This is a genomic window from Martinezella rhizogenes (assembly GCF_007002745.1).
Classification (GTDB): Bacteria; Pseudomonadota; Alphaproteobacteria; order Rhizobiales; family Rhizobiaceae; genus Agrobacterium; species Agrobacterium cucumeris.
In genome coordinates, this window is the sequence record NZ_SGNY01000012.1 from 57,672 (window position 1) to 113,794 (window position 56,123).

The 56,123-nt window shown below is 58.5% G+C and carries 59 protein-coding genes and 1 pseudogene (2 of these 60 cut by a window edge); 32 read left to right on the forward strand and 28 right to left on the reverse strand.

Going from position 1 to position 56,123, the window contains the following annotated elements:
* From EXN68_RS25070 to EXN68_RS27760, 5 genes are all read left to right on the forward strand, one after another.
* Positions 1-816, forward strand: partial view of an ArdC family protein gene (locus EXN68_RS25070; protein ID WP_077768131.1) — the 3' portion only. 114 nt of this gene lie to the left of the window's left edge; 816 of the gene's 930 nt are visible here — the last part of the coding sequence; its start codon lies off the left edge, out of view; it ends in the stop codon at positions 814-816.
* Between the two features lie 434 nt (positions 817-1,250).
* On the forward strand, positions 1,251-1,703 hold the full coding sequence (gene panD, locus EXN68_RS25075; protein ID WP_077768181.1) for an aspartate 1-decarboxylase: 453 nt from the start codon (positions 1,251-1,253) through the stop codon (positions 1,701-1,703).
* A 376-nt stretch (positions 1,704-2,079) separates the two neighbouring features.
* Positions 2,080-2,388 (forward strand): DUF736 domain-containing protein, encoded by a 309-nt coding sequence (locus tag EXN68_RS25085; protein WP_015084482.1) that lies wholly within the window; start codon positions 2,080-2,082, stop codon positions 2,386-2,388.
* A gap of 319 nt (positions 2,389-2,707) precedes the next feature.
* On the forward strand, positions 2,708-2,872 hold the full coding sequence (locus EXN68_RS27755) for a hypothetical protein (RefSeq protein ID WP_162854301.1): 165 nt from the start codon (positions 2,708-2,710) through the stop codon (positions 2,870-2,872).
* 323 nt (positions 2,873-3,195) lie between these two features.
* Complete coding sequence (locus EXN68_RS27760; protein ID WP_162854302.1) at positions 3,196-3,369, forward strand: hypothetical protein; 174 nt, start codon at positions 3,196-3,198, stop codon at positions 3,367-3,369.
* A gap of 60 nt (positions 3,370-3,429) precedes the next feature.
* Here EXN68_RS27760 and EXN68_RS25090 read toward each other — a convergent pair whose 3' ends face one another.
* Entirely contained in the window at positions 3,430-3,696 is a 267-nt protein-coding gene (locus tag EXN68_RS25090) for a WGR domain-containing protein (RefSeq protein WP_306801661.1), read from the reverse strand.
* A 407-nt stretch (positions 3,697-4,103) separates the two neighbouring features.
* Between EXN68_RS25090 and EXN68_RS25095 the strand changes: the two genes are divergently transcribed.
* From EXN68_RS25095 to EXN68_RS25110, 4 genes are all read left to right on the forward strand, one after another.
* A complete protein-coding gene (locus EXN68_RS25095) occupies positions 4,104-4,388 on the forward strand; it encodes a hypothetical protein (RefSeq protein WP_077768129.1) in 285 nt (94 codons plus the stop codon).
* Positions 4,389-4,622: 234 nt separating this feature from the next.
* On the forward strand, positions 4,623-5,522 hold the full coding sequence (locus EXN68_RS25100) for a substrate-binding domain-containing protein (RefSeq protein ID WP_235675766.1): 900 nt from the start codon (positions 4,623-4,625) through the stop codon (positions 5,520-5,522).
* A 138-nt stretch (positions 5,523-5,660) separates the two neighbouring features.
* Positions 5,661-7,970 (forward strand): methyl-accepting chemotaxis protein, encoded by a 2,310-nt coding sequence (locus EXN68_RS25105; RefSeq protein ID WP_012475985.1) that lies wholly within the window; start codon positions 5,661-5,663, stop codon positions 7,968-7,970.
* A 282-nt stretch (positions 7,971-8,252) separates the two neighbouring features.
* A complete protein-coding gene (locus tag EXN68_RS25110; RefSeq protein WP_077768127.1) occupies positions 8,253-8,567 on the forward strand; it encodes a hypothetical protein in 315 nt (104 codons plus the stop codon).
* 136 nt (positions 8,568-8,703) lie between these two features.
* Here EXN68_RS25110 and EXN68_RS25115 read toward each other — a convergent pair whose 3' ends face one another.
* The 4 genes from EXN68_RS25115 to traC all read right to left on the reverse strand — a co-directional run bounded on the left by EXN68_RS25115 (position 8,704) and on the right by traC (position 11,818).
* The gene (locus tag EXN68_RS25115) at positions 8,704-9,099 is read right to left on the reverse strand and encodes a thermonuclease family protein (RefSeq protein ID WP_234888144.1); all 396 of its coding nucleotides are present in this window, start codon (positions 9,097-9,099) and stop codon (positions 8,704-8,706) included.
* A gap of 200 nt (positions 9,100-9,299) precedes the next feature.
* Entirely contained in the window at positions 9,300-11,303 is a 2,004-nt protein-coding gene (traG, locus tag EXN68_RS25120) for a Ti-type conjugative transfer system protein TraG (protein ID WP_012475987.1), read from the reverse strand.
* Positions 11,290-11,505: a type IV conjugative transfer system coupling protein TraD gene (gene traD, locus EXN68_RS25125; protein WP_012475988.1), complete on the reverse strand. Its 216-nt coding sequence runs from the start codon at positions 11,503-11,505 to the stop codon at positions 11,290-11,292. Before traD ends, traG begins: the two co-directional genes overlap by 14 nt.
* 4 nt (positions 11,506-11,509) lie before the next feature.
* Positions 11,510-11,818, reverse strand: coding sequence for a conjugal transfer protein TraC (traC, locus tag EXN68_RS25130; protein WP_012475989.1), 309 nt, complete (start codon positions 11,816-11,818; stop codon positions 11,510-11,512).
* 248 nt (positions 11,819-12,066) lie between these two features.
* On the opposite strand from traC, the gene traA reads away from it, so the two are divergent.
* Genes traA through EXN68_RS25150 form a run of 4 tightly spaced genes read left to right on the forward strand, consistent with a single transcriptional unit; the run spans position 12,067 to position 17,735 of the window.
* Positions 12,067-15,393, forward strand: a complete 3,327-nt coding sequence (gene traA / locus EXN68_RS25135) for a Ti-type conjugative transfer relaxase TraA (protein WP_012475990.1) — start codon at positions 12,067-12,069, stop codon at positions 15,391-15,393.
* The gene (gene traF / locus EXN68_RS25140; RefSeq protein WP_012475991.1) at positions 15,390-15,956 is read left to right on the forward strand and encodes a conjugative transfer signal peptidase TraF; all 567 of its coding nucleotides are present in this window, start codon (positions 15,390-15,392) and stop codon (positions 15,954-15,956) included. Before traA ends, traF begins: the two co-directional genes overlap by 4 nt.
* A complete protein-coding gene (locus tag EXN68_RS25145) occupies positions 15,946-17,109 on the forward strand; it encodes a conjugal transfer protein TraB (protein ID WP_012475992.1) in 1,164 nt (387 codons plus the stop codon). The genes traF and EXN68_RS25145 overlap by 11 nt, the downstream gene beginning before the upstream one ends.
* Before the next feature lie 11 nt (positions 17,110-17,120).
* Positions 17,121-17,735, forward strand: coding sequence for a TraH family protein (locus EXN68_RS25150; RefSeq protein ID WP_012475993.1), 615 nt, complete (start codon positions 17,121-17,123; stop codon positions 17,733-17,735).
* 255 nt (positions 17,736-17,990) lie between these two features.
* On the opposite strand, the gene EXN68_RS25155 is transcribed toward EXN68_RS25150, so the two are convergent.
* A complete protein-coding gene (locus EXN68_RS25155) occupies positions 17,991-18,197 on the reverse strand; it encodes a helix-turn-helix domain-containing protein (RefSeq protein WP_077768126.1) in 207 nt (68 codons plus the stop codon).
* A gap of 217 nt (positions 18,198-18,414) precedes the next feature.
* Between EXN68_RS25155 and EXN68_RS25160 the strand changes: the two genes are divergently transcribed.
* The gene (locus tag EXN68_RS25160; protein ID WP_012475995.1) at positions 18,415-18,738 is read left to right on the forward strand and encodes a transcriptional repressor TraM; all 324 of its coding nucleotides are present in this window, start codon (positions 18,415-18,417) and stop codon (positions 18,736-18,738) included.
* A gap of 4 nt (positions 18,739-18,742) precedes the next feature.
* On the opposite strand, the gene EXN68_RS25165 is transcribed toward EXN68_RS25160, so the two are convergent.
* The 13 genes from EXN68_RS25165 to traI all read right to left on the reverse strand — a co-directional run bounded on the left by EXN68_RS25165 (position 18,743) and on the right by traI (position 29,942).
* On the reverse strand, positions 18,743-19,447 hold the full coding sequence (locus EXN68_RS25165; RefSeq protein WP_077768125.1) for an autoinducer binding domain-containing protein: 705 nt from the start codon (positions 19,445-19,447) through the stop codon (positions 18,743-18,745).
* 345 nt (positions 19,448-19,792) lie between these two features.
* A complete protein-coding gene (trbI, locus tag EXN68_RS25170) occupies positions 19,793-21,085 on the reverse strand; it encodes an IncP-type conjugal transfer protein TrbI (protein WP_012475997.1) in 1,293 nt (430 codons plus the stop codon).
* An 11-nt stretch (positions 21,086-21,096) separates the two neighbouring features.
* Positions 21,097-21,537 carry a conjugal transfer protein TrbH gene (trbH, locus tag EXN68_RS25175; protein WP_012475998.1) on the reverse strand — a complete coding sequence of 147 codons (441 nt, stop codon included), beginning with the start codon at positions 21,535-21,537 and terminating at the stop codon, positions 21,097-21,099.
* 3 nt (positions 21,538-21,540) lie between these two features.
* The gene (trbG, locus tag EXN68_RS25180; RefSeq protein ID WP_012475999.1) at positions 21,541-22,353 is read right to left on the reverse strand and encodes a P-type conjugative transfer protein TrbG; all 813 of its coding nucleotides are present in this window, start codon (positions 22,351-22,353) and stop codon (positions 21,541-21,543) included.
* Between the two features lie 16 nt (positions 22,354-22,369).
* Positions 22,370-23,032 (reverse strand): conjugal transfer protein TrbF, encoded by a 663-nt coding sequence (locus tag EXN68_RS25185; protein ID WP_012476000.1) that lies wholly within the window; start codon positions 23,030-23,032, stop codon positions 22,370-22,372.
* 20 nt (positions 23,033-23,052) lie between these two features.
* Positions 23,053-24,234 (reverse strand): P-type conjugative transfer protein TrbL, encoded by a 1,182-nt coding sequence (gene trbL, locus EXN68_RS25190; protein WP_012476001.1) that lies wholly within the window; start codon positions 24,232-24,234, stop codon positions 23,053-23,055.
* Entirely contained in the window at positions 24,228-24,428 is a 201-nt protein-coding gene (trbK, locus tag EXN68_RS25195) for an entry exclusion protein TrbK (protein ID WP_012476002.1), read from the reverse strand. The genes trbL and trbK overlap by 7 nt, the downstream gene beginning before the upstream one ends.
* Positions 24,425-25,228, reverse strand: a complete 804-nt coding sequence (gene trbJ, locus EXN68_RS25200; RefSeq protein WP_077768124.1) for a P-type conjugative transfer protein TrbJ — start codon at positions 25,226-25,228, stop codon at positions 24,425-24,427. The genes trbK and trbJ overlap by 4 nt, the downstream gene beginning before the upstream one ends.
* On the reverse strand, positions 25,200-27,656 hold the full coding sequence (locus EXN68_RS25205) for a conjugal transfer protein TrbE (RefSeq protein ID WP_012476004.1): 2,457 nt from the start codon (positions 27,654-27,656) through the stop codon (positions 25,200-25,202). Before EXN68_RS25205 ends, trbJ begins: the two co-directional genes overlap by 29 nt.
* Before the next feature lie 10 nt (positions 27,657-27,666).
* A complete protein-coding gene (locus tag EXN68_RS25210) occupies positions 27,667-27,966 on the reverse strand; it encodes a conjugal transfer protein TrbD (RefSeq protein WP_012476005.1) in 300 nt (99 codons plus the stop codon).
* A complete protein-coding gene (locus EXN68_RS25215; RefSeq protein ID WP_012476006.1) occupies positions 27,959-28,342 on the reverse strand; it encodes a TrbC/VirB2 family protein in 384 nt (127 codons plus the stop codon). Before EXN68_RS25215 ends, EXN68_RS25210 begins: the two co-directional genes overlap by 8 nt.
* The gene (trbB, locus tag EXN68_RS25220) at positions 28,332-29,309 is read right to left on the reverse strand and encodes a P-type conjugative transfer ATPase TrbB (protein ID WP_077768123.1); all 978 of its coding nucleotides are present in this window, start codon (positions 29,307-29,309) and stop codon (positions 28,332-28,334) included. Before trbB ends, EXN68_RS25215 begins: the two co-directional genes overlap by 11 nt.
* A gap of 9 nt (positions 29,310-29,318) precedes the next feature.
* Entirely contained in the window at positions 29,319-29,942 is a 624-nt protein-coding gene (traI, locus tag EXN68_RS25225) for an acyl-homoserine-lactone synthase (protein ID WP_012476008.1), read from the reverse strand.
* Between the two features lie 382 nt (positions 29,943-30,324).
* Between traI and repA the strand changes: the two genes are divergently transcribed.
* The 6 genes from repA (at position 30,325) to EXN68_RS25255 (ending at position 37,656) form a co-directional block, all read left to right on the forward strand.
* Entirely contained in the window at positions 30,325-31,533 is a 1,209-nt protein-coding gene (gene repA, locus EXN68_RS25230; protein WP_234888145.1) for a plasmid partitioning protein RepA, read from the forward strand.
* 93 nt (positions 31,534-31,626) lie between these two features.
* A complete protein-coding gene (gene repB, locus EXN68_RS25235; RefSeq protein WP_012476010.1) occupies positions 31,627-32,634 on the forward strand; it encodes a plasmid partitioning protein RepB in 1,008 nt (335 codons plus the stop codon).
* 166 nt (positions 32,635-32,800) lie between these two features.
* Positions 32,801-34,012, forward strand: a complete 1,212-nt coding sequence (gene repC / locus EXN68_RS25240; RefSeq protein ID WP_012476011.1) for a plasmid replication protein RepC — start codon at positions 32,801-32,803, stop codon at positions 34,010-34,012.
* Positions 34,013-35,078: 1,066 nt separating this feature from the next.
* Positions 35,079-35,294, forward strand: coding sequence for a hypothetical protein (locus tag EXN68_RS25245; RefSeq protein WP_116979320.1), 216 nt, complete (start codon positions 35,079-35,081; stop codon positions 35,292-35,294).
* Positions 35,295-35,414: 120 nt separating this feature from the next.
* Positions 35,415-36,005: a hypothetical protein gene (locus tag EXN68_RS25250; protein ID WP_012476012.1), complete on the forward strand. Its 591-nt coding sequence runs from the start codon at positions 35,415-35,417 to the stop codon at positions 36,003-36,005.
* Positions 36,006-37,017: 1,012 nt separating this feature from the next.
* Positions 37,018-37,656 carry a Shedu anti-phage system protein SduA domain-containing protein gene (locus EXN68_RS25255; RefSeq protein ID WP_077768120.1) on the forward strand — a complete coding sequence of 213 codons (639 nt, stop codon included), beginning with the start codon at positions 37,018-37,020 and terminating at the stop codon, positions 37,654-37,656.
* Positions 37,657-37,854: 198 nt separating this feature from the next.
* Here EXN68_RS25255 and EXN68_RS25260 read toward each other — a convergent pair.
* Both EXN68_RS25260 and EXN68_RS25265 read right to left on the reverse strand, forming a co-directional pair.
* Positions 37,855-38,841: pseudogene (locus EXN68_RS25260) on the reverse strand (tyrosine-type recombinase/integrase).
* A 101-nt stretch (positions 38,842-38,942) separates the two neighbouring features.
* Positions 38,943-40,094 carry a site-specific integrase gene (locus EXN68_RS25265; RefSeq protein WP_012476015.1) on the reverse strand — a complete coding sequence of 384 codons (1,152 nt, stop codon included), beginning with the start codon at positions 40,092-40,094 and terminating at the stop codon, positions 38,943-38,945.
* A gap of 125 nt (positions 40,095-40,219) precedes the next feature.
* Between EXN68_RS25265 and EXN68_RS25270 the strand changes: the two genes are divergently transcribed.
* Positions 40,220-41,173, forward strand: coding sequence for a DUF1403 family protein (locus tag EXN68_RS25270; protein WP_012476016.1), 954 nt, complete (start codon positions 40,220-40,222; stop codon positions 41,171-41,173).
* A 2-nt stretch (positions 41,174-41,175) separates the two neighbouring features.
* Positions 41,176-41,871: an SMC-Scp complex subunit ScpB gene (gene scpB, locus EXN68_RS25275; RefSeq protein WP_077768119.1), complete on the forward strand. Its 696-nt coding sequence runs from the start codon at positions 41,176-41,178 to the stop codon at positions 41,869-41,871.
* A gap of 118 nt (positions 41,872-41,989) precedes the next feature.
* On the opposite strand, the gene EXN68_RS25280 is transcribed toward scpB, so the two are convergent.
* The 3 genes from EXN68_RS25280 to EXN68_RS25290 are packed head-to-tail and all read right to left on the reverse strand — an operon-like array spanning position 41,990 to position 42,801.
* A complete protein-coding gene (locus EXN68_RS25280) occupies positions 41,990-42,247 on the reverse strand; it encodes a hypothetical protein (RefSeq protein ID WP_077768118.1) in 258 nt (85 codons plus the stop codon).
* A gap of 17 nt (positions 42,248-42,264) precedes the next feature.
* The gene (locus tag EXN68_RS25285) at positions 42,265-42,525 is read right to left on the reverse strand and encodes a hypothetical protein (RefSeq protein WP_162854303.1); all 261 of its coding nucleotides are present in this window, start codon (positions 42,523-42,525) and stop codon (positions 42,265-42,267) included.
* A 51-nt stretch (positions 42,526-42,576) separates the two neighbouring features.
* Entirely contained in the window at positions 42,577-42,801 is a 225-nt protein-coding gene (locus EXN68_RS25290) for a DUF2188 domain-containing protein (protein WP_077768116.1), read from the reverse strand.
* 116 nt (positions 42,802-42,917) lie between these two features.
* Between EXN68_RS25290 and EXN68_RS25295 the strand changes: the two genes are divergently transcribed.
* From EXN68_RS25295 to EXN68_RS25340, 10 genes are all read left to right on the forward strand, one after another.
* Positions 42,918-44,042, forward strand: coding sequence for an AAA family ATPase (locus EXN68_RS25295; RefSeq protein ID WP_010900329.1), 1,125 nt, complete (start codon positions 42,918-42,920; stop codon positions 44,040-44,042).
* A gap of 1 nt (position 44,043) precedes the next feature.
* Positions 44,044-46,302 (forward strand): S8 family peptidase, encoded by a 2,259-nt coding sequence (locus EXN68_RS25300; protein WP_202048396.1) that lies wholly within the window; start codon positions 44,044-44,046, stop codon positions 46,300-46,302.
* Between the two features lie 53 nt (positions 46,303-46,355).
* Complete coding sequence (locus EXN68_RS25305; RefSeq protein ID WP_077768115.1) at positions 46,356-47,588, forward strand: hypothetical protein; 1,233 nt, start codon at positions 46,356-46,358, stop codon at positions 47,586-47,588.
* Between the two features lie 42 nt (positions 47,589-47,630).
* The gene (locus tag EXN68_RS25310) at positions 47,631-48,005 is read left to right on the forward strand and encodes a hypothetical protein (RefSeq protein WP_142843416.1); all 375 of its coding nucleotides are present in this window, start codon (positions 47,631-47,633) and stop codon (positions 48,003-48,005) included.
* 144 nt (positions 48,006-48,149) lie between these two features.
* A complete protein-coding gene (locus EXN68_RS25315; protein WP_142843417.1) occupies positions 48,150-48,611 on the forward strand; it encodes a hypothetical protein in 462 nt (153 codons plus the stop codon).
* Between the two features lie 136 nt (positions 48,612-48,747).
* Complete coding sequence (locus tag EXN68_RS25320; RefSeq protein ID WP_010900332.1) at positions 48,748-49,137, forward strand: hypothetical protein; 390 nt, start codon at positions 48,748-48,750, stop codon at positions 49,135-49,137.
* The gene (locus EXN68_RS25325; protein ID WP_077768113.1) at positions 49,134-49,661 is read left to right on the forward strand and encodes an RES family NAD+ phosphorylase; all 528 of its coding nucleotides are present in this window, start codon (positions 49,134-49,136) and stop codon (positions 49,659-49,661) included. The genes EXN68_RS25320 and EXN68_RS25325 overlap by 4 nt, the downstream gene beginning before the upstream one ends.
* 35 nt (positions 49,662-49,696) lie before the next feature.
* A complete protein-coding gene (locus EXN68_RS25330; protein ID WP_012476023.1) occupies positions 49,697-50,965 on the forward strand; it encodes a YiiX/YebB-like N1pC/P60 family cysteine hydrolase in 1,269 nt (422 codons plus the stop codon).
* Between the two features lie 56 nt (positions 50,966-51,021).
* On the forward strand, positions 51,022-51,321 hold the full coding sequence (locus EXN68_RS25335; protein WP_077768112.1) for a hypothetical protein: 300 nt from the start codon (positions 51,022-51,024) through the stop codon (positions 51,319-51,321).
* Between the two features lie 522 nt (positions 51,322-51,843).
* Positions 51,844-52,785, forward strand: a complete 942-nt coding sequence (locus EXN68_RS25340) for a hypothetical protein (protein ID WP_077768177.1) — start codon at positions 51,844-51,846, stop codon at positions 52,783-52,785.
* 207 nt (positions 52,786-52,992) lie between these two features.
* Here EXN68_RS25340 and EXN68_RS25345 read toward each other — a convergent pair whose 3' ends face one another.
* The 4 genes from EXN68_RS25345 to EXN68_RS25355 all read right to left on the reverse strand — a co-directional run.
* Positions 52,993-53,802, reverse strand: a complete 810-nt coding sequence (locus EXN68_RS25345) for a hypothetical protein (protein ID WP_010900336.1) — start codon at positions 53,800-53,802, stop codon at positions 52,993-52,995.
* A 483-nt stretch (positions 53,803-54,285) separates the two neighbouring features.
* Complete coding sequence (locus EXN68_RS27510) at positions 54,286-54,435, reverse strand: hypothetical protein (protein WP_161991479.1); 150 nt, start codon at positions 54,433-54,435, stop codon at positions 54,286-54,288.
* The gene (locus tag EXN68_RS25350; RefSeq protein ID WP_142843418.1) at positions 54,422-54,664 is read right to left on the reverse strand and encodes a hypothetical protein; all 243 of its coding nucleotides are present in this window, start codon (positions 54,662-54,664) and stop codon (positions 54,422-54,424) included. Before EXN68_RS25350 ends, EXN68_RS27510 begins: the two co-directional genes overlap by 14 nt.
* Before the next feature lie 230 nt (positions 54,665-54,894).
* On the reverse strand, positions 54,895-56,123 hold the 3' portion of the coding sequence (locus EXN68_RS25355) for a potassium transporter Kup (RefSeq protein ID WP_012476026.1). 670 nt of this gene lie beyond the right edge of the window; the window shows 1,229 of its 1,899 coding nt (coding positions 671-1,899); its start codon lies off the right edge, out of view; its stop codon occupies positions 54,895-54,897.

A 56,123-nucleotide genomic window follows, 5' to 3' on the forward strand; every position in this document is an offset into this window, starting at 1 on the left:
AACACGAACGGTCGTATCACCCGGCCGCTTCGCCACAACGGTCAGCCCTATTCCGGCATGAATGTGCTGCTGCTTTGGTCGGAGGGCCTGGCCCGTGGATATTCCTCGCCGATGTGGATGACATTCAAGCAGGCGCTTGAACTGGGATCGGCCGTGCGGAAGGGCGAGACCGGCTCGACCGTCGTGTTCGCGAGCCGCTTCACGAAGTCGGAGACCGACCGCAACGGCAACGATGTCGATCGGGAAATTCCCTTTCTGAAGGCGTACTTCGTCTTCAACGTTGACCAGATCGACGGTCTGCCGGACCACTATTACCATCGGCCGACACCGGTCCTCGATCCGATTGAGCGGATCGAGATTGCCGATCGCTTCTTCCGCGACACTGGCGCCGTCATCCGGCATGGCGGATCGCAGGCATATTATTCGCCGGTGACCGACCACATCCAGATGCCGCCGTTCGAGACCTTCCGGGATGTGGAGTCCTACTACGCGACCCTTGGACATGAGGAAATTCATTGGGTTGGAGCCAAAGATCGTCTTGATCGCGATCTGTCGCGCTACGCGAAGGACCGGACGGAGCGCGCCCGCGAGGAATTGATTGCCGAACTCGGCAGCTGCTTTCTCTGCGCGGACCTCGGGATTGCTCCAGAGCTGGAGCCGCGACCGGATCACGCCTCTTACCTTCAGTCGTGGCTCACCGTTCTCTCAAATGACAAGTGGGCGATCTTTCAGGCGGCAGCGCATGCGCAGCGTGCAGTCAGCTATCTTCACGGTCTGCAGCCGTCCGCGGAAGGTGCCGACAAGGCGGCGGCATAGGCGTGCTTTGAATCAGGGACGGTCGCCAGTACCGACGGCCGTCTCTCTGATTGGCTCTGGTTCGGTTTGCGGATGCTGGTTCAGGGTGAGGTCCAACGTGCCCCAGATCGATGACTTCGTGGCATCGGACTTGGGTTTGCGAGACGGCTTCCTCTCGACGATGAACGGTTTTGTCTGCTGACGCATAAATCCTCCTGGGCGACGAATCGCGCCTGAACGATATCGCGCACGCCACCGAACACAACAGGCTGTCATTCCAAGTTTCATACCGACGGTTTCGACGGCATGCCGTCGCCATTCGCGACAAAAGGATTCCCACCCTCCCCCGCCTGTCCAGGTTGTTTGTAAGGAAAACACTTCGCCACATGGGTTGTTGCGGAATGCTGCGTCGCACAAATATAGGATGCGAGGATATCAACTGGAAGGGGCAGGCTGTGGAAAAATACGTGGGCGCGAAGCTGCATGGCATTCGAGTGACCGACGCAAAGCTGAACTACCACGGCTCGATCACGATCGATGCGGACTTCTGCCGGGAGGTCGGTCTGAAACCGCTGGAATATGTGGAAATCTGGAACAAGATGTCCGGAGCAAGGATCAGCACTTACGTGCTCTACGGTGATCCGGGCTCCAGGTGCTGCATTCTTAACGGTGCGGCCGCTCGCACGTGCCAGCAAGGCGATGAGATTATCATCGCGTCCAGCGTCTTTTGCGAAATCGATGACATCATCAAGCTCAAGCCACGCGTGCTGGTCTTCGGAGAAAACAATGAAATCGTCGACAGGATCACCTACGAGGTCTTTCGCCGTGCAGACAATTCTCTCGACATGGCCGTGAGCTCCGAGCTGCCCGACAACAGCTACGGATTTCCGGCCTCCATTTCCGGATAGCCTGATGCAGTCGGACGGCGTCCCTGGACGTTTGCCGATGTGGATTGCCACGACACCGTTTTCGCCTATTGCCGTTGCCCTTCAGGGGAGCCATTGTCCCGTCCCTTTACCTGACGTTAGCGGCGCTCCATTTGCGGGCTCGATGAGGCATGTCTGACCGGAGAGCGGCGTCGCCTCGATCGTCCTCCCGCAACGGCCATTCGAAACTTTCTTCCCCTGCCGACTTCGTCGCCATTCCTCGCGCGACAACAAAGTTGCTCCCGGCCGCCCTCCATTTCATTTCGGCCCTCTGGGTGCGGTCCGATCGTCCCCGGTCCTTGCGACAGCCATCGAGGCCGCAATGGAGCGGCCCGAAACAGCAAAAGGAACTTGGACAATGGCTACCATCGGCACCTTCACCTCCACCGAAAACGGCTTCTCCGGCTCGATCCGCACCCTCGCCCTCAACGTCAAGGCCCGCATCGCCCGCGTCGAAAACCCCTCCGACAAGGGGCCGCACTTCCGCATCTACGCCGGCAACGTCGAGCTCGGCGCCGCCTGGCAGAAGACCTCCGAGCAGGGCCGCGACTATCTCTCGGTCAAGCTCGACGACCCGAGCTTCCCCGCCCCGATCTACGCAACGCTGGCCGAAGTCGAAGGCGAAGATGGCCTGCAGCTGATCTGGTCACGCCCCAACCGCGACTGAGGTTCTCGAGGCTCCGCCGATCCGGCGGAGCCTCTCCCGCCAAAGTGAGAAGCCGGCACCAGGCATCGAGCCAGGTTCCGGCTTTTTGGTGCCATGCGGAAACGGGGATAGCCGCTCAGATTTCCTGATGGTGCCGGGCCGGGCCGACGGCATCAAGGACGAGCGGTTAACCCCCAAATTTCAGGCCCGGTCCTGCGGCCCGATCCAGAAATTCGGCTCCCCCACTCGCCGCCTCCGGCGGTCGCTATCGCGATCCCTGACCCCGCCATCCCGTCCCGCCCTGCGAGCTCGTCTTTCACGAACTCAAGGAGATGAGATCATGACGATCGAACAGCACATCGAAGAACTGCGGGCCGAGCTGAACAACGCATGCGACGCGGCCGAGCGCCGCCAGATCGAGGGCGAGCTTGAACTTGCACGGGCCGAGCTCGCCGTGCAACTGGCCGAGCAGGTCGGCACCATCAAGGCCGAGCCGCCCTTCTGAGGCGGCTTCTCTTCTCATTTCAGAGCCGAGCTTCGTCGGCGATCACCGTCTCCGATTCCAGCGCTTTCCGCCCGAGGAACAACCGCGCCATCGCATCTCTCCTTTCGACACAGCTGTCATCTACGTCAGGGGATGTTGCAGTCCTCGCGTCACGCCGCAACCTTGCGCCACCAGAATTTTCCCCACCGCATGCGGCTCCTCGCCCAGTCAAAATTCAGGCGGCTCCAGGTTCTCCGCTCGCGCTTCGACCGTTCCGGTGCGGCCCTCCTCCGAGGTCTGCTTTCGATCCCCGCGATATCAGCAATTCGAAAGGAGAACCTACCATGCAACAACTCGCAAAGTTCCTTGCAGCCACCGGCCGCCGGCTCGGTAATCTCGGGAGAGTGATCTGTCACTTCTTCCGCAAGGGAAAGCTCGGGCTGAAGCTCGCGATCAAGATTCCGTTCTTCGTCGAGATCGAGCTCAACTTCGAGACCGACTGGAATAGGCGCGAATGACGCGCCATGGCCGCCCTCGGCGGCCCTTTTCCTTCGTTCCGGCTCGGGCGTCATCGTTGGTCAGCTGAGAGGACGCTGGGCAAAAGTCCTCGGTCGATAGCCGCGAGCTCGCTTCTGCCGCGTCAGGTCGAGGAACAGTCTGACCGCTTCTTCCTCCCGCCCGAAATGGTGCACCATCATTTGTCCAGAGGTCCCGATCCGCCCCCAGCGTCGCGTCAGGCAGGTTTCCCCGAAAAGCGATATGGAAATCTGCATGGCGTAAAAGCGGGCCATGTTCTTCGCCGTGTCGGTTCGCTCGATGTAGAGCTGGTAAGGTTGCGTGACCATGTTCGCAGAGTCGCCGATCCGTGCCCGAGCGTCCAACGACAGTTTTGAATCGTTCGAGGCCAACCGATTCATTGCGGTGATGTTTCTCAAAACCTGAGCGATTGTCTGGGCGAGTCGGCGCAGCCGCACGGCTCTAGTCGCTGTGGCTCCCGGAGCCCAGTCGGTCTCCGCGCATTCGCGTGACGATCCTCTCGCGGATGGCACAGGGCCAACCTCGCGCGATCAGTTGCAGTATCCCGAGCGCTCCGGACATGGCCGTGCAAGTCATCCGAGAGTGGATCCGACGACTTCATTCAAACTTTAATTTAATTTTCATTCTCTCTGAATAATTATTATTGCAATCAGGTTCAACTAGGCAAAGCACCTGCGGATCAGGCACTGCAGCGCAATGAGAGAAAGTCAGAGACATGGCAGAAATTATCGACTTCCCCTTGGAGCGCAGCCTCAGCACCGAACAACGTGCACTGATCGACCAGATGGAAGAAGAAGGCGGCCGCTTTCTCAAGGCGACGGAGAGCCTGCTTGGCGTCCTGCGGCAAGCTGAACGTACGCAGAAGGCAATTCTCGCCTACCAAGCCGAGATCAAAGGCCGGAGCGGAGGAACGGCGCAGGTAGCCAGTCGCGAAGCGGGCGACGGTTCCGCAGCTGGCGACTATCGCGGCAGCACTATCCGATATGCATCCGATGACTGAAGTTTTTCGAGTGGGTGACGATCGTCGCCATCGTGGCCATACGTGAGGGGACAGACCGTGCTTGGGTTCGCAAAACAAAAACAATATGCTCTCCTCTTGGGAGCAGCACTCCTCCTTGGCCACAGCGCAAGAGCGCAAGACATAGACTTGATGAACGGGGTGGTAGCCCGCCCTGGTGACAAGGACACAATACCCGCAGAAAAATTCAAGAAGGCGAGCCCCTGGAAAATCGGGATGAGCCACTTTGGCGTCAACGCCAACACATGGGCTGCCCAAATGGCCGCTGAATCGCAAGCCGCTGCCAAGAGTGATCCGCGCATTTCTCAGTTCGTGCTGCTCGACGCCAATCTCAGCCAGGCCAAGCAGATCGCCGATATCGATGAGCTGATCGCCCAGAAGGTCGATGCCATCATCGTGACACCGGTCTCTCCGACCTCCGCAGATGCTGGTATCGAAAAAGCGGTCAATGCCGGCATTCCCGTCATCGTCCATACGGGCCTTACCAAAACCGACAAATTCACCGTCGATATTCAAGGCGGCGGCGAGAACTTCGGAAAGGTCTCGGGAGAGTTCCTGGTCAAGGAACTCGGAGGCAAGGGCAATATCTGGGTCCTGCGCGGACTGCCGACTCATCCCGAAGACATCAACCGCTACAAGGGCCTGCTCGAAGCCATCAAGGGCACCGATATCAAGATCGTGGCCGAAGATGCCGGTCTCTGGTCGTATGATTACGGCCACAAGGTTTGCGAGACCTTCTATCTCGAAAACCCGAAGGTCGACGGCATCTGGTCATCGGGCGCCGACATGAGCCGCGCCTGCATGGATGTCTTCCAGCAATATGGCGCGAAGGTTCCGCCGATCACCGGTGAGGTGAACAACGGATTTCTCCAGAAATGGATCGACAGCGGGGTTGATGCCATCGCCACCGAATACGGGCCGGAACAAGGGGCCGCAGCTGTTCGCGCTGCCGTCGCGCTGCTCGATGGCAAAGCCATTCACAAACGCTATGTCTATGAGCCCGACGGCTGGGACATCCAGAAGGCAAAGGCGAATTACCGCGCTGACCTGTCGGAGAAGTTCTGGATGCCAAGCAGCCTGACCGACACCGATCTTAAGGCCCTGTACGGCAAGTAAGACAAATGCCTGCCCCGCGTTACCGCGGCTCGATGAACGTCAGAAGTCGATGTCATCACGAAACTATTCGAACCACCCCAGCGAGCGTGGCGTGATCAAAGCGCCCACTGTCGCCCCGAATCCAAGGAGCCGTCTTCGATGACACCAGCAACAGCGAAATCCAACGACCGACGTAATTTCGGGATCGCCGGACGCTTGACGGCGGCATTTGTCGGCATTGCTGCCCTCGCCGCCATCGCCGGCGCCTCCTCGTCCTGGTATTCGATGAAAAGTTCCGGCATCGTCAAGGAACTCGGCGATCGAACCCTCCCAACCGTCACCGAATCCCTCGCCTTCGCGCAAGAAAGCGCCATCCTTCTCGCAGAGGCGCCCAATCTCGTCTATGAGCCGGATCTCGCTTCGCTCGACGCAAGTTCGAAGCGCCTGGAAGCCATCCTCGCCGGTCAAAGCGGTCGACTGACGGCTTTGCGCGACCTTGGCGTGGCGCCGGAACTGCTCGATTCGGTCGAGAAGACGAGCCAAAGCCTCGAACCAAAGCTCAATCAGCTGACAGCCATATCTTCCGACCGGATCAAGGCGAAATTCCGCATGCAGGAGGGCGTGGCTCGCGCTCTGTCCCGTTACAAGTCCCTGGCGTCAATGCTCCGCAACGCGCAGGTCGGAGCGGTGGACAGCAGTATCGAGCGATCGCGTGCCCTGACCGATCTCCAGATGGCGGCCGCCGAGATATCGACACTGATATCGGCGATACCGGATGCGTCAGACACCGAACTGGCCGCAGTCAAGGATCAATATGATGCGACTGGCAAGGAGATTGACAGCATCCTCGCGCGGCTGAAAGCTTCAGGCGGTAGTGCTGCGATGCAACAGCTTGTCACGGCTCTCCAGAATGAGGGTGGAGGTCCTGAAGGCCTGTTTGCGCTTCGATCCGCCCAGGCCAAGGTCAACGGTCAGATCGCAGATATGCTGAATGATCTGACGGTGACCTCCATCATCCTTGGCGTCGACGTCAAATTGATCGCGGCGAAGGAAAAGCAGGCCGCCCGAAATGCTGCGGAATTGTCTCGGGGGATGACCCAGCAGACTGTCGCCGTCAATGCGGCAACGAGCTTTCTGGTGATTGCAGCCGCGCTTGCCGCCCTGTTCTACGTCCGGCGTTTCGTGACGCGGCGGCTGATCAGGCTTGCGACGGTCATGGGCCGTATCGCCTCCGGTGATCATTCCACTCAGGTTCCCATGTCCGGTCGCGACGAGATAACGGACATGGCCGGCGCTGTCGAAGTGTTCCGCGCCAATGCGGTCGCCAATATTCGCCTCGAGCAGGAAGCGGAAGAACAGCGAAACCTGACGGAAGACGATCGTCGCCGTAAGGCTGAAAGCGATCGCCTCCGGGCAGAAGCCATGGCCCAAGCCACCCAAGGTCTCGGCAAAGGGCTCAAGCACCTTTCTGCGGGTGATTTGACGTTCCGTCTCTCCGAGCCCTTCGCGGATGAATTCGAGACGCTGCGCGCCGATTTCAATGGCGCGGCCGGCCAGCTTGCCGAGACGCTGCGCTCCGTCGCCGACGCGGCCAACGCCATCGATAGCGGCAGCCGCGAGGTTAGCATCAGCGCCGATGATCTCTCCAAGCGCACCGAGCAGCAGGCCGCGTCGCTGGAAGAAACGGCGGCGGCGCTCGACCAGATCACCGTGAATGTCGCCAATTCTTCCAAGCGGGCCGACGAAGCCCGCAGGATCGCCGCCCAGGCCAATACCAGTGCCTCCCAATCCGGCCAAGTGGTGGCGAGTGCTGTCGACGCCATGGAGAAGATCGAGCAATCGTCGAAGCAGGTCTCCAACATCATCGGCGTCATCGACGAAATCGCGTTCCAGACCAATCTACTTGCGCTCAATGCCGGCGTCGAAGCGGCCCGTGCCGGCGAGGCCGGCAAAGGCTTCGCGGTTGTTGCACAGGAAGTGCGTGAACTCGCGCAACGCTCCGCCAAGGCCGCCAGAGAGATCAAGGAGCTGATCCGCAACTCCTCCGTCGAGGTGGAGAATGGCGTGAAGCTCGTCAGCGAGACCGGGACTGCCCTGAAAACCATCGAGGGCTACATCGTCACCGTCAACCAGCATATGGACTCGATCGCGACATCGGCCCGGGAACAATCGGTCGGTCTCGCGGAGGTGAATACCGCCGTCAACCAGATGGATCAGGTCACGCAGCAGAATGCGGCCATGGTCGAGGAGAGCAATGCGGCGAGCGCGACCCTTGCCGGTGAAGCAGGACGGCTTCGCGACCTGATCAGCCAGTTCCAGTTTGGCGAAGCCATGCGCCGGCCGGCGTCCCTCACCGAGGCGAGCCCATCCAGCCGGCCGGTCGCATCGCCCGCGCGCCGGATCGTCGGCGCCGTCGCCAAGGCCTTTTCCGGCAACGCCGCCGTCAAGCAGACCTGGGAAGAGTTCTGAGCGGAGCTGAAGGTGCACTGACTGAAGGTCTTTTGGCCATCAGAGCTGGCAAGCGGTCGCGTCCTTTTCAGGACGCGGTCCTATCTCTCTCTGACGTCCTATCTTGCACCCGCCGTTCCGGCGTCAATGACATCGCGGCCCCTCCAATTTTCCCCGCACCGCAAGCGGCACAGAGAAAGTCGGTTCCTCCGCTCGCCGCACGGCGGCCGCGTTCAGCGGTCCCTGACCCCTCACGGACTTCGGTGCGGACACTTTTCGCCAGAAAACGAAAAGGAGACCCTGATGACACAGCATCACATCACACAGCCGGTTAGCGAAGAGCGGAAACTTGCGGATCAGCAGCCGACCGGGCTTGAACATCTGCGCAGCAGTTTCGATGCTGAAGTGCACCTTCCCGCCGATATCTCGCGCGAGTTTCTGTCTGCGGCGCTGCTTTGGGCCATCGACAACAAGGTCGATTTCGGTTTGTTCCACGAGCCCGGAAAGATCATCATCGCGCACTTCGGTGGTGATGAGATCTACCTCCCCTCCCGGTGGTCCGACAAACGATGGCACATCGGCCTTGAGGACAAGGAGCCTTTCGACCCGGGCGATTGAAGCCCAGACCAGAGGCGGCTTACCGCCTCTGGTCTTTGCCTTTCGCTTGAGCCGTTCCTGCCGGATCGACCAGCCGAGCCGGCTATGATCCCAAGCCCCATCTCTCTCTCCTGACAGCGGACGATGATGATGGTTGTCATTTCCCCTGGCACCAGCCATGTCGCGCGCCATCCCATGGCCGGGCAAGGCCTTCCTTGATCAAAACATCGCCCAGAGAATTGCCCGCACGCGATACGGTTCGAAGTTTACGTCCATACTTGTCCTCGTCGCGGAAGCCGGCCGACAGCGAAAACTTTCCGGCGTTGAGCAGCGTTAGTAGTCGCGACTTTGCCGCTTCACCTTTGATCCGTTCAGCTTCGCAGCGGGGCGGGCTGAGTTCGGGCGTATCGATGTCGGCGATGCGGATTTTCTTGCCCTCGAACCAGAAGGTGTCGCCGTCGACGACGCAGTTCGTGCGATGGCTGTCGCCGCAGATCACGAACGACGCCGATTGGCTGTCTTGCGCAGGCGCTTTGACGAAAGCCGCAGCGATGTCGAGATGGCCATTGCGATCAAGATAGAGCCAGCCCGCGGCGCCGATCACCACGGCCCAGACAATCGCGGTCGGAAAGCCTCGGCCGCGATCGTGACCATGACGACGCGGCGTCGATCGCGAGTCATTAATGCCGGGACGGTCGTTGGCGACCTTCCGATTTTTCCTGAACGGGATGACGTTCTTTTGCGCCAAGCTTTTCATTCCTCTTCGGCGGCAGAGGTTACAGCCGGTTTGGTTTCATAGGCGTTTACCGCAGACGCCGAATTCGAACCTTCCTTCTCCCTTCCGCCCATCGAATGAAACCGGTTCTCGCCGACGCAGGCTCTCATATCGTTGCGCCGGAACCAGATGGCGCGCCCGCATCTGAGCGGTGCATTGCCGGCCGTGAACACGATCTGCTCGTCGGCCCGCATGCGCAGAACCTCATGCGGCTGGATAAGCGGTCTGGCGGCAAGCTGCTTCGAGCGTGTTCGCGATGATCCCCTTGCCTGGGAACTGCGGCTGACCTGGTCGATCTCGACCGTGGTCATGCCGCAACGTTTCGAGATGTAGTCGGCGGTCTCGGGATCGTTAATTGCGGCGAACGAGATCCAGCTGGCACTCTCGAACCACTTGCTTGCCGCGTCGCGGCCGCCATAGGTTTCGCGCATCTGGCCGATCGACTGATAGATCATCGTCAGCGTGATTCCGTATTTGCGGCCGGCGTCGCGCGCAGTCTCGAGGATCCGCATGTAACCGAGGCGGGCGACCTCATCGAGAAGAAACAGCGCGCGCCCTTCAAGCTTTCCGTCGCGATTATAGATCGCGTTGAGAAGCGAGCCGATGACGACACGCGCAAGACCGGAATGAGTCTCCAACGTCTTGAGGTCGATGTTGATGAAGACGTCGGTATTTCCCGCGGCGATGTCGCTGGTCGAGAATTTCCGTCCGGACACCAGGGCGGCATAATTCGGATAGGAAAGCCAATGCGTTTCCTTGACCGCATTGGCATAGACGCCGGAGAAGGTTTCCGGCGTCATATTGACGAAGGCAGCGACGTTCTCCTTCACGAAATCCGAACCCGAATTGTCGTAGATGTCCTGCAGGCGCTTGCGCAAGGTCGGTTCCGGCTCCGACAGGTTCATGCGCACCCGGCGAAGCGTCTGGTCCTTCTCGTCCATGTGACCGGACAGGCAGACATCGGCGATGAGCGCGGTGAGCAACTGCAGGGCTGACGCGCGAAAGAAGTCGTCACGGACACCGCGCGCGCCGCCGCTGTCGCTCATGATCCACGATGCGACAGAGGCAATATCCTCTTCCTTCGTTCCGCCGAAACGGCCGACCCAGTCCAGCACGTTGAAGCCCATGTCCGACTTCCTCGGGTCGAGGACGAACACGTCCCTTCCCGCTCCGCCGCGATGCGCGGAGACCATCGGGGCGACCTCGTTCGACGGATCGAGCACGATCAGCGTGCCGCCCCATTTGAGTGCCGTCGGGATGGTCACCGACGTCGTCTTGAAACCACCGGACCCCGCAAAGACGATCCCGTGCGACGAGCCGAATGAGCCATCGAAGCACAGCAACGGCGACTTGCCGCCGGCGCCCCAGGTCTCCGCGCTATCGGCTCGAAATGCCAATGCCGCGACGCTGTCCTTGTCGACCCGATAGCGCTCGCCGATGACGATGCCGCCGGAATCGGAAAACAGCTTCGCCGCCTCTGGCGGCTTCATCCAGTCGGCTTCGCCATGCAGTGCCCTCTTGCCCTGAATGCGCTTTGGCTCGGCCCTTGCGAATGCCGCATTGCCGATGAACGCAACGCGGAGTGCGAAGCAGGCACACATGAACGCTGCGCCTACTCCAATCGACGTTGCCGGATCGAGATAGGCGAAGACCGTCTTGCCGGTTGGCAGCGTCTTCGTGAAAGCGGCAAGGCGTATGGTTTCGCGGGTAGCCGCGATCAGGATCGTTCCACTGCATCCCGCAACGACGCCCCAGCCTGCCTGCTTGATGCTGATCGCGCCGGCACTTGCGAACAAGAACACGATACCGATCGCCGCGCTGGCGACATAGGGCAGCGCGATGCCCGCACGCCCCCATGCCAAGCGTGCGGCCTCGGTCTTCCCGAAGCCGGAAATCCACTGCTCGATCCCCGTCATCCCGATGACGACCAGGATCATCAGCGCCGCCGGCCCGACGACGAGCGCAATCCTATTGATCGTCATTGCCAAAGGCCTCCGCGCCGATTGCCGTGAGCCTGGATCGCTCGCCCTCATCACCCTTGATTCGGCGGGCGACATCGATCAGCGCGCCCAGCAACAGCGCGCGCTTCTCGTAACGCAGCCCGGCCTTGACGATCAGGCCGCCGAGCTCGATCTTTTCCCGCGTTTCCTTCTTGCGGGCGTCGGATGTCATCGTCCTCGCCATACGCTCAAGCCTCGCCAGTGCTGCCCGCGCCCGCACCAGAGGAGTCCGCCGGCGTCGACGTTGCGCCGCTGCTATCGCCGGCACCCTTTTTCCCTCCGTTCGTAGCGCCCTTCCCTCCCCCTTGGCCTCCGCGAAACCGCGTCGCCACTTCCTCGAAAGCGGCCTGCAGCTCCCCTTCCTCAATCTCGATCTCGCCAAGGCCGGCCTTGAGCGCGATCCGGCCGATCCGCTCGGCTTCTCTTGTCTCGGCGACCTTGAGCTGCTCCTGCAACTTGGCGATTTCGTCGCGGATTTTCGAGGCAGGTTTTTTCATGTCCGATCGTCTCCATGGCTGAGAAAGCTTGTCTTTCGAAGCCAGTCTTTCCGAACGGAGTGCGGAACGCACTACTGTGAATCCTACAATCGCCAAGGGCGATTCTTTGGTGAATGATCCCGGCCGTTCCGAAGGAGCGGCTTCCAAGGGCGCAATTATACGTCGCTCACGCGACGCCCTTGCTTGGTCCGGCCTCCCGCTCCCGACGAACCCGTTGATTTCGTTTGCAACCGGGAAAGAACTCCGCCGTGGCCGTCCCCCATTTCTCCGTCAGCGTCGTCGCCCGCGGCTCCGGCCGCAGCGCTGTCCTGTCGGCGGCCTACCGGCACTGCGCGAAAATGGAATACGAGCGGGAAGCGCGAACGATCGATTACACCCGCAAGCTGGGGCTGTTGCACGAAGAGTTTGTGATTCCGGCAGACTCGCCCGAATGGGTGCGCAGCATGATTGCAGATCGCTCAGTCGCGGGAGCATCCGAAGCCTTCTGGAACAAGGTGGAGGCATTCGAGAAGCGATCCGATGCGCAGCTCGCCAAGGATGTCACCATTGCCCTGCCGCTCGAGCTGACATCCGAGCAGAATATCGCTCTCATGCGCGACTTTGTGGAGAGGCACATCACGGCGAAGGGGATGGTCGCCGACTGGGTCTATCACGACGCCCCCGGCAATCCGCATGTCCACCTGATGACGACATTGCGGCCGCTCACCGAAGATGGGTTCGGTTCGAAGAAGGTCGCTGTGCTCGGTCGGGACGGCAAACCGATCCGCAATGATGCAGGCAAGATCGTCTATGACCTGTGGGCCGGTAGCACTGAGGACTTCAACGCTTTCCGCGACGGCTGGTTTGCCTGCCAGAACAAACATCTGGCGCTCGCCGGCCTCGATATTCGCATCGATGGCCGCTCCTTCGAAAAGCAGGGTATCGACCTCGAGCCGACCATTCACCTCGGCGTCGGCGCCAAAGCCATCGAGCGCAAGGCCGAGCAATCCGACGGGAAGCAGGAGACCGCGCCTCCCAAACTCGAACGCATCGAGCTTCAGGAAGCTCGTCGTAGCGAGAATGCACGCCGCATCCAGCGCCGCCCCGAGATCGTGCTTGAGCTGATCACGCGGGAGAAGAGCGTCTTCGACGAACGTGATGTTGCGAAGGTGTTGTATCGCTATATCGACGATGCCCGTCTCTTCCAAAGCCTGATGGTGAGGATTCTGCAGAGCCCGGAAGCGCTCAGGCTCGAGCGCGAGCGAATGAATCTTGCGACCGGGGTCCGAGAGCTGGCGAAATACACGACCCGGGAGATGATCCGGCTTGAAGCCGAGATGGCCAACCGCGCTATCTGGCTTTCCGCTCGCGCCTCCCATGGTGTCCGTGAGGCGGTGCTGCAGGCGACCTTTGCACGCCATTCTCGTCTATCGGATGAGCAGCGGACGGCGATCGAACATGTCGCCGGCGGAGAGAGGATCGCCGCCGTGATTGGTCGTGCCGGCGCCGGCAAGACGACGATGATGAAGGCTGCCCGTGAGGCGTGGGAAGCAGCCGGCTATCGTGTGGTCGGCATAGCACTGGCCGGCAAAGCAGCCGAGGGATTGGAGAAGGAAGCGGGCATCCCATCGCGCACGCTGTCGTCGTGGGAGCTTCGCTGGAACCAGGGTCGCAACCAGCTCGACAACAAGACTGTCATCGTACTCGACGAGGCCGGCATGGTGTCGTCACGGCAGATGGCGCTGTTGGTCGAGACGGTGACCAAGGCCGGCGCCAAACTTGTCCTCGTCGGCGATCCCGAACAACTCCAGCCGATCGAAGCGGGTGCCGCCTTTCGCGCCATTGCCGCTCGCATCGGCTATGCCGAACTCGAAACGATCTACCGTCAGCGCCAGCAATGGATGCGCGATGCCTCGCTCGATCTCGCTCGTGGCAATATCCGCAAGGCTGTCGACGCCTATACCGCTCATGGTCGAATGATTGGCTTGAGACTGAAGGACGAGGCGGTCGAGAGCCTGATCGCAGCGTGGGACCGCGACTACGACCCCTCGAAGACCAGCCTGATCCTCGCGCACCTTCGCCGTGATGTGCGAATGCTCAACGATATGGCGCGCGCCAAGTTGGTCGAACGCGGTGTCGTCGCAGAAGGATTTGCATTCAAGACGGAGGACGGACACCGCAAATTTGCGCCGGGAGATCAGATCGTGTTCCTCAAGAACGAGGGCAGCCTCGGCGTTAAGAACGGCATGCTCGCAAAGGTGCTCAAAGCCGCTCCTGGCCGGGTCGTCGCCGAGGTTGGTGAAGGAGAGCACCGCCGTCAGGTTACTATCGAGCAGCGCTTCTACAACAATCTCGATCACGGTTATGCCACGACGATCCACAAGAGCCAGGGGGCGACCGTCGACCGGGTGAAGGTGCTTGCGTCACTGTCGCTCGACCGGCATCTGACCTACGTCGCGATGACCCGCCATCGTGAAGATCTCGCCGTCTACTACGGCAGTCGCTCCTTCGCGAAATCCGGCGGCCTCATCCCGATCCTATCGCGCCGAAACGCCAAGGAGACGACCCTCGATTACGAGCAGGCGTCGTTCTATCGCCAGGCGCTGCGCTTCGCGGAAGCCCGGGGCCTGCACCTCATGAATGTCGCCCGGGCGGTCGCGCGCGATCGCCTGGAATGGACCATTCGGCAGAAACAGAAGCTGGTCGGCCTCGGCGCCCGTCTTGCCGCAATTGCAACGAAACTCGGTTTCGTCGGCAACTTCAAAAACTCCCCAATCCAGAACCCGATCAAGGAGGCCAAGCCCATGGTGTCAGGCATCACCACCTTCCCTAAATCGTTCGAGCAGGCTGTCGAGGACAAGCTCGCCGCCGACCCCGGCCTCAAGAAACAATGGGAGGACGTCTCGACCCGCTTCCACCTCGTCTACGCGCAGCCGGAGGCTGCCTTCAAGGCAATCAATGTCGACGCGATGGTCAAGGACCAATCGGTCGCGAAGTCCACTCTCGCGAAGGTCGCCGACGCCCCCGAAAGTTTCGGTACGCTAAAGGGCAAGCCCGGTCTTCTTGCCAGCCGTGCCGAGAAGCAGGACCGGGAAAAAGCCATCGCCAATGTCCCGGCACTTGGCCGCAATCTTGAACGCTATCTTCGTGAGCGGGCCGAGGCCGAATTGAAGCATGAGACGGAGGAGCGCGCGGTCCGGCTCAAGGTTTCGGTCGACATCCCTGCGCTCTCGCCAGCGGCCAAGCAGATGCTCGAACGCGTCCGCGATGCCATCGATCGCAACGATCTCCCTGCCGGCCTTGAATATGCGTTGGCCGACAAAATGGTGAAAGCTGAACTCGAAGGTTTCGCGAAGGCTGTGTCCGAGCGTTTCGGAGAACGGACCTTCCTGCCTCTCGCCGCGAAAGACACCAACGGCAAGGCCTTCGAGACCGTTACAGCGGGCATGACGGCTGGCCAGAAGGCTGAGGTCCAGTCTGCGTGGAATTCCATGCGGACGGTCCAGCAGCTTGCCGCTCATGAACGAACGACGGAGGCGCTTAAGCAGGCTGAGACACTGCGCCAGACGAAGAGCCAAGGGCTCTCCCTGAAATGACGGCGGCAGCTAGAGCGCGCCAGGCGATAACCGCGCAACAACGACGAGCGGCCGTGATCCTCTCGGCCACGACGTTGGCCGCTATCGTGCTGGTGGCGACTGCCCTCGCCGGCGGTTATCGCATCAATCTGACCCCGAGCGAGCCACTCGGCCTGTGGCGTATCGTTCCGCTCGGTCGCCCCGTTGCTGTCAGTGACCTAGTGTTCGTTTGCCCACCGGCAACCGCGGAAATGCGGGAGGCGCGAGCGCGCGACTATCTCCGTTCCGGTTCCTGCCCGGGTGGCGTCGCCCCGTTGATCAAGACGGTGATCGCCGTCGCAGGCCAGCATGTCGAAATCGGCGCCAGCGTGATTGTCGATGGGCGGGTGGTTGCCTCTTCCAGCCTCGCGCCACGAGACGGAAAGGGGCGGCCGCTGGCGCCGTTTCCGAGTGGCATCGTTCCGCCAGGACATCTCTTCCTGCATTCGGCGTTCCCGGGCTCCTTCGACTCCCGGTACTTCGGTCCGGTGCCCGCTTCAGGCATTCTCGGCCTAGCGCAGGAGATCCTCACCTATGCGCCGTGAGTTTCTTCGGGCGACGCAGCTGATAGTCGCTTCGATCGCGATCGGCGTGGTGGGCTGGAGCGGCCACGCGTTGCTTCTGCCCGTCGCCCTGGCGTTTCCCGTTCTTTGGTCGATGGCGCAAACGAGGGCGGTCGCGGCCCTTGTCTCGGCCAGCTATTTTCTGGCCGCATCTCGTGGCCTGCCGCAAGGCGTCGCTGCCTTCTATTCGTCTGATATCTGGCCGGGGCTGCTCCTCTGGCTGTGCGCGTCCTCGAGCTTCGTCGCCGTGCATACGGTCCTGTGGACCGGGATCGCCGGCATTCGTCCGTTCCGCTATCTCCTTGCGGCCGTCATCATGGCCGTCCCGCCGTTCGGCATCACGGGCTGGGCGCATCCTGTCACGGCCGCTGGAGTTTTGTTTCCGGGATGGGGATGGTGGGGACTGGGCTGGATGACAGCTGGCCTTGCGGGCCTCGTAACCCGCATATGGCCAGCTGTCGCCATCGCCTTGACCGGCTTTTGGCTATGGTCCGCCGCAATCTGGACCGACCCGAGACTACCGGAAGCCTGGCGCGGCGTCGATCTGGAAATGGGCGCTTCGCTTGGCCGCGACACCGGTCTTCGACGCCAGCATGACCTGATCGCAACGGTGCGCGACGCTGCCGGCGATGGCACCCGCTTTGTGGTGTTGCCAGAAAGTGCGCTCGGCTTCTGGACGCCGACCGTGGAGCGTCTATGGACGGGCGCACTTGCCGATGGCGATGCCACCGTCATCGCCGGCGCCGTGGTAGTCGACGCAGACGGCTACGACAATGTCCTCGTCTCGATCGACGGCAAGGGTCGCCGCATCCTTTATCGCGAACGCATGCCGGTTCCCGGCTCGATGTGGCAGCCATGGCGATCCTGGTTTGGGGAGAGCGGCGGCGCCCGGGCGGATTTCTTCGCGAACCCAATCGTCACTATCGGTGCCGGCCGGGCCGCACCACTGATCTGCTACGAGCAACTGATCGTTTGGCCGGTCCTGCAGTCGATGCTGCACGATCCGGACGCCATCCTCGCCGTCGGAAACGGCTGGTGGACCGAAGGCACGTCGATCATTGCCATACAGCGCGCCGCGACTACCGCCTGGGTAAAACTCTTCGCAAAGCCGCTCGTCATTGCCTTTAACACCTGAAAGGAGACACTATGCTGGACGCCGCCCTGATCAAAGAATGCGCCGACCCTTCCCTAAAACCCGCGATCGTCGAACGGTTCGTGGTATCAGCAGGCTCGGCTGATCCCCTCGCCGTCACCGTCAAATCCGGTGGCCGTTTGATCCTCGTGCCAAAAGCTGCGTCGGCTGACGAGGCGATGGTGATCGTGCGGCAATATGCTGGTCAGGCGGTGGTCCGCGTCGGTCTCACGCAGTTTCCCGCCGGCGTTGGCGTCAAGGAAGCGAGTGATCTCAAACCGGACCTCGTCGATGCCTGCCAGAACCTCCGCAAAGGCACGGCGATGTTCGCCAAGGTGCTCCGGATCGTCGCGAAATGGTATGGCAACCCGACGAGCAAAGATGTCTTCCCGCAGATCTTCGAGGATGCGGTCTACGCATGGAAGACCGGCGAGTTCGAGGGCGTCAGTGTGTTTCAGGCGGAGGATCCGGGAACGGCAGTTGAAGTGCCGCAGCAAAGCGAGGAGAAGATCCCCGACGAGGAAGAGAGCGCCGAACCGAAACCAGGAGAGCAAGAGCCTGAGACGGTGCAGGATGTTGGCCGAGCGGGGATGCGGATCGACCTCTCACACATTGGAGGCCAAAAATAGATTGACTTCGTTTCGCCGGGGGCAGCGAGGCGAGTATTGAGGTTCAAAGCAGAAAATTAGTGTAACTCAAATGCATGATATTAGTGTTTGTCGGAACGCCCCGCACGAACGTGGTGTTCGAGTTGATCAAAGCACCAGCACAGCCATCCACGAAAGAACGGCCGCGCGGAAATACGATTAGAGCAGATTCATGCCCGGCTGCGTCATAACGGGGCCTCAAGGGCAGCAACTAGCAGTCAGCACGCGCGCGTCTACTCATCTCGTCACAAGCACGGCAGGTTCGACGCCCAGTGCCTCTGCGATTTGGCCAAGGACGGTGACGGTCGCCGACATCTCGGCACGCTCGATTGCTCCGACATGGCGGACACTGAGGCCCGTACGGTGGGCCACTTCCTCCTGCGTCAATTGTTTGCCATGACGGATTCGACGCATATTGATCGCCATGACCTCCTTGAGATCCATGACGCGAGCGGAACCTGAATCGGAACTATTATTCCAGGAACTATAGTTCCGATTCGTCACGGCGCGTGATATTGCTCGTCCAGGCCGTCACAAGTTACCTTGGGATATAGGGTATATGAACTTCTGAAAGACAGGCCGTGCAGTTATGGCCTATGCGGTATAATGCTCACCAGGATTTGGCTTTCGAGCGGCAAATGAAGAAATTAAGGGGAAGCGGATGAAGGACGTGAACTTATCCGAGACAAAACACGAAACCAAACCGATGGGATCCTGTTTACGTTCAATGGAAAAATCAGAACTAGAGGCGCTTGCTATATCTGCAATCCGAGAGCACCGCCGGCTTATAGTCGCCGACGAAGCTGTTTATGAGGAATGGACCCGCGCGTCCGCCGACCCCTCGGTTTCGAGCGCCGTGCTCGAAAGCTTGCAGCAAGAGTATGCCGCGCGGCAAAGGAAATCCGAAGCCCAGCAGGAAGAGCTTTCGGAGATCATCGATGTGCTCGGCTACATCCCCGAGGTTCCGCTCGATGGCGATGAATGACCCCTCAAACCAAGCCGTGATCTTTAGCGATCGCGACTAGATGTGGAACGGTCGCCGCGTCAAGTTTCTCGCGCGCTTTATCGAGGTAGTGCTGCACCGTCCTCGCGTTGATCCCCGTCAACATTGCGGTTTCCGGGGCACTTTTGCCCTTTGCTGCCCACATGAGGCACATCGCTTCCCTTGGCGAGAGTAGCCGCTTCGGAGCGATTATCGTCGTCGAAGCGATAATCTTCAGGCGGTAATGGATTGCAAGGACCGTCCGGACGGCTTTCTGGGCGTCCAGCAGTTTGGCTTTCTCGACTTTCTTCTCCGACGAGGCAAAGGTCAGCATCATCGTCGACCCGAAACTCCCTTCGACCGGAATCGTCAGCCCACTGCGAATGCCGTGCTCGATCGCCTGGTCGCGAAACCGTCTCAGCTCCGAGGTGCCACGAGCCGGCCAATCATCGGCCGTCCAGTAGAACATCTCCATGCGACGCTTGGCTTCCGTGATGACGGGGTCGATGCGCGAATATTGGCCGCCAAGATAGATATCCTGCCATTCCTCCGGATAGGAGTTGAATGTGCGGATTTCCAGGCCCTCGGTCTGAAGATACGCAAAACGTTCGAAGCCATGGGAGTTTGCGAAGCTTTTCAGGGCGCCCTTGATCATGCGTTCATCGTGCGCAGCTTCCGTCATATCGATTAAAGAGCGAAGGTCTCCGTCCACGGACTTGTCTCCTCTTGCGCAGCTGCGAGCCTCCCACCCGTCGCGCCTACCACGCGCCGCGAGTTACCTGGTGCCACCGTTCGGCCAGCCGGAGCCATACGGAACATCGGACCGTGGCTGCGAATTCCGTGTCCCCATTCGTTTCCGATGAAAACGCAGTTGCCTTCTGCCGAAGCATATCCACGGCCGTTGCAACTGGTTTTCTACTCACCTCTACCGAGTATTCAAGGCCTCTTCATCTAAAATATGACAATTTGAGAGAAGATTTTGGCGAGCGCTGATTTCTGAGCGCGGATGGATCGCTCCACCCGACGAAACGACGGGCGGAGCAGCGTTCGAGATGGGTTAGCGCCCGCTATAAATGGATGGAAAGATGATATCCTGGTCCGCGAGAACGTTGAACTTATAGCCAGGACGGATGCGAATCGTCGGCTGAACGTTGAGGTTCTTCGAGATTGTCTGTTCTGTGACGCGACCGAAGCTTTCGGCAAAATTCCGCCGTGCTGCATCCGATGCCGTGTCCTGGGTGGCCAATGTTGAACTCTCCGGCATCGACATGTCGATCCCCGTCCCGATGATTGCCACCAGAGCTGCGGAACCGAACGTCCTCCAGAGATGGCGGTCAACCTTGTCCTGGAAGCCGCCATACCCCTCGGCGTCCGTGCCGGCCATGCCGCCGATCTGCAGGGTGGATCCATTGGGAAAAATAAGGTCAGTCCAGACGACGAGAACACGCTCCTGGCCGAATGAGACCTTGGAATCATAGCGACCGAACAGCTTTGCGCCCTGCGGGATAAGGAGGCGATAGCCGCTCGCGCTGTCGTAGACATTCTGGCTGACCTGCGCGGTAATCCGCCCTGGCAGGTCGGAATTGAGGCCGGTGATCAAGGTGGCGGGAATGACCGAGCCGCGCTTCAGTTCGTAGGGTGACATCTGCGGCACGACCTGGTTTGGCAGGTAGCCGAGATCCTTGATGTCCTGATTGAAAAAATCCTCCTTCGACGGCTGTCCGTTCTGATCGACGTTTTGGCCCATCAGGCCGGATTTCATGGCGGCGGCATAAAGGTCCGACGCACTGTTGACGGCTGCATTTGTCGGCTGGCGGCCGCTGTCATTGGTGGAGGTTGCCTTCTCGAAGTCTCCGATGTCTACCTTCAGCGGCGAATCGAGCGCCGTAGCGCGAGCCTGGAGGCGAGCCATCCGCTGGCGCTGCGCTTCCCGGATATACTGCTCGTCCTGCTCCCGCTTCAGGCGAGCCTTCCACTCCTCCTCGGATTCGAGCGAGCGTCTCTCCTGTCGGTCATTCGGCCGGCGTTCAACGGCGGTCTCCTGTTTCTCGACCTTCTGCTCGACGACAGGGGTCGGTTGAAACACTTCCTGCTTCTCCGGCTCGCCGATGATGCCGTCGGTGACACCCCGTTTGAGCTGGTCGCCGAAGCTGGTCGCCGGGGTGTTGGAAGCCCCCTCGATGTCGCCTCGATGGAAGGACAGCCCCCGCAGCGACAGGCCGATCACGACGACGCCAACGAAGAGCGCGACGACGATGATGGCGATGATGATCGGCAGGCGGTTGAGCCGGCGCATGCCATTCTGATCGTCGGACTGGGCTGGCGCGCCAAGTTGGAGCGACTGGACCATATTGCTCTCCGTCAGTTGCGCTGCATGATCGAAAGTGGACTGGTCGGCGTGGCGCCGGCCGCCGTCGGCGTATAGGCGCGGCCAAGAGCGATGGAAGGCGTCGAAACGCGCGCAAAAACCTGCCCGTCGAAGCCCTCGACGGCAAAAGCAAGCTCGACCGGCTTGATGTCTTTGGCGACCTTGCCGTCCGTGACGACCGTATAACCCCAGCCCTTCAGGGCCGCCTCGAGGGCGGTCGCGAATTCCGACTGGTCCTTTTCCATTTTGATGGTCGTCGCAGCGCTGGCCGGACCGATTTGTTCGGCGAGACGACTTGCCATGTCACCGGCGATCGCGCTTGCGGCCGGTCCGGTGACGGCAACCGGGGTTGCATTGGTGGTCATCGCGTCGTCGGCCGTTTGGCAACCGGAGAGTAGTTTGGCCGCGATGAAGAGTGCGAGGAGCTTGCGCATGGTTCAGCCTCCCCGCCGGATGGTGATCTTCTGCTGCCGCCACCCGACCCCTGATACGAGGATCGCCTTGTCGATCGCATAGTCGACGGTCATCATGTTGTTCTTCATCCGGTAGTTGACGATGCGGTTCTGACCGCCGGAGACGACGAAGAGCACCGGCGCATCCTGACCTGAGATCGACTTCGGGAATTGGATGTAGGTCTTGACCCCGTCCGAATAGACCCGCTTCGGTTTCCACGAAGCCCCGCCGCTGATCGAATAGGAGAAGTTCAGCTTATCCGGCGCCGTGCCCGGAATGCCGCCGGTTTCGAGACGGGCATTGATGTCGGCGAGCTTGGTGGAGGTGTCCTCGGGGTACTCGAAACCAACGCGCGCCATGTACTGGCTGGGATGGGACTTGAGCTGGATATGATAGGTTCGCCGTGAGGTGGTGACGACCATCGAGGTGAGAAGACCTGGCTCCGACGGTTTGACAATCAGATGGATGGCCTGCCCGCCTGTCGCCCCCGAGGTGGCCGGCTCCACTTTCCACCGCACCGTATCGCCGACGAGCACGTCGCGAACGATCTCACCGCCCTGAAGCTCGATGTCGCAGACCTGCAGCGGCGAGCAGACGACGGACGGCTGGGTCTCGCCGAACAGAAAAATCACTTTGCCGTCCGGTCCCGTTGTGACCAGGCCCGGTGTGCCGCGCCATTTGCGGGAGATATTCGTACCCTTGACCTCGTTGCTCGTCATGCTTTGCGCCTGCGCGCCCACCACAAAGGCGAGTCCGGCCATGCAGCCGGCGGCTGCGATCAATCCTGTCTTTTGCATTGAGAAATCCCTGCCCTTAAAGCTGTGCCGTCCAGTCGAAATCCCGGACATAGAGGCCGATCGGATTGAGGCGGATCGTCGCCTCATCCTGTGGCGCGGTGAGCGCCACCGTTGCGATGCCGCGGAAGCGGCGTGTGCCGGTTTCCTTGCCCTTGCGGTCTCGCTCGTATTCCGTCCAGTCGATCTGATAGGTCTGGTTCGAGAGCGCCACGATGTTGTTGACCTCGATGGCGACGGTCGAGGACTTCGCTTTCTCGAAAGGTGAATTGCCTCGGAACCAGGCGTTGACCTTCTCCGTCGACGGATCGGAGGTGCGAAGAAGAGCGTATGTGCGGTCGATATATTGCTTCTGCACCACGGCATCCGGCGTGATCGAGCGAAAGCTTGTCACGAAGTTGCCGAGTGTGGCGCGAACCACGCGGACATCGGCATATTCGATCTGCTCCGGGAAGCCTGCCGTGACTGCCGTCCCCAGCTTGTCGACCTCAACGATATAAGGCACGAGCTTGACCTGGGTACTGAGATACATCGCGTAGCTGAAGCCGATGACGGCCATCGTCAGGCCGAGAATGCCGACGATCCGCCATGCGGAAGCAGCCTTCACATATGTGCCGTAGCGCTCGTTCCATTCCTGGCGGGCGGCAAGATACGGATTATCAGGGGCGCGGTTCGCTGCCATTTATTCTTCCCTTGTCTCGATTATGGTTTGTCGTTGCGTTCGGGAGGAGGCGTCGGGCCGCTGTGACCGCTGCGCTGTTCATCGAGCTTGGCGTTGGCTAGTCCGAGGATGGACCCCGCATAAGCACCGGGAGATCCGATTGCCTTTTCCTTCGCGGCCGAGCCTGCGGCTTGTGCCCCGGAACTGAAGCTTGCGCCTATCCCCCGCAGGGCAGCACCAGCGACGGATGAACCGCCAGCTCGTGCGGCTTGGGCCGCCGCAAAACCCGCGCCGGCAGCGCCGGCGGCCAAGAATCCAGCGCCCGCGGCGAAGGACGCCGCTTGCCCGCCGTGGCGGATTGTCTCCATACCGCCGGTGACGGAGGCTCCCTGGACGACACCCTGGATGATGTTCGGCACGTACATGGCGATGATGAAGACCACGACGGAAATACCGGCGATCGCCAGGGTGGTGACAAACTGGTCGGAGGATGCGGTCGGGGCATTGGCCAGACCCAAGAGGACCTGTGACCCAATCTTTGCGATCATCACCAGCGCCATCAGTTTCATGCCAACGCCGAAGGCGTAGACAAGATAGCGAACAGCAAAGTCTTTGGTGAAGGAGGAACCGCCCAGGCCAAGCATGATCATGCCGGCGAGCAGGCCGACATACATCTCAACCATCACCGAAACAAAAATCGCGGCAACCAGCGAAAAGCAGATGACGACGACACCCATTGCCAGCACCGCGGCAATCGCCAGCGCATTGTCCTCGAATACGCCGAACTGCGCCTGTTGCGACATTTGCGAGGCGACGCGAATGCCGGCATCGAACACTTCAGCGGGCGAGGCTGAACCGCCGCCGGCACCAATTTGGAAAAGACTGTCAACCACCGCCCGGGCAAAGGTCGGACCTTGGGTCAGAACGAATGCGAAGAACCCGACGAACATGATCCGGCGCACCAGCTCCGCAAACCAGCTATCCAGCGAGGCTGACTGGATCGCCAGCCAGACGGCGGCAATGCCGATCTCGATCGTTGCGAGGATCCAGAACAGCGATTTCGCCGCATCCATGATGGTGGTCTCCCAGCCCTTCGCGGCAGAGGAGACCTGGTTTTCCAGTTCCGTGAGGACCTGCCCCTCCTGCGCAAATGCGGGAGCAGCATAGGCGAGGAAGAACAGACCAGTTATCAGGAGTGAACGTGTGACAGCGGGCTTCACCATCTCGGCCGTATCTCCTGACCATCCTTGATCGGCGGCAGCTCCTTATTCGAGCCGAAGAACTTCTCCCGGGCTGAGCGCTGCTCCTCGGTAAGCGCAGGTCTTCCGCCGTCGCTGGATTTTACGATCAGCACTGTGGCCGCGGCGGATGCAGCGGCGACAGCAAGCACCAAAGCAATTAGGACGGATCGGCTCACCAGCGTGGCTCCATTCTCTGACCTTCCGGAATGCTCTTGACCTCAGCGTTGAAGAACTTTTCCCGCCGGGCCTGCGCCAGGTCCTTGTCGGTCTGCTCCGTCTGTAGCCAGGTTCCCATCATCGTCATCTGTTGCGAGACGAGACCGCGAAGCTTCTGCATCTGGGCAACCTGCTGAGCGGCGATCTCGTGGCCGACCTGCAACGCTTTCATCTGCCCGTCCGCCGTTTCGGACATCGACCGCAGCGAGGACATCGTATCTTCCTCGCTATCGAACTGGTCGGCCGTTAGGCTCGCAGCCTTCAGCGAGCTGGCGATCGTGTCGCGGTTGGTCGTCGACCAGGACTGATAAGTCGAGGAGAACGTCGCGTTATCCGGCAGGTTGGTTTTGAGGTCGGCGTAGCTCTGAAAGCGCTGCTGAAGAACGTCGTCGGCGTTGCCCATGGAGAATGAGATACTCTGACCCTGGTCGACAATACTGCGGAGCTGATTGAGATCGCTTTCGACCTGCCCCCAGACATGGTCAGGCAGCTGCGCGGTGTTTTGCAGCATGTTTTGGTAGATCTTAAGCTGGTTCTGGATCTGCTCCGCAAGCTGGCTGATCTGCGTCAGCTGATTGTCGACCTGGAGGCCCGAGCTCTTGAGAAGGTCCACCAATTGCGCATTGTTGGCGAGCTGCGTCCACTCCGTCGCAGCACCGGTGGCGGTCCCCGCCCGTGCTGAAGGTACGGCTCCGATCGTCAGGGCCGCGGCCGCCAGGCAGGCTAACCATCTATTCGAACTTGAGTAGCGATGCGGCATCGTGAACTCCTCTCGTTTCAAGCCAGCGGATTGGCCACTCGCGGCCATGTCCGGATTTCAGTGCGCGGATGCGCTTGAGGTCGTCCTTGCCCGACGCGCCGACAAAGCTCAGCGCAACCGGCCCCAGCGACATGTCGAAGAGCCGCCGGCCTTCCGGCGTGGCGACGTAGTATTCGCGTTTGGGGACTGCGTTCGAGACGATCTCAATCTGGCGCTCGTTGAAACCGATACGCTCGTAAAATTCACGTGTTCCTGGCTCTCTGGCGGCGCCATTCGGAAGGCAAATCTTGGTTGGGCAAGACTCCTTCAGCACATCGATAATCCCGGACCGTTCGGCATCCGAGATCGATTGGGTCGCAAGGACAACGGCGCAGTTCGCCTTGCGCAAGACCTTGAGCCATTCCCTGATCTTGCTGCGGAAAACTGGGTGGCCAAGCATCAGCCACGCCTCATCGAGCACGATCAGGCTCGGCGATCCATCCAGACGCTTCTCAATCCGCCGGAACAAGTAGGTCAGCACCGGCACGAGATTGCGCTCGCCCATGTTCATCAGCTGCTCGATTTCGAAGGTCTGGAAGGCCCCGAGTGTCAGGCCGTCCTCCTCCGCATCGAGGAGCTGGCCCATCGGCCCGTCAACGGTGTAGTGATGCAGCGCATCCTTGATCTCGCGCAGCTGCACGCCGCTGACGAAATCCGAGAGTGAGCGACCGGATGCGCTCGCCATCAGTCCGACCTGCCGAGAAATGGCGTTACGATGATCGGGGGTGATTGTGACGCCCTGCAGACCGACCAGCATCTCGATCCACTCGGTCGCCCAGGCCCGGTTGGCATCACTTTCGAGATCAGAAAGCGGGCAGAAGGCCAAGGCCCTCCCCTCTTCCGCATTGTCGCCGCCGATCTCATAGTGATCACCACCGGCAGCGAGCGTCAGGGGAAGAAGTGAACTGCCTTTGTCAAAGGCGAAGATCTGCGCATTTTCGTACCGGCGAAACTGTGCGGCGATCAGAGCAAGCAGCGTCGACTTACCAGAACCTGTCGGACCGAAGATCAACGTGTGGCCGACATCATCGACATGCAGGTTCAGACGGAACGCTGTCGAGCCGGTCGCAACCTGCATCAAGGGAGGGGAATTCGGTGGGTAAAAGGGGCATGGCGCGATCGGGTTTCCGGCCCAGACCGAATTCAGCGGAATCAAGTCGGCGAGATTGCTGGTGTTGATCAGTGGCTCACGGATGTTGCAGTACCAGTTGCCCGGCAGGCTGCCGAGATAGGCATCGGTGGCGTTCAGCGTTTCGATCCGCGCCCCAAACCCTTCCGCCTGGATCAGCCGCCGGATCGCTTCGGCCTTCTCCTGCAGGGCTTCGCGATCGTTGTCGAATAGCACGACGACCGGTGTGTAATATCCATAGGCAACCAGCTGCGATGAGGCCTGCGCGATGGCGTCCTCGGTCTCGGCGACCATGGTCATCGCGTCTTGGTCGACGGATCGACTTTGTGTCTGAAATATCTGGTCGAAGAACGGCCGGACCTTCTGCTGCCATTTCCTGCGTGTGCGTTCGAGCTTCTGTCGGGCCTCCTCGGCATCAAGGAAGATGAAACGTGATGACCACCGATAGGTGAGCGGCATCAGGTCAAGACTATTCAGAATGCCCGGCCAGCTTTCAGCCGGCAGACCGTCGATCGCGACGACGCCGAGAAAGCGATTTTCGACCTTCGGCGTCAGTCCGTGTTCAAGCTCCGCCGTGGCGATCCAGTCGAGATACATCGGAACATCGGGAAGCCTGATTGGATGGTTCTCGCCGGTAATGCAGAAGCGGGCGAACTGAAGCAGTTCGTCATATCGGGCAATTCGCTCCCCTCCCCTTCCGACCGTTTCTCGGGTTTCCATTCGCCGGATCGAAAGTGTGTTGGCAAAATACTGCTCAAGCTCTCGCACCGCGTTCTTGAACACGAAGAGCACCGTGTCCGCGTAGGATTTCTTCCGGCTCTCCTCGTCCGAATAGATGTACTTGCTGAGAGCTGTTTTCTTGGACTCGAGCGGCCGGTAAGTCAGGATCAGCGCATGCTTGCTCTCGAAATGCCCCTGCTCGCGCGCGAAATGCGCCCGGCGCTCCCCGTCGATTGCGCGGGTTACCGGATCGGGGAAATGGCAACGGTCTTCTGTGGGATAGTCGACCGTCGGAATGCGAATGGCGTCGACCTGGATCATCCAGCCGCTTCCAAGCCGCGACAGAACGGCGTTGATCTGCCTCGACAGGTCGTTGCGTTCGAGGTCAGTCGCACTTTCGGAATCTGGTCCCGCGAAATACCAGCCGGCCATCAGGCTTCCGTCCTTCAAGAGGAGGACACCATTGTCGACCAGGCCGGCATAGGGAACGAGATCAGCAAAGGAAGGGCCGGTCGCCCGGAAGCGTTTGAGAGCTACCATGGCCGCCTCCTCAATACCGGCGCCAAGGCGATGTCGTCGCCTTGTAGGTGGGCTTGTAGGAAATGTGCCTGATATAGACTTGCCGCATGAACGGGTCGGACTTCGCCATCATTCTGAGGAGCCCGACGATCACGACCCAGACGGCGATTCCGAAGAGCGCCGAATAAACCGTCAGCACCACGAAGATCAGGATGACGGCGGCGAGACCGGTCAGCAACACAAGCTCCCTGTCGGCGCCCATCAGCAGGTTTGGACGCGACAGTGCACGGTGGATGCGGTTGCGCTGCAGGCCGGATGGGGAATTAGCCATGAGTTCCCTCCCCGCCTCCGGCCGATCCAATCGTGGTGAGCTGTTCGCTCGTCAGTCCTATCGAGGCGCCGGTTGCGCCAAACAGGCCGACGATGTTGGTGGCGCCGAGGAGGATGCCGGCGACGAGAACGACGTATACAAGTCGCCGCGCGAAATCATTCAGTTCGCCGCCGAAGATGAGCATGCCGCCGGCGATGGCGACTGCTGCAAGCGCGATCGCACCCGCGACCGGGCCGGTGATCGACTCCTGGATCTGCTGCAGCGGCCCTTCCCACGGGAGACTGCCGCCGGAGCTGGCAAGGGTCGGCGCGACCGAGGCGAGAACGATGGGCGCCGCCAAGAGCGCGACGGCGATGAATGATTTCCTATGCGACATGGCGCGCTTCCTGTTCTTCTGTGAGCTGATCGGATTCGACCTCGTATTGACCGTTGACGAACCGCTCGACCTGGATGACGTCGCGAACGCGCCGTCCGCGCGGCGTCCGCTCAATGGAGATCACGAGATCGACGGCTTCCCCGATCACCTCTTGCATCGGCTGCTGGCTTGCCTCGGCCGTCAGCTGTTCAAGACGGCGCAGCGCCGACATGGCGGTGTTCGAGTGGATGGTCGCCACGCCGCCCGGATGACCGGTGTTCCAAGCCTTGAGCAGGGTCAGGGCAGCGCCGTCGCGGACCTCGCCCACAACTATCCGATCAGGACGCAGGCGCATCGTGCTCTTTAGAAGCCGTGCCATGTCGATCGTATCGCTGGTATGGAGCAGAACTGCGTTCTCGGCAGTGCATTGAATTTCGGCGGTGTCTTCCAGAATGACGAGCCGATCTTCTGGCGCGCTTTTCACGATCTCGTCGATCACAGCATTCGCAAGCGTCGTCTTGCCCGAGCCCGTTCCCCCGGAAATGATGATGTTGAGCCTCGCGGAAATCGCGCTGCGGATCGTCGCGGCCTGGTATTCGGTCATCACTCCGGTCCGGACGTAATCTTCGAGCGGGATGAGGCGCGATGCCCTGCGCCGGATCGTGAAAGCAGGCCTGGCGACCACGGGAGGCAACAGTCCCTCGAAGCGGTGACCGCCGATCGGCAGCTCTCCGGAGATGATCGGCTGTTCGGTATCGACCTCCGACTGCAGTGCATGCGCGACAGTACCGATCACCATTTCGGCCGCGGCCGGGGACATTTCGCCGGCGGGCGCAACGCCATGTCCGAGGCGTTCGATAAACAGCTTTCCATCCGGATTGAGCATGATCTCGACGACTGTTGCATCGTCCAGCGCCACGCAGAGCTGGTCACCGAGTGCTTCCTGAAGTTTACGCACAAGCCGAGGGTGAGAGCGAAGCTGGTTCACGGATTTCTCCTACGCTGCCTTGCTGAGGGAGGTGAATTCAGAGCGATAGTTGGCGGGACGGAGCTTTTGAAATGTACTGGCGTCGGCGAGTAGGATTCCCGCGACCGCCATCGTCACCCCGAACTTCCTGGGCTCGCCCAAGCGCTGAAGGGGCCACCCGACGCGCGCGAGGATCCGCTCGAAACGCAGGTCAGTGACGGTGACGATTTCGGTGAAACCGTTCGACATGCACCATTCGATGATGCCGGCGAACATGGTCAGCGTCGCCTCATGGACGGATCCGTCTCCCCTGCCCTCGCCGAGCGCCGTATCGACGCAAAAACGGGAGCTCTCGATCATCGCGGAATGGGCGTTCAACCGGCCATTCGGAAGGAGTGAGTGAAAGACGTCGGCCACCATTGTGGGGCCAGGCGCCGGAAGCAGCCGCGCGCATCCTGCTACCTGGCGACTGTCGGAAATTGCGAGGATGTAAGTCGGTATCAGAGTGTCGAAAGCATCCAATTCCACGCCGTCGATAACTTCGACATCCCAGCCTAGCCGGTCGGCGAAGACCCGCGCGCGTAGCTCGTGATGGCGGTGGATAAGCTCAGCTTCCTGAATATTTTTCGGTGTTGAGATCGCGAGAACCTGCATGAATTTCTCCGTCGTCGTTGTTCGGCGGAGAACTCAGCACGGTTTGGACACGGTGAGTAGTTGTAGGATTCTACAAGGTAAGATCCAGCTGAGTCGCGGTGGTGAGTCTGCTTTAGCTGGACGACAATGCGGATTCCGTGTCGTCTCCTTTGGGTTACGATTGTAGGATTCACAGTAAGACAAATCATGAACATAGCTGACGGTCTGGTATGCTAACAGGTTGTATTAGATAATAAATCCGGATTTTGTGTGTTAGGTGGATCTGCGGTCGTTAACCTTCTGTTAACGCTATTTCCCTTGCGGCATTGCCAGAATCATGCGTTATCTTGAGACGGCAATAACGCGTCTGACGCTAATAAACCGTCTGAAACCTGAGGCCCAAGTGAACGTGATCGACCGGCACATTAATCGAGCATCAACTTCCGCACACATCACCCAGCGCGCGGAAGCGTTGTCTGCGAGACTCAGGGCGGTTGGTGAGCGCGCGTTTCCCCCTACCGCACAAAAGTCGCTTCGATCTTTCACTTCCGGCGAGGTCGCCGAAATTGTCGGCGTGTCAGACGGCTATCTTCGCCAGCTTTCGCTCGATGGACTCGGCCCTTCGCCAGATTTGGGAAGCGCCGGTCGCCGCTCTTACACTTTGGAGCAAATCAATCAACTCCGTGAGTATCTTGCCGGAGCTCGACCTAAGGAAGCAAGTAGATTTTGGCCACGTCGGCGCAGTGGCGAAAAACTTCAGGTGATCACGGTCGCAAATTTCAAAGGCGGCTCCGCGAAGACAACAACTGCTGTTTATCTCGCACAAGGACTTGCGTTGCAGGGCTACCGTGTCTTGGCGGTTGATCTTGATCCTCAGGCTTCCCTCTCCGCAATGTTCGGTTATCAGCCAGAGTTCGACGTTGCCGAAAACACGACCCTTTATGGTGCGATCCGCTACGACGACCAGAGGGTGACGATGAAGGACGTTATCCGGCGCACCTACTTTACCGGGATAAGCATTGTCCCGGGTAATCTCGAACTGATGGAGTTTGAACATCAGACCCCTCGATTCATGCTGCAGAATCGAGGGCGTCCGGAGGATCTATTTTTCAGACGTGTCGCAGGCGCAATCAATCAGGTCGAACAGGACTTCGACGTCGTTGTCGTCGATTGCCCCCCACAACTGGGCTTTTTGACCATGGGCGCCCTTAACGCAGCGAGTGGCATGATTGTGACTGTCCATCCCCAAATGGTCGATGTCGCATCCATGAGCCAGTTCCTCTTGATGACGTCCGATCTCGTGTCGGTAATTGAAGAAGCCGGCGGACGGCTCGACTACGACTTTCTACGGTTTCTTATTACGAGGCATGATCCGCGCGACGTCCCCGAGCAGGAAATCGTGGCGCTGCTTCGTGACGTCTTCGGAATCGACGTCATGGCGGCATCCGCATGGAAGTCGACGGCAATCGCCAATGCCGGTCTTACCAAGCAGTCGCTCTATGAACTCTCGCGCGGCGCGGTAGGACGGACGACGTATGATCGAGCAATGGAATCCATCAATGCCGTGAATCTGGAAATTATCGACCAGATAAACAAGGTCTGGGGTCGATGATGGCGGCTCAATCGCTGATAAATCAAAACCTTAGTGTGTTGTCAGCTGACTACACGGTCTTACTAGAACTGTTGTTTGGATAGGGTCGGAACGATGAGCAAACGTACACAATCCATTCGCTCAATGTTTGCCGGGGGCAACGATCAGACCGCTTCTAATGACGCACAGCAGCCTGTGCAGCGAGTTGCCTCGGGTGCGGTCCGGTCGTTGAAAGACACGTTCTCAGAGGTGGAAAGACATTACGAAGAGCTCAAGCAGCAAGTTGCTGACGGAGCTGTTCCAGTCGAAATAGACCCAGAATTGGTCGACCCCTCGCCCTTCGCGGACCGGTTTGAGGACCAAGACATGGCTGTCTTGGAGGTCCTTAAGACTTCGATCAAAGATCATGGACAAGAAATTCCGATCCTTGTTCGACCGCATCCAGCTGAGATCGGACGATATCAGGTTGCCTACGGCCACCGCAGACTACGTGCGACTGCCGAACTCGGCTTGAAAGTCAAAGCCTATGTCCGCGAACTGGATGACGATCGTCTTGTCGTCGCGCAGGGCATTGAGAATTCCGCTCGTGAAGACCTGACTTTCATCGAACGGGCGGCGTTTGCACTCAAACTGGACGAGGGTGGTTTTCAACGGTCGCTAATACAAATGGCTTTGTCTGTTGACCGACACGAAGCTCAAAAGCTGGTAACAGTTGCTCGGGCAGTTCCGCAGTGGTTGATTGATTCCATTGGCCGTGCGCCGAAGATCGGTCGACCGAGGTGGCAGGAGCTCGCAGAACTTTTGAAAGTCCCGGGCGCAGAGAAGAAGGCCCGCAAAGCCACCCAGGACAAATCCTTCTCACATAGGGATTCTGACAATCGTTTCCTGGTCGTCCTAAGAGCGTCCAAGATAGATGATGTGACGGCGCCGTCTGTAGCCCCCACCCGCTTGGTCGCAAAATCTGCTGACGGGCTTCAAATCGCGACGCTCGCCATCGGCGGCAAGCAGTGCAAAATCGAAATGAACCGAGATAGAGACGAGACTTTTGCAAAGTTTGTTATGGAGCAGCTTCCTGCGCTCTACGCGAACTTCAGAAAGGAAAATCCGTCATCTGAAGGATAAATAAGGATAGGAACAGCAAAAGAAAGGCCCCCAAACGTCGCCGTCGTGGAAGCCTCTCTCAATGGTCTAAGCAGCCTGAGAATCGCATTTCCATGAATCGCAGTCAAGAGTCTTTGGCACCGTTTTTGGTGAGCAGATTTCTTTTGCCTATTGAAGGGTGAAAGACATGCAGAGTGGAAATGTGACGACGCCGTTTGGGCGGCGGCCGATGACGCTTGCCTTAGTGGCGGCACAGTTCAAATCCGCCGACATCAGGCAGGGTAAATCGGCCGACAAGTGGAAGATCTATCGCGATGCTTGTGACGCGCGATCATTGTTGGGTTTGCGCGATCGGGCACTTGCAGTGCTCAACGCGCTTCTATCATTCTACCCTGAGGCTGAACTCAAGGAGGAAGCGAATCTTATCGTGTTTCCGTCCAATGCCCAACTCGCGGCACGGGCAAACGGTATCGCCGGCACGACGCTACGCGAGAACTTGGCCCTCTTGGTCGATGCAGGTCTCATCCAACGGAATGATAGCCCGAACGGGAAACGCTATGCGCGCAAGAGCTCAGATGGGTCCATCGAGACAGCCTTTGGCTTCAGTCTTGCGCCGCTTCTGGCCCGATCAGAAGAACTTGCGGTTATGGCCCAGCAGGTCGCAGAGGGTAATCGCAAGCTCAAAATCGTCAAAGAGCGCATCACAATTGCCCGACGGGATGTCCGGAAATTGATCTCTGCGGCAATGGAAGATCACGTTCCCGGGGATTGGGCCAAGGTCGAGGAGCTTTATGTTGAAGCCATGGCACGGCTGCGGCGGGCAAAAGGGGCGGACGAATTAATCGGAATTCTCGACGAAGTCGAGATGCTGAAGGAAGAAGTAGTCAATCTATTGGAACGGCACGTCAATCTTGGAAAATCCGACGCCAATGATGACGGATTCCGTCAGCACATACAGAATTCAAATACCGAATCCAGCAATGAACTTGAACCTTGCTCTGAAAACGAGCAGGGCGCGAAGCAGAGTAAAAACGTTGAACTAAGAGCCGAATCGATAAAATCATTCCCGCTTGGTATGGTCCTTCGGGCATGCCCGGAGATTTCCATGTATGGTCCGGGCGGAGCAATCGGCAGCTGGCGGGACCTTATGATGGCCGCCGTGGTCGTGCGATCAATGCTGGGGGTAAGCCCGTCGGCCTACCAGGACGCCTGCGAAGTAATAGGGGCTGAAAACGCGGCCGCAATGATGGCTGCAATCCTGGAGCGGGCGGGGCACATCACATCGGCCGGTGGATATCTTCGCGATTTGACGTCGAGGGCGAAACGCGGCGAGTTTTCTCTCGGACCAATGTTGATGGCGTTGCTGCGGGCCAATGGCGGCGAACAAAGGCGGGCTTAATCGCGGTTCCAAATTATATCCCTTGAAAAACATTAGTGCCCTTTGAACCGCCGCTTTGTTTTGTTGTCAGCTGACCACAAGCTAAATTGTTGTTTTTGCTACTTGGTTGCAATAATAGCATTCTAAGGTGCGATTTTACTTCGCAGATCCATTCAGAATGGCGGCCCGTTCAGGTGCGTGAGCGAATGCGAGACCTTATATCCATGCGGACGCTCCGCGACCACATATTTGGATGCGTTGCACAGTGGGGAGTCATATGTTGGCGAAGCTTGGATGCGATCGCCGAAAGCAGCCTTCTGCATGCAGCCATCCCAGCCAGTACCTTATGGCGTTTTTCCCGGAGACCGGTGTTGCCAGGCGGTGGGCCTTTTGCTTGCGCAGCTTTGATGCCTGGTTTCGTTCGCACGGAGATCGGTACGCGCTCAACTTGTGCTGTGGCGGCTAGTACCTAGAGAGAAAGACGCTCCGCTGCGTCGATATCCCGATCGGACCTCGCAGCGAATGAAATAGAACCTCTTCAAGTCGATCCTTCGATCACTCGGAAGATGGCTGACGGAGTGGCGAGTTCTCGCTTAGACCAATATTGATGGCTTTGATGCGTTCTCATGTCCAGCAGCGTCGTGTTGGCTAGCAAAACCACCGAACCCGGGCACTACAGGATTCGAACACATGAGAACTGGTTTCTAGATTGGAGAAGCCCGACGACTATGTGTTCAGATCGATTGTATTATCACGGGTCGTGCCATCTGATTCATGGAATTAGTCCGTACAGGTGGCAAGAACAATTGACTCTTGGATCGCGCTGGCAAACAAAGCAGCGATGTACAGAGGATGAATAATTGCTGACCAAGAAATCCAGACCCAGGATGGCGCCGTAGCGGCAGAAGCTGAGCCCGCTGCTCCGAAAAAGACTTCAAAAAGGAAATAACACGAAGGCTGAAAAAATTCGTGCGAATGCGTCGAAACTGGCGAAGCAGAAGGTCCGCGGCCTTACCGGGGAGGAAAAGCTGGAAAAGATTGGTCAGATTGAAGCTACGGTCGCTGGCGGCGCAACCTTGAAGATGCCGTGAAAAGCGCTGGTATTTCGGATCAGACTCATTATCAGTGGAAGAAGGCTTTGGCTCAACCGGCGCCACCCGTTTCCGCAGCATCTCTTTCGGTGGATGACGAACTCGCCGAATTCATCCAGCTCGAGGAAGAAAATCGGCGCCTCAGAAAGCTGCTCTCAGAGAAGCTGCGCGCCGAAAACGCTGATCTGCGCAAGAGACATGGTATGAGTTAGCGGTCTTTCGGTGTCCATCCCTCGATCACCTTGACGTGCAATCCTCGGGATTGGCCGGTTTCAAAAATTCCCGTGCATCCTGATCATTCTGCGCCCTCACTCATTCCATTTCTTAGGAACATGCGAACACCACGATCCAATTTCATCGTCGAATATAAGACGAACAGGCGCCAGACACTTCGCCGAACCTCAATCTGGGGCGATCTGGATTTGCAGGCTGTTGCCCGCGCGGTAGAGGCTGACGATGTGATGCCAAAGCTTGATCTGCCTCAAGCAGCATCAGTTCAGGAGGACGTTGTCGCGGTGAAGTTCGAGGTGGTAGACTACTCGGATGTTCCGATTGACGGCGAAGTCCCTCCGGATAGTCCTGCCGCAACGTCGTCGTCGAAAGAGTTTTCCATCGAGTCTGAAGCTGTGGAAGACGATGCGTCCGACCCCACGCGCTCGGTGCATCAGCAGCGTAGCCCGGGTTCAGGATGGACTCCGAAGTCTGGAGCGAAAGCACGGAGTAAGAAGACGCCGTCAGCGAGCCCCGCAAGTGCACCAATTCTCAATCTTCGCCGCGATCCCCCGCTGCTGTGCGGCTTGGATGAAGAGCTCGCCGCTCTCGAGGCTGAAAACCGCCATCTGAGAAGCCTCATGGTCGTGAAGCTCCGGAAGGAGAACGAAAGGCTGAAGTTCATGCTTCGGCGATTTGGTCAAAGTCGCTAAGTTTGATTACTAGCACGAACGAGTATGCGCATCGGTCGGCGACCGCTGAACCCGCAGTAGCAGGCGTCTAAGGCGGGAATCTCGTAAATTCGGTGGTTGATGGTGTCGTTTGGCATTTAATCGTAAGAACGCGGCCGTTCCGGCAGGTGGTGGCATTTAATTTGAGATTTTCGGTGCGATTTTCGGCGTCTGGCACCTTCCGATTTGGCAATAACCGTTTGTGACGGTTTAGCATTTTCTGAGGACGATTGGCCGACGGCATTCATCTTTTCCATGGCGACGAATCTCACCTTAAGTGCCAATCGAAGCCTGAATCTCAAAATTAACTGCTCAATCTCAATTTAAGTGCCACGCTATCTTGTTGAAATTATCGCATGCGGAGTCTTGCGATTAAATGCAAAACGACACAAGACTCCCATTATGTTGTCGTCCATTCGGGCGCCTCCCCGGCCATCTTTCCTACGCTGCGACCGCTCTGTCGACACGATCGCCTTGACTTGGTCTTGGCCACTGTGCTCGTAAGCAATGACGACGTGGCGAGCCCTGGACACGACTTAGCCGTTGTAACGCTCGATGAGGTCCCCGGTGGACGGCCCGAACATTCTATCGAATGTCCTGCTGCTGTCGATAGGCCATTCACTGCAGCCAAGGTCGGAACACGTTGAAAGGTGGGGGGGATCGTACTACTATATAGTTGGAACGAAAGGCGATCAGCTTCGATGCAGATAGTGTGGACATTTACAGCGCGGTCATACCTCGACCAACTCGCATCGGAAGAGAAAGCAAAGGTGGTCAACGCTGTTGAACGTCTGTCGCGCGGCGGACGATCCTCAGCTCTGGAGCAAACAAAGCTATTGCTCGGGACGAAAGATCTCTTTTCCCTTAGGGTGGGAGCCGAGTTGCGAGTCCTCGTTCGCTTCGAGGGCGAAAATCTAAAAATTGAGGACGTCGTTAGGCGTAGCCAGCTCGATGGATTGCGGAGAGTTGAGAGGTTGGCACAGGCCCACTCTGTATGAAATCCTTTGTTTCCTTAAATCTTGATACTTCGATCTTACGACAAAACCTGGACGAACTTGACGAGCTCCTTAAATCCGAGAGCCATCTCAAGGAACGGGATCAGATAGCGCCATTTTTTAAAGAGCGCCCGCATCTCTGCGCTGCTATTGGCTACGGAAACAATGCTGTCGAACTACCCAACTGCTGGGCAAGCGAACTCGACTTGTTTGGCGATTTCGTGTGCGACGCGGCTTCTGGCGATACTGAGGCGAATGCATTCACATTGATCGAGGTCGAGGACGCGCGAGAATACAGCATCTTTACAAAGCTCGAAGCCGGAAAATCAATGAAACACTGGTCCAACCGATTTGAGCACGGCTCGTCGCAGTTGGTTGATTGGGCGTGGCGGCTGTCGGAAGAAAAAAACTCTTCCGCATTCAGACGGATTTTCGGTACGAATAGCCCGACAATTCACCTGCTTCTGATTGTAGGGCGTGATGCGGATCTCGTGCCAGATGATCTTGATCGACTTCGCTGGCGTGCTAACAATGTTGCCTTTGGTGGTTATCGGATGTCGTGCTTCACCTTTGACGGAATACTAGCCTCAATCCGTCGTCGTCTTCTTCTGGCAAGCCAGCCGTCAGAGGTAACCTGAAACGTTTGCGAGATCCGGCTGAAGGCGCCAAGCCCGCGATCTTACAACGGCCCCGGCGTAACAATGAAAACGGTCATCATCTAAATTACAGAAGTGCTCACAAGCCCGAGCTAAGTTAGGCTGCTTCTCCTGAGTAGTGCCGTTTGAGATAGACTTCCATCCCCAACTGAATTTGCGCGAACCAAGGTCCTGACAGACTCATAACAAGCGCGCCGCGCGTCCACACCGTCTGGTGGCATTGCTGGATGCCTGTTGAATCGAGCGATGACGTGACTGCTCCATCGCCTCGGGTAGGGGAATGCCTCGGTTCGCCGCCTCGGCCAGATACCTGACCGCAACCCATGGGCCGAAAACTCCCCGCTCTCCAACCCGGCCATCTCCACCCTCTGCTTGATAACGGCGTTGACCGACTGCGGATCGAGCGCCCGCCGCGAAATTGTCCCCCAGCGCCCGCCCCCCCCCCCGAAACACGCTGCCCTTGTCGATCTTCCCCCGCCGCCAGCCAGGCATTCAACGCCTCGACAGGCCGGCCGGTGAGATAGACGACTCGTCCTCCTCGCCTGACGTCGTTTTGGTACGGCCAAGATGAATGGCGAGAGAGGGGAGGGGAGTGCCGCCTTCGGTCTCGATCGGAGCTTCCACGGTCAGTTGTTCCAGGCGAAGGCCTGCGATCTCGCTGCGCCGGCGGCCGCCGGAGGCAAAGGCGACCATCAGGATCGCCCGGTCGCGGAGATCACGCGGGCTTTCGGTCGCGCACGTCACCAACAGCTTGGCCAGCACGTCGCCGGTGACCGCCTTTGCGCTTTTGCGGCGGCGTTGCCGCAGGACGGCGCGCACATCCAGACGAACGGCGGATTCGAGGGCAGGGGAGCCGAAGGCGTCGGTAAGCCCGCGCCATCTGGTCAGTGTCGACCAGTTCGCCAGCCGACGGAGCACGGTCGCCGGCGCATGTGGGCCGGCGGACTTGAGGAATCCCTGGTGCCGGAGGTTTTCGGCCACGTCTGCCGGGATGCCGTGATCTGAATCGGCAGTACGTTTCTCCGGATCCCACAGGTGATGGGTGACGAATTTCAGGAGCAGCGCTTCGGGCGCCGGCCAGGGTAGAGATTTTCCGGAGGCCGCCAGACCCCAGGCTTCGAAATAGGCGAGATCGGAGGTCAGCGCCCGGAGCGTATTGTCGCCCATGCGCTGTGTGGCTTTTAGCTAACAATTTCAATTGAAGCGGAAAGCTAAAAATCCGACACGCAATTTGCCCCAACGAGTTCATAGTGAGCAGGGGAGGGGCCTCAAAGCCCTGTGGCTTTGGTGAGATTGACGCGAAAGCGGTCACGCCGGCGCTGGTATTTCCGCGTCATTTCCGCACTGGCATGGCCGAGCTGCTTCTGGACATAGCGCTCGTCGACCTCCGCGGAGGAGGCCAGACCGGCGCGCAGCGAGTGACCGGAGAATTTTGCCGCGCGTTCGGCCTCGTTGAGGTCGCCCCTGACGCCGGCGGCCAGTGCCGCCTTTTTGACGAGACGGGCGACCTCGCGATCGTTCAGCCGGTCCGGTCCGACATCCTTGCCCTGGCCGCGGACGCGGCGGAACAGCGGACCCTTGGCAATCCGGGCGAACTTGATCCAGGTTTCGATAGCGAGAACCGGACAGGTCGCATCGGACGAGCCGCGGCCGACTTCCACCTCCCGCCATCCGGTCTTGCCGCGCAGGGTGACGAGCAGGCCCTTCTCGAGGATCTCGATCCAGCCGCGCGCGTCCTCGCTCTGGTCGCGGCCGATATCGAGCCCAACGATCTCGGAACGGCGCAGACCGCCGGCAAAGCCGATCAGCAGCATGGCGCGATCGCGCAGGCCGCGCAGGGTTCCCCTGTCGAGCGTTTCCAGCATGCCGATCAGGTCTTCGGGCAGGAGGGCTTCCTTCTGCCGCGGCGGGGCGGCGTGCGTGTTGCAAATGCCAGCCATTACGGTGGCGATATGACGGTCCTTGCGGTCGAGCGGCGTGCCGCGCTGGGCGTAGCTCCAGGTCAGCGCCGAAAGGCGGCGCTCGATCGTCGTGACGGAGCTGGGCTTGCGATCGGCCGCAGCAGTGCCGGACGCGAGCGCCGTAATGTACAGGCCGACGGTGTGCGGATCGGGCGGTAGGGGCGCGAGACCCTGGCGGCGGCACCAAGCGGAAAAGTGCTTCCAGTCGGAGGCGTAGGCCTTGCGGGTGTTGGCGGCGCTCGCCGCCTCGACATAGGTACGGGCGCGTTCGGCGAGCTGCTCGAGGTGCGCCGGCAAGGTCCGCGCCTCCGGAAGAGGGGAGGGGAGGCCAGCGCTGGCCGTCGAGATGCCGACCGCCATCTGCGGCGCGGCAATAGCGTCGCGAGCGGTCGTGCTCTCAGACGGAGAGGAGGTCTCTGTGGCGTGATTTTCGTCGTTTTGCTCGATGATATGGGCCATTCTTTATATAAAGAGCAAAACGTCCGATAATGCAAGATTATCGGACGTTATATATCCGCGACAAGCGGTGCGGTTTAGGCGGATAATGCTGGACTAAACCGCTCACCTAATCTACACTCCGTCGCATGGATTCGTTCGACCCCTCCGCTCCAACCGCCCCCGCCTGGTCGCCCCGCATGCCGGGATGGGCACTGCCGCGTGGTCGCGACATCACTGAATCCGACGCCGCCTTCGCCGCCGGTATCGCCCTGAAATCGCTCGATGATCTGATCCGCGCCGATCCGCCGTGGCTCGGCTGCTGGCGCGATCGCCTTGCTCTCAAATCAGCTGCCGTCGCCGCCAGAATGCTTGGCCGCAATGAAGAGGAAACCGCCATTCGCGACGCGATTTTGCTCACCGCGCCCGGCAACGATCCCGGGCCGGCCGGAAAGCTGTTTCTTGCCATACGAATGCTGACGCGCCAATCCGGGACGATTGCCACGCCATTCGTTAAGGAGCTCTGCGCGCTGCTGGGGATTGGCTGGGAGGATGCTCTTGTCTCCGTCCCGGATTTTGTCGATACGGCGATCCAGTCCGGGCGCGCGGCACCCCTCGCAGTTGCCGAGCTTGTATCGGCGATTACGACCATTCGCCCGGACACCGAGGTGCTGTCGCTTGGGCTCGCCGAGATCGTTCTGGCGCTAATGCTGAACTGGCCGAAACCCGTACCGCTGCTAATCCCCGAGCGGTTTGGCGAGGCGTTCCGCACCATCGGCGGCCGTGGTCGCGTCCGGTCTGGCGAAGCGGCTTATCCGAGGGCGATCTGCCTGGCTTTGATGGATGGTGTGGCGGCGGCGCTGCGATCTGCCGTGGAGATCGATCGAAGGGCAGCGCGGTTGCTGGCTGTGGCACCAAAGCTCCGTACCAGGGGCGCCGAGCCGGTGATCCGGCGTTTGCTGTCCGACGACGCTATTCTGGCGTCGGTCCCAGGAAGCGAGCTGTCGCGCTGGGCAGCGAACCGGCTGTTCGATCGGCTCGAGAGTTTTGAAGCGGTGCGCGAGCTGTCCGGCCGCTCCTCCTTCCGCATCTTTGGATTATGATGATGAGGGGAGCGAGCGCGACAAAAACCACACTGCGTCGGGCAAAAGACCGACAGCAAGATGTCCTGTATGATCGCGAGCTCGAGGACTTACCGCAAGAACTTCGTTGGCGGGAATGGATGCTGCGGATTGAGGCGGTGATCTTTGCCTCGGCTGAGCCGGTCAGCCGCGAGACGCTGGCGCGTGTGGTGGGAAAGGATTGTAGCATTGATCTGTTGATCGACGATCTCGTCGAGGAGTTGCGGGATCGGCCTTACGAGCTGGTGTCGGTCGCCGGCGGCTGGCAGCATCGCACCCGGCCGCGGTTTGCCGAGACGATTCGCGCGTCTTCGGCCCCGACAAGGGGAGGGGCGGCGGCACTCTCCGAGTTCGAGGCGATGGTGCTGATGGCGGTGGGATATTTACAGCCGATTACCCGCGGCGAGCTGTCAAAGATCTTTGGGAAGGAGGTCAGCCGTGACGTCGTTGGTAATCTGCGCGGGGCGGGTTTTATCGGCTCCGGGCCACGCAGTCCGACGCCAGGCGCGCCCTATACTTACATAACGACCTCACACTTTCTTTCGGTCTTTGGTATGGAGACGTTGCGTGACCTTCCCAATATCGAAGCGCTCGAGGACGCCGGCTTGCTGAGCAGACGTGCCGTTCAAGATGATGTCGCCTTCGATCCAACTGAAGGGGAGGCAATGTTCATTGAATGAATGAGGGCAGCGTACTTCTGCATTTGCGACCCGGACGAAGGCGCTGTGACGGGAGCAAACTGCAGAATTTCGTCTTGGACAACCGTGCTGTCTTCCAATGGTCCGTCCGAGAGACCTTCTAAGGCGAAGTCCGAATGGGAAACAGGTCCCCGCCGTAGTGGTGAAGCCTGGTGTGATGGCGACGGCATAGCCATCGGACGTTCAATGGCTCGTCGTATTGATCGTGATGAGCATCGACGTCTTCATCACCACAGACCTCACACGTGTTCTTTCTCAGCTCGCCCGCCTTCACGGCACGCTGCACCAAGAGGTGAGCCTCATATTTTGCAGGATTAGCACGCCGCCAATTCGCTTGGCGGGTATCTGTCTTTAGCATCTATCTAGTCTTCCCGATCAGTTCAGGGTGTAGCGCTTCCAGGGTATCGCCTGCATTGGCACCCGCGACAGAAAATTAACAAGATCACGTCGGCCACGATATGTCGGTACGCCCCTGCTGTTTTGTGCCATGAGAACAATCGGCACGCCCGGGAATGCTGGCTGGAAGCTATATGCAACGTCGTCGGCCTGATGGCCGCTGTTCAAAACGTGCGGCTTGACGATGACTATGGCGAAGGTGACGCCCTGCTCGCGAACTAATGCGCCTTCAAACTGCATTTCTTCTCTCCTTTGATGAAGAGGCCGCCTCACTCCAGGCGGCCTCAGGTTTTAGCCACGCGGCGGGAACGGGTCGCGACCGTAGGAATCCTTGTCCCGGATTTGTCCGTTGGGACGGTGGATGACGACTTCGCTCTGCTGGTTGATCGCAATTTTGCGAGCAGCGGCAGCCGCGTCGGCCTGCGTTCCATGGGTGGAGGTCACTCGCTGATTTCCAGCGCCCCGCACGGCCCATTCGCCGTTATGGGGAACCACATGCTGATTCTTCCTTGTCATTGCATCAGAATCTTTTTTCTTGAGTGCCGTAAGAGTTTACATTAAGGAAAATTTAATTGTCAATATGGCTATTGTGGTTTACGAATGGATGACGAATTTTTACGCATGGAGTGATCATGACCATTGAGATGAAAAATGTGCTGGAGTTGGCCGACGCGGCACTTTCCGCTGACTACACGCGCGTACGCAGAGCTGCGAATGCGCTTGCGCGAGATCTCGACAAGAATGGTGAGACTTCCATTGCCAAGGAGCTGAAGGCCCTGGTGCGCAAGAGGGGGGTGCCTTTGAAGGCGTCTGGCTACGTGGAATCGCTGCCCGTGGACTCGAAATCCCGCTTGCCGCTTGTCGAGGAGCAGACCTGGCCCGATACGCCTATTTTTCTCAACGAAGGCGGGTGGCATGTGTTCAGCGATTTCATCGCGGATGCTCGGCGCATTGATGACTTGAGCGCCAAAGGATTGGCCTCACGTCTTGGGCTTCTGCTCTCTGGCCCGCCAGGAACAGGCAAGTCTCTCCTTGCCGGCCATATCGCTGCGCAACTGTCTCGTCCGCTATATGTCGTCCGGCTCGACTCGGTCATCTCCTCTTTGCTCGGGGACACCGCCAAAAATATCCGCTCGGTGTTTGATTTCGTGCCGGCGCGAAACGCCGTTCTTTTTCTCGATGAGATGGATGCAGTCGCAAAGCTGCGTGACGATCGTCACGAGTTGGGCGAGCTCAAACGCGTTGTCAATACCGTCATTCAAGCGTTGGACGGGCTAGACCCGAGCTCGATCGTGGTTGCTGCAACCAATCATGCGCATCTTCTTGATCCTGCAATATGGAGGCGGTTTCCTTATAAAATTGAACTCGGTCTTCCGGATGAAAGCGTTCGCGCTGACCTTTGGCGCCATTTTCTCTTCGAGGACAAAGATGAGGAGAGGCGCGCCGAGCTATTCGCCGTCGTGTCCGAAGGGTTGTCGGGGGCCGATATCGAAACGATGAGTCTGTCGGCGCGGCGTCATGCCGTTCATGAGTCGCGTGATATTGATTTTGGAGCCGTCGTTGTGGCTCTGCTGGAGCCGCGGTCAGGCCGTACTGTCCCTGTACAGCGGCAGCCATTGGATGCGGAGCAGAAACGCCAGGTTGCAATAGCCCTCAAGGAGAAGTACGCCATTGGGGGCGCGGATACCGCCCGCATTCTCGGAGTGTCGCGGCAAGCCATTTACGCTTACCTGAAGCAACAGGAAGGGGAGGTGTAGTATGGTGGAGCCTAGAGACCAACCTCTTCTCTATCCCGTTCTGAGCCTTCAGATGGATCCGGCGCTGCGGAGTCCGACGGGGCGTGGCAAAGGCATCGACAGCATCGTCAAGGAGCGGCTCGGCCGGCAGCAGGACGTGCTCGCGAGCGAAACACGCGACATTTATGAACACCGTACAGAGTTGCCCACATACTCGGGTTTGACGCACCTAGTCGTTCGGATGTTCAGTGAGGATTCCCTTGCTCCAACGCACACCCCCGATGACTTGTTCTCGCAGCGTCATGGATGCAGGCTAGTTGCTCCTCTTCCTGGCGGCTATTTGATCGAGGCTGAAGTCAAAGAATTGCCTCGCCTCCTTCGCGCAATCGAACATCCAATCGGCTATGCGGTGCAAGCCGACATATCCCGTGTTTCGTCTCTCGGACAATTTGATGCGAAAAGTCGTCTGCGCGGTCGATCGTTCAATGAGCTCTGGAATTCCGCACCGGAAGATGATGACGGACGCTTGTTCGTTGTTTGGCTTGCGCCGTTCCGCGATCGAGATGCCAAGGCCGAAGTCCTCGAGCGTATCCAGCGCTTTGCCAATGAGAGGCTGGTCATGCCGACATTTACCAGCGTGCGGCTCACGCTCGGAACATCTGAGGAATCGGAAGAACCGCGTTCTCTCACGACACCACGACAATCCAGCATTGCAAGGGCAATGCGAGATTATCGAAACACCGGCGTCGGACGCGCTGCAGTTCGAATTCCGAATAAAGAAGGGTTGAGACAGCTCATTGCGTCAGGCGCTTCTTATCGCATTGATCCTGTGCGGCCGATCAGAGTGGCAGCACCTGGCGAAGGAGCGGAGCCTCCTGCACCAGTAATCGATGAGAATGCTCCAATCGTTGCCGTCGTCGATGGCGGTCTGCATGCGCGAAGCTACACCGCAGCTGAAGCTTTCAGGGCGACACCTTTCGTCACGAACGCCCAAGCCGACAAGCCTCACGGAAATAGCGTTAGCTCCCTCGTTATCCATGGGCACGCCTGGAACAAAAATCGCTCGCTGCCTCAACTAAACTGCCGTATCGGAACTGTTCAGGCCGTCCCCCATCGGAACGCCAATCGGCGCTTTGATGAGCGGGAGTTGGTCGACTATCTGGCGGAGGTTGCGCGTCTTTATCCAGAAGCGCGCGTCTGGAACATCTCTGCCAATCAGGACGGCGCCGGTTTGGATCCCACCGAGGTCAGCGTTCTCGGCCATGAAATCAGCCTTCTCGCGAGATCGGCGGGCTTCCTCCCCGTCATCTCTGTCGGAAATGTCACCCCAGATAACAATTCAAGACCTAATCCCCCAGCAGATTGCGAGGCGGCGATTGTCGTGGGGGGCCGTCAGGCGCTTGCTGACGGTACGCCGGGTGACAGTTGCCCCGCATGCCTGCCAGGTCCCGGTCCTGACGGGATGATGAAACCGGACCTGTCGTGGTTTTCGAATCTCAGGATGCTGGGTGGGGTCGTGGATACGGGAAGCAGTTACGCAACGCCGTTGGTATCGTCTTTGGCAGCCCACACCTTCGATAGCTTACGGGAACCAACGCCGGATCTGGTTAAGGCTCTCCTCATCAATTCAGCCGAGCGAAGTGAGCACGATCCCAACCTCGGTTGGGGAACCCCGTATCAAGGGCACCTCCCTTGGACCTGCGCGCCCGGCAGTGTCACGCTTGCGTGGCGGGCACAACTCGAGCCAGGAACCGCATACTACTGGAACGATATTCCCATCCCTCCCGAGCTGGTGCGTGACGGAAAATTGTTCGGACGCGCCAGCTTGACCGCTGTTTTGCGGCCTCTCGTGTCGCCGTTTGGCGGCGCTAACTACTTCGCTTCCCGCTTGGAGACATCTCTGGCGTATCAGTCGGGAGCGGATAGGTGGCCGTCGCTACTTGGCTCAATGAAAGAGTCGACGCTTCCGGAAAACGACGCTCGCGATGAACTTCGCAAATGGCAGCCTATCAGACGGCACTGCAGAGACTTTTCAAAAGGGAGCGGACTTGGCTTTTCCGGACCATACCTGCGGCTTTACGCCCGCGTGTTCATGCGTGACCTCTACCAATTTGGGTGGACGCATCACAGCCAAGCGGGCGCGCAAGAAGTTGCGTTCGTGCTCACCCTTTCAAGCGCGGACGGAGAGAAGTCGATTTATGATTCAACAGCTCGTGCGCTCGGAAACTTCGTTGAAAGCGCCGTCTTGAACCAAGACATCGAGGTCTCGAATGAGATCTAGCTGGTCGGTGTCCTCCGGATTTGCGATTGGGCCCTTGCAAGCGAGGCAGATGCGTGAGGCGTAGCCGCATTTCCATCGGTTTTTCCGAGAAGGAATTTGCCGAAGCGTTGGCACCCAGGGTCGCTACCGTGGGCACGAGGCCGGTGGATGCCGTTGAACAACTGCTCACACAAATTCTCGTCGAAAATCTTCGGCAGCAAACAGCTTTGGCGCTCCGGAAGATCCCCTCGGTGAAGCTTCACTCGATGTATTTCAAGGAGCGCTGTGCATCCTTAGCGCGGCTTGCGGACATCGGGTACGACACCTGGTATGCCGAACTGGCCTTTTCCACAACCAGAGAGAACATGGTTGACGGCGTTGAGATTGACACACAGGGTTTGCACCTAAGTCCCATAAATTGTGGCCCTGCAGGGCTGATCACACACCGACTTTGGTCGAAGCAGCTAAAAACGCAAACCAATCACATCCTGCGTTTGAACCACGTGACGATTCCGCCCAGCACGTTTCTTGAAACCAAGAAAATGATGGAGGCGATTTGCCTTGAGCAGCCGCTGGTCGCGAACCCTCGACCTGGTCCGCGTACGCAAGGCTATGAGTTTGGGATCGAGGGCTTTGAGTTTGTTGCATTCGATCATTTAGTTACCGGGAAGCGTTGTTTCTGTTCATGCGCTCGCCTAGCTCATGAAAAGATGATGTCAGAGGCTATAAGGATTGCATCTCATTCAGGCGCATGGACCCATCAGGTTGTTCGATTGTTGTCGGATGCGACCTACATCGACGAAATATGCCACCTGTGTATCGCCCGTCGCTCGGGACCGGAGGCTGCTGCCAGCTTCTACGGTGATGATATTGGGGAATTTATCACGCCGTATATCGATCAGCTGATGTTGATGTCTGGAATGGACAAGTCCACTGCGCGTTCCGAAGTCCAGTACACTCTTGGTGTTCGCCGATGGATGAGGGAGGCAGAAATGTACAGTCTGGTGAAAAAGCTATTTCCCGACCAAGTTATCCTGAGGGAGGCGTCGCCCCCATGGCTGGGGCGCCAACGATTTGACGTGTATCTGCCCGCCATCGGCCTTGCTCTGGAACACCATGGTGAGCAGCACTACAGAGCCATTACTGCATTTGGAGGAGAAGTGGCGCTAAAACGTAACATGGAACGCGACGCCTTAAAGAGAAGTCTCTGTGAACAAAATGCCGTCCAACTTGTCGAGATTCGATTTGATGAGCAAATGACACTACCGCTTCTTCGCCGAAAGCTGCGGCGTTTCATTATGGCCTAAATGTATCAATGACGGCCGCCTTCACGGCGATAATGTGAGATATTGATTTCAGTCGCAGCCTGGGGTGTAAAATGTTCTACGAACGCGGATGTAACAGAATATCTCGATTATCATCTTGCTTCGGAACTGGAGACCGATTTCGCGATTATGTTGATCGGCCCTTGGGGAGCTGTAACGATGCCAGTCACGAGAGTTGAGCGAATTGTCGGCGGCCTGGTCATCGGACGTGTCGAACGCGGCTCCGACGGCTACTACGCCTGTCATCATTTCGGATCAAACGTGGATCCCTTACCCCTTAATACCTTGGACGATGTTGCGGACTTCCTTCGAGCTCATCCTCGCGGCGGCGTGCGAATGTATCCAGGTCGGAAGAAGATTTCTCGCAACATCTATATCGATGGAATTTTCCTTCGGTGACAGGTGCGCGACCGCCGTTGTCCTGATAGTTTTGGAGGTCGCTACTCCCGATGCTGACGCATTGAATGTATCAGGCTTTCATGCATTACGGATCTCCTAGGAACGGTGGGCATTATGCGAAGAGACGAGGTTGGGGAGGACCTAGTGTCTCTCGCCTTTGACTTTCTCTATTTTTTTGCGCGTTTCGAATATGCGCTCAAGGCCAACGGTTACCTAAAGAAAACAGAGCCAGGTCAGCCCGCGGAGGCTGGGTGGAGACAATTTCGAGAGCGCTGGGAAGGAGATTATAAAAGCAGCGAAGCCGCTGTGGCGTTGATCGCGGCTAACCCGAAAAAGCAGATCATTGGCGACGATGGAATGCTGGCGTTTAGAGCTGTGGGTTTTCCCGCCAGTACTTGTGAGCTTGGGCAGGTTATCGGCTATTGCCAGACCGTCCGTAACAACCTCTTTCATGGTGGGAAGAGCAGTACCGACGGCTTCGATAGCCCGGAGCGTACGAAATGCTGCTTTCCATCGTTCTCGTCGTGCTCGAGGAACTGGCCAGCGCTTTCGATCTTGGTGCTGACTATACCGGCTACTACTAAAACGCTCATCGATGAAGAGTAGACGCAGGCGCTTGATAGGCAGAGGCGTGAACGTGGAATGTCGTTCAAGAACGCAGCAGGCGTGATTTTTTACTAGCCAACCTTGATGTGCATCAAAATGTGCATATATTGTGCATAAGATTGAGCGGAGATTAGGCATGGCGCAGGCTCAGACAGTACATTCATACACAGTTGTTTCCGGCTTTGTTGATAGCCTTCAGGAACCGCGGACGCCCTATATTTCGCCGTCTCGCTTGTCAAAGGCGCTCGGCGTCAAAGTCGCAAACCTTGCAGAATTGACCGGTGTCCATCGCAATACCCTGCGCAATCCCTCCTCCGAACGCTTGCAGGGCAGGATGCGGGAAATGATCAAGGCGATCTCTGCGGCCGCCGAGCTGACTGGTGATCTTGCGAAGGCAATCTACTGGTATCGAAATGAACCGATTGCCGATTATGGCCATCGCACGGCCGCGGAGCTTGTTGCCGATGGTGAGATAGAGGCTGTTCTTGCCTATATTCGGGACCTGGAGAATGGAGCGCGCGGGTGAAGATTACCCGCATCGGCCCGAACGCAGTCTTTCATCGGTATCTAACACCTAAATGGGCGTTTCTTCCAACCAGCGGCGCCGGGGCCGCTATTGACGGCGGTCGCTTCAATCGACCCGGCGTCGAGGCTCTCTATCTTTCCGAGGCCCCCCAAACCGCGCTCGAAGAATATCGACAGGGCGCGAGCATCACACCGCCGGCGACGCTTGCAGCGTACAAGATCACGCTCAGCGAAGTAGCCGATCTGTCGCAAGGTTTCGATCCGCTTCTTTGGGATGCAGCTTGGTCTCAATGGGATTGTGCATGGCGAAAAATCGCTCGCATCGACAAAAAGGTCCCTCCCTCCTGGAAGTTGGCAGACAAAGTCATTTCATCCGGCCTTCGGGGGCTGCTCTTTCCGTCACTAAGGCACGCTGGCGGAACTAATCTTGTAATTTTTTCTGCCAATCTCATCCCAGATGATGACGTGCATGTTCACGATCCAGACAATCGTTTGCCGCGCGATCAATTGTCCTGGCCGCACTAGCAGCAATAGATGCCGGCCGGCTTCGGGGGAGGGGAATGAAGCGCATTAGTATCAAAAGTGTTCAGCCTGGAGATATTCTCCTCACAGCTCGACCGGGAAAGATAAGCAAATCGATCCGCTTCAGCACGGGGGGCATCGTTTCACACGCGATGATCTGCGTGCAGCATGGTTCGTTTATCGATTCCACCGCGGACGGGGTACAGGCGCGCAACCTGCAGCGGGAGTTGTTCGAGGATGACGAGCAGGTTTTCCATTTCCGCCTGAAGGAAGCTCTCCCCCGCGAGGTACTTTCAAATGTAATCGATTTCGCGCGGGCCGAGATCGGTGCGCGTTATTCTGTGCCGGAGGCCATGCGGTCGGTCGCTGCTGTCCGAAAGCCGAGATCGAAGCGGCAATATTGCTCTCGTTTAGTGGCCCGCGTCTACAGAAACGCGGGCATCAATCTTGTGCCGGACGCAGACTATTGCTCGCCGGAGGATTTACGACGTAGTCGCTTGCTGGTGGAAATCCCGATAGAGACCGAAGCCGTGTCCGAGGAAGAATGGCGTTGGCTCGAAACCAATCGTAACCCGATCCGAGATACACATCAGGCCCACAAAGCCATTCTTGACGTCGCTCGTACGTTCGTTCCGGACTTGGAGAGCCTAAACGAACTCCATGCTTTACTCGTGGTTCGCCCTGAGGCTGATCCGGAGATTGCAGAGGTTCTGCGCGAGAGCGGCTACCTTGATCTGTGGCGCGGTGAAATAGCGGCTCACCCTTGGCGCTACGACCAGAGCCTAATCGCAACGATGTCCGCGCCCGAGCAGATGGCCGACATACGTGAATACTGCATAGGTACAGTGAGCGAGGCTTACAGCGGAGGCGTGCGGTTTTCCATTAACCTCATACAGTTGCAGATGCTAGAGACCCAGCACGGCGGTCAATCCCTCCGGCTGTTGGTGGACCTGTACGAAACTCTTGTGCTTAACGATCAGATCCGCAGGGAGGTCGCGTGTGCGTGGCTGTTGAAGCACTATCCTGACGACCTGAAGAAACAGTTGGAGCAGATCGAGCCGCACAGCGCCTATTGGTATTCGGTCGTTGATCGCGTCGAACCGAAGCTGGCCGCGTTGTCGCGCATGGTCGTCACGGCGGAAGGAAGTTCGGAAGTCTGCTCGTCATGCGGCGACCGGCCAGCCATGTCCTACCGTCTTGCGAATGGCGCTCAGACGATGCCGGGCGTACCCTCCCTGCGCCTGTGCAGCGACTGCATCGAGATACGGCGCGGTATGGGCAACATCCTGATGCCGTTCCTGCATTGACTTGGAAAGAGAATGGGACCGCAAACGAAGGCTGTGATAAAAGAGGATGCGCTGCTTTGGGTGAGTTAGGCCGTTCAGGAAACAGTGTTCTGGACCCAGCGCAACTGCGTCGGATCGAAGCCGTGCATCGCGGCTACTTATTCCAGCACCTCTATGCAGTTCAATGTTTGTTGTCAGCCGCAACCATCGCTGCGCGGGAGATCGCTGTCGAAAGCGACGAAGATGTAGAAATCCAACTCGATGGCATCCGTATCTATGTGCAGGTGAAACATCGGAAAGATGCCCTTGCGTGGGATGATATCGAGGGCGCGATGTCACGTTTTGCGGACCTTGCCGCTGATTCGACGTTAGCCTAAGACCTATCGACCGGCTATAGCCGAAGAAAAATAGCGGGATATATGCGCCGACTCGCCGGCTGTGTTGATGAAGGCTAGCTCGCGCGATCGTGGCCGTACATGCGGAGCCTTTTAACTAGCATCGTTGAGAAGGTGGCGCGTTTGTGATCCTTAATCCCGCCTGCCGTGTTCATGAGCAGATCCGTCAACAGCGCATTCGTTTTTCTGCAATGCACTTGAAGAAGCCGATTGCCGTGATATGGCGCCGTGTCCAGTAAGATTGCCAATCTCTGCGCCGGCGGGAGGGGCCTATTCCCTCGACCATCAGCGACATTTAGATCGCGACAAGTAGCGTCACCTCGCAAAGTTGGAGAAAAAGAGGGTGGCTGTATTTGATCCGCTGGGCTGGCAGGGGCGCTAGCGTTGGCGCTCGTTCATGCAGCCAACCTGCATTTCAAGTGTTGCAAAAGTAATAGATTAGCAGTGGAGACGCCCTTTTCATCTGAGTAAGGTTAGCGTGATTGAAGAAAAATGGAGCTTCTCATGCCGTCCAGCAGCCAACGAACACCTCCCCGAGAATCTGAGTCTGCTCGGGTGAAGAGTGATCCTGCGTCACCAAACCGAAACCTACCTTCCGATGTACTTGCAAAAGTTGCTACCTACGTTCCAACCCAGGATGTGGTCGAAACCGCACGAGATCTCGGAAATCTAGAGCGAACTGGCTCCGCAGGTCGCGAAGCTTTACGTCGAGGCCCTATCGGAATTTATCACGCTCGCGTGAAAAGGATTGGTACATCGGCAAAAGCAGTCTTCGATACAATCATCCCTGGGGAGCAATTGCCTGATTGGCAGGTGAACCGGCCATCTGAAACGGCAAGAACGCGGGCGGTAGGACCACTTCTGAAGTTTCAATCTGAGGCTGGAAAAGCACGATTCACAACCAACATCCTGAACCTCCCTCAGCCTGATCAGTGCGACGCAATTCTGAGCGTGATAAAGCATCTGGACGATCTTGGGGAAGTCAATAAGACGCGCTTAATCGAACGTTCGATCGAAATCTTGCAGCTTGATCCCCCTCTTACTTGGAACCAGGGTCAGAAATGCCCCGCCGCAGACGTATTGGTCCAGGGCGAGAAGCACTTAAACGACGACCAAAAAACTCGGGTACAACACGAGAGGAACAATCGCCCGGAGCTGCTGCGCCTGTTCCGCCGGGCTGTCGCAGACTTTGAGATTGAAAAAAACATGGCGGCGCATCCCCGCAGGTATCAAGACGCGAAAGAACCGGAGGTGAAACCTATCGACGAGGTGATTGACATAATCGAAAGATATAGTCGATCGGTCGTGACGAGAGGGCCAAATGCTATCGGCCTTCTGACGGCACACGAGAGTTTCGTCAAGAACGTCGGTGATGCCTACACCCGTACGCGCGCCGAATTCGATTCATCCTCCCGCGATCGGGACAGATCGGCATTGTCACGGTAACTCTCGGCAGCCGTTCCGTGTTGGCGTGAGTGGAGGGATTACAAGGTGACTTGTCCCCGCTGTGCTCCAGGTTTCATTCGTGTTTGGTGCAGTCAATCGGCATCGGCCTCGTTGCAAGCTGTGCTGGTCCGAGGAATGAGGATTGATTGGCACCCGGAACGGCTTTTCCAAGGGGAAAACGCCAGCCGCAATCCGCAGTAGGGGCTTTCATCGTGAGATTGACATAGGACAAGGCTCGACCGGAGATGTAGAACAGGAGCGCGTGGGCGTGCTGCCCGACGCTCGGGTCGTGCGTCCCAATAGCCAGCCTTGGATTGCTATCGGAGCCGGAAAATCCAACACTTTGTTTGTGTACTTTTCTACCACAGCACTGAATGGTGTGCCGTCCTGCAGCTTCAACACGGCACGATGTTCGAGAAGAAACGGTGGCAGGACCAGTGGTCCTCTCCGGTTCGCAGTTAATTCATTTCCCATGTCCCAGCCTTCTGGTAGAGGAGACCAAAGCAGATTGGAAGATAGGTTGGTGCGGGTGAAGTTAAGAGACTGAACGGCCCTGCCGAACGCTATATCACTGGTGCTCAACGCGTTATTCATTTCCATTGTCAGTCTCGCCGGAACATACCAGTTGTCGGCTTCTGATAGTACGCGATTTCCGCAAACCAGGCGAACGCGGCGATAAGCGATAGGCTCCTCTGATCCCACGGCAAGAAGTTCTCGGATACTGCTATCGGCGGGCGTGTCTTGTACGCGCACGCGCTGGGCAACGATCTTGGAGTCTTCCGGGGCGAGTTTGTGCGCGGCACACCAGCGATCGAGCGTCAAGGTGGCGCTAGGATTTCCCAGGAGATTTGCATTCAAGGTCTGGAGAACTGCGAGCGCCTCGATCCGAGCGGTTGGTGTGTCCGGCCATGGAGAGGCGGTGGAAGATTCTTGTGCCAAGGTATTCGCGGCCAGCACGAGCGCTATAGTCGATGCGATTGCTGTTACCTGCACAGACTTTAAGCAAAAATTCGACATACTGAATTACTCCCTGGATGTGCGTGGGCGAGTTGAATGTTGATCTTGGGGAGGACTGGAAGCATCGCTGTTCGCGGAGTGGCCAGCGGGGCAGTTTGTTCCGGCTTTCGTGTCTGCTCATGCATCTTCCGCCGGCCGCCCAATCGTTCTGATTGTCCACCGTTGAGTTCAGCTCGTTTGGTGTACTGGAACTTCTAGCGTTCCTTCGAGGTTGGTTAAATGTCAATCGTGTTACAAATGTAAAGCATTGCCTTCGGACGCGTTGCCGTTGGATGTCATACCGAAAAAACTACGTTGGCTTCTCATTACTTCAGGAAATTCGAGTGCACTTTGTTTCGGATTAAGACGTAGATGTATGTACCAAACGGCTTTCCCCCGGTCAGTCGCCCACTCCCACCGCATTGACATGGCAATTTCTGCAGTCGGTTATTGTATCACGACAAGCCATACCGCTTTGAGGCGCCAAGGCGTCGTTGGAAGTCGTCATCTCTCGACATTGGCAATGGGGTGCGGGTAGCTTTGGAACATTTGATCTGAATCCGCGTCAGGCGCGGCGCATTCGTAAACGAGAACCGATTCAAGCGTCGCCGCCTTGAACTCCTTCGGCGAGTGGCCGCCATCAGTTCTCATCATCGTCTTTTGCTTTCGAAGTGAAAGCTTCATATTGCTGTAGTGGATAAAAAAATTCACATCCGTAGGCAAAGTCCAAGAGCAACTGTTGAAAAAATGATCTTTGTAGCGCAACGGTTGGTCCCTCGATCTCTGAAGCGGTTGGCAATCTTGTCGATTGCGTGCCGTCGACACCAGCCGGCTCCAGATCCGAGCGGCTGTTTGCAGTACCTGGTTTTTCGTTCAGGCTCATGGTTCAGTCTCCTTGTACAGCTTTCACCCCCTATGCAATCTGAATGTGCTAAAATGATTTGCCGTGGGAGAAGGTCAGTTTCAGCTGTAATCCAACGGGGCTGGATGAATGCGGCTCGCTCTGCATTAGAGGCAGATATTGGTCCGAACCTGCTCGCAAAGTCGGGACAATCCCTTGTTTGCCAAACACTGTCGAGAGTGGTCCTCGCCGGTCGCCGTCAGGGGCCGCGTCTAAACGATAATCTGCGATCCCAGTTCAACAACCCGGTTGGCAGGAAGGTGAAAATAGTCTGATGGGAGTGAGGCCGCATTCGCAAGGAGGATGTAGAACCGGTCCTGCCAGTAGGGCATGCCTGAATTGGCGTCCGGCACCAGCTTGCGCCGGCCGAGATAGAATGAGGTCGACATGATGTCGAACTTCAGTCCGGCCTTGCGCAGCGTCGCGAGCGCCTGTGAGACGTTCTGCGATTCCATGAAGCCGAACAGCAGTTCGACGCGCGAGAAACGCTCGGAAATCTGCTCGACCTTGTAACGGTCCTGACTCGGCACACGCGGCTTGTTGACCGTGCGGATCGTCAGGATGACGTTGCGGTCGTGCAGCACGTGATTGTGCTTGAGATTGTGCAGCAGGGCGGCGGGTGCGGATTCCGGATCGCTGGTCAGGAAGATCGCCGTGCCGGGAACCTGGGCCGGCGAATGTTCGCTCTTGCGCTCGATCGAGCTGACGAAGGAGGCGAGCGGAATATCGGTGTGGCGGGTCTTTTCCATCAGGATCGCAGTGCCGCGGCGCCAGGTCCACATGATGACGGTAAAGGCCGTGGCGATCAGGATCGGGATATAGCCGCCGTCGTGGATCTTCAAAAGATTGGCGCCGAGGAAGATCAATTCGAGTATGACCAGCGGCGCCAGCGCGATCACCGCAACCGGCAGCGACCAGTTCCAACGGGCGCGAACGAATTCGAAGGCCATGATCGAGGTGACGACCATGGCGCCGGTGACGGAGATGCCATAGGCGGTCGCCAGCGCGTCCGAGGTTTTGAAACTCAGGACCAGGAAGATGACGCCGATGAACAGCACGGCATTGACCGAGGGCACGAAAATCTGCCCGGTATTGGTTTCCGAGGTGAAGAGGATTTCCCTGCGCGGCAGGAAGCCAAGGTTGATGCCCTGGCGCACCATCGAGAAAGCGCCTGTTATAACAGCCTGGCTGGCGATGATCGTCGCCGCGGTCGCCAGGATGACAACCGGCAGCAGCGCCCATTGCGGATACATCAGGTAGAAGGGATCCGACATCGTCTCCGGCTTGCCGAGCACGAGTGCGCCCTGCCCGAGATAGTTCAGCGTCAGCGACGGGAAGACCAGCAGGAACCAGGCCCACTGGATCGGGCGACGGCCGAAATGGCCGAGATCGGCATAAAGCGCCTCCGCACCCGTCACCGTCAGGAAGACGGCGCCGAGCA

What these genes read in the sequence shown, in the direction of transcription:
- EXN68_RS25095 (WP_077768129.1), top strand. Translation starts at nt 4,104, where the DNA reads ATGGCAGAAATTATCGACTTCCCCTTGGAGCGCAGCCTCAGCACCGAA.
- EXN68_RS25350 (WP_142843418.1), bottom strand. Translation starts at nt 54,664, where the DNA reads ATGAGCCTGAACGAAAAACCAGGTACTGCAAACAGCCGCTCGGATCTG.
- EXN68_RS25340 (WP_077768177.1), top strand. Translation starts at nt 51,844, where the DNA reads ATGCCGTCCAGCAGCCAACGAACACCTCCCCGAGAATCTGAGTCTGCT.
- EXN68_RS25300 (WP_202048396.1), top strand. Translation starts at nt 44,044, where the DNA reads ATGGTGGAGCCTAGAGACCAACCTCTTCTCTATCCCGTTCTGAGCCTT.
- EXN68_RS25215 (WP_012476006.1), bottom strand. Translation starts at nt 28,342, where the DNA reads ATGTCGCATAGGAAATCATTCATCGCCGTCGCGCTCTTGGCGGCGCCC.
- trbH (WP_012475998.1), bottom strand. Translation starts at nt 21,537, where the DNA reads ATGCGCAAGCTCCTCGCACTCTTCATCGCGGCCAAACTACTCTCCGGT.
- EXN68_RS25100 (WP_235675766.1), top strand. Translation starts at nt 4,623, where the DNA reads ATGAGCCACTTTGGCGTCAACGCCAACACATGGGCTGCCCAAATGGCC.
- EXN68_RS25320 (WP_010900332.1), top strand. Translation starts at nt 48,748, where the DNA reads ATGGCGCAGGCTCAGACAGTACATTCATACACAGTTGTTTCCGGCTTT.
- EXN68_RS25155 (WP_077768126.1), bottom strand. Translation starts at nt 18,197, where the DNA reads ATGGATCTCAAGGAGGTCATGGCGATCAATATGCGTCGAATCCGTCAT.
- EXN68_RS25255 (WP_077768120.1), top strand. Translation starts at nt 37,018, where the DNA reads ATGAAATCCTTTGTTTCCTTAAATCTTGATACTTCGATCTTACGACAA.
- EXN68_RS25105 (WP_012475985.1), top strand. Translation starts at nt 5,661, where the DNA reads ATGACACCAGCAACAGCGAAATCCAACGACCGACGTAATTTCGGGATC.
- EXN68_RS25280 (WP_077768118.1), bottom strand. Translation starts at nt 42,247, where the DNA reads ATGCTAAAGACAGATACCCGCCAAGCGAATTGGCGGCGTGCTAATCCT.
- trbI (WP_012475997.1), bottom strand. Translation starts at nt 21,085, where the DNA reads ATGGTCCAGTCGCTCCAACTTGGCGCGCCAGCCCAGTCCGACGATCAG.
- EXN68_RS27510 (WP_161991479.1), bottom strand. Translation starts at nt 54,435, where the DNA reads ATGATGAGAACTGATGGCGGCCACTCGCCGAAGGAGTTCAAGGCGGCG.
- repC (WP_012476011.1), top strand. Translation starts at nt 32,801, where the DNA reads ATGCAGAGTGGAAATGTGACGACGCCGTTTGGGCGGCGGCCGATGACG.
- trbJ (WP_077768124.1), bottom strand. Translation starts at nt 25,228, where the DNA reads ATGCCGCATCGCTACTCAAGTTCGAATAGATGGTTAGCCTGCCTGGCG.
- EXN68_RS25205 (WP_012476004.1), bottom strand. Translation starts at nt 27,656, where the DNA reads ATGGTAGCTCTCAAACGCTTCCGGGCGACCGGCCCTTCCTTTGCTGAT.
- EXN68_RS25090 (WP_306801661.1), bottom strand. Translation starts at nt 3,696, where the DNA reads ATGGTCACGCAACCTTACCAGCTCTACATCGAGCGAACCGACACGGCG.
- EXN68_RS27760 (WP_162854302.1), top strand. Translation starts at nt 3,196, where the DNA reads ATGCAACAACTCGCAAAGTTCCTTGCAGCCACCGGCCGCCGGCTCGGT.
- EXN68_RS25145 (WP_012475992.1), top strand. Translation starts at nt 15,946, where the DNA reads ATGCGCCGTGAGTTTCTTCGGGCGACGCAGCTGATAGTCGCTTCGATC.
- scpB (WP_077768119.1), top strand. Translation starts at nt 41,176, where the DNA reads ATGAGGGGAGCGAGCGCGACAAAAACCACACTGCGTCGGGCAAAAGAC.
- EXN68_RS27755 (WP_162854301.1), top strand. Translation starts at nt 2,708, where the DNA reads ATGACGATCGAACAGCACATCGAAGAACTGCGGGCCGAGCTGAACAAC.
- traI (WP_012476008.1), bottom strand. Translation starts at nt 29,942, where the DNA reads ATGCAGGTTCTCGCGATCTCAACACCGAAAAATATTCAGGAAGCTGAG.
- trbL (WP_012476001.1), bottom strand. Translation starts at nt 24,234, where the DNA reads ATGGTGAAGCCCGCTGTCACACGTTCACTCCTGATAACTGGTCTGTTC.
- EXN68_RS25295 (WP_010900329.1), top strand. Translation starts at nt 42,918, where the DNA reads ATGACCATTGAGATGAAAAATGTGCTGGAGTTGGCCGACGCGGCACTT.
- EXN68_RS25210 (WP_012476005.1), bottom strand. Translation starts at nt 27,966, where the DNA reads ATGGCTAATTCCCCATCCGGCCTGCAGCGCAACCGCATCCACCGTGCA.
- traG (WP_012475987.1), bottom strand. Translation starts at nt 11,303, where the DNA reads ATGACGATCAATAGGATTGCGCTCGTCGTCGGGCCGGCGGCGCTGATG.
- EXN68_RS25330 (WP_012476023.1), top strand. Translation starts at nt 49,697, where the DNA reads ATGAAGCGCATTAGTATCAAAAGTGTTCAGCCTGGAGATATTCTCCTC.
- EXN68_RS25345 (WP_010900336.1), bottom strand. Translation starts at nt 53,802, where the DNA reads ATGTCGAATTTTTGCTTAAAGTCTGTGCAGGTAACAGCAATCGCATCG.
- EXN68_RS25270 (WP_012476016.1), top strand. Translation starts at nt 40,220, where the DNA reads ATGGATTCGTTCGACCCCTCCGCTCCAACCGCCCCCGCCTGGTCGCCC.
- traC (WP_012475989.1), bottom strand. Translation starts at nt 11,818, where the DNA reads ATGAAAAAACCTGCCTCGAAAATCCGCGACGAAATCGCCAAGTTGCAG.
- EXN68_RS25250 (WP_012476012.1), top strand. Translation starts at nt 35,415, where the DNA reads ATGCGAACACCACGATCCAATTTCATCGTCGAATATAAGACGAACAGG.
- traD (WP_012475988.1), bottom strand. Translation starts at nt 11,505, where the DNA reads ATGGCGAGGACGATGACATCCGACGCCCGCAAGAAGGAAACGCGGGAA.
- EXN68_RS25285 (WP_162854303.1), bottom strand. Translation starts at nt 42,525, where the DNA reads ATGCAGTTTGAAGGCGCATTAGTTCGCGAGCAGGGCGTCACCTTCGCC.
- trbG (WP_012475999.1), bottom strand. Translation starts at nt 22,353, where the DNA reads ATGCAAAAGACAGGATTGATCGCAGCCGCCGGCTGCATGGCCGGACTC.
- EXN68_RS25160 (WP_012475995.1), top strand. Translation starts at nt 18,415, where the DNA reads ATGAAGGACGTGAACTTATCCGAGACAAAACACGAAACCAAACCGATG.
- EXN68_RS25185 (WP_012476000.1), bottom strand. Translation starts at nt 23,032, where the DNA reads ATGGCAGCGAACCGCGCCCCTGATAATCCGTATCTTGCCGCCCGCCAG.
- EXN68_RS25085 (WP_015084482.1), top strand. Translation starts at nt 2,080, where the DNA reads ATGGCTACCATCGGCACCTTCACCTCCACCGAAAACGGCTTCTCCGGC.
- EXN68_RS25110 (WP_077768127.1), top strand. Translation starts at nt 8,253, where the DNA reads ATGACACAGCATCACATCACACAGCCGGTTAGCGAAGAGCGGAAACTT.
- repB (WP_012476010.1), top strand. Translation starts at nt 31,627, where the DNA reads ATGAGCAAACGTACACAATCCATTCGCTCAATGTTTGCCGGGGGCAAC.
- EXN68_RS25265 (WP_012476015.1), bottom strand. Translation starts at nt 40,094, where the DNA reads ATGGCCCATATCATCGAGCAAAACGACGAAAATCACGCCACAGAGACC.
- EXN68_RS25150 (WP_012475993.1), top strand. Translation starts at nt 17,121, where the DNA reads ATGCTGGACGCCGCCCTGATCAAAGAATGCGCCGACCCTTCCCTAAAA.
- traF (WP_012475991.1), top strand. Translation starts at nt 15,390, where the DNA reads ATGACGGCGGCAGCTAGAGCGCGCCAGGCGATAACCGCGCAACAACGA.
- EXN68_RS25290 (WP_077768116.1), bottom strand. Translation starts at nt 42,801, where the DNA reads ATGACAAGGAAGAATCAGCATGTGGTTCCCCATAACGGCGAATGGGCC.